We start from the raw sequence: 57145 nt of genomic DNA on the forward strand, positions 1-57145 counted from the left end.
AAATCGAAAGTGGGAAGGCAAATCCTTCTTTAAATACACTAAAATTAATTTCAAAAAATTTAGACGTTCCAATGTTTACTTTATTTGAAGAAGAAAACAAAGAAGCTGCTATGATTGTAAAAAAAGAAAATAGAATAAGAATTACAAGTGGCAGAGCAAATTCAGACGAATACCAACTAAGCTACGATCTTTTAAGTCCGGATATGAAAGGCGATGTGCAACTTTGTGAAATGAAACTTTCAGGTTTTCAATATAATTCAGATGATTTTAATATACATAAAGGAGAAGAAGTTGCAGTTTGTTCGCTTGGAAAAATAGAATTGATGTTAGAAACAGGCACATACCTACTTCAAAACGGAGATTCAGTAAGAATCCCAAGCGGAACAAAACACAGATGGAAAAACCCAGGAAAAGAAGACTGCGCAATAATATTCGCCATAAGCCCACCAATTTTTTAAATTAAAAAAGACCTTTAATCTAATTAATAGATTAAAAGTCTTTTTTTTATTTCTTCTTAGCCTTATCCCAAATATCAAGATAAGATTTGTAGAAAGAAAGATCTTGGACAGTTTCCAAAACTCCTAAATAATTTCCGTTCTTATCCCTAACTGCATAGTAGGTCACAGCGTGGTCATTGCCCTTTATGTTTTTTATGATTTGAAATTTATCCTTGCTACCTTTTTTAAATTCACCGATAAGCTTTCTTACAATTGGCTCAACTTGGGGTGGGTGACATGAATAAACTTCTCTTCCCAAAGATGTCTTAGCCCTTTTAAAAATTTTTTCACTCTTTATATTATTATAATAAGCATTTATATCATTTTTATCTACAAAAGTTATCTCAATTTCTAAAGTATCAAGAAGAGCCTCAAGCTCGTCAACTTTCATCTTTCCCTTAGAAAAATTAATATATCCATCCATAGAATCTTTCTCATTATTTGTATTTTCTCCATCATCCCAAATTTCTTTTTTGATTATATCATCAGGATAATCTTTCAAATCCTCATAAAGACCTAAAAAATCTTCATTTGAAATCACATCTTCCATCAAAGGATACAAGATATTTTCTTCCTTATAAGTCATCTCCCTTGCTCTTTCAAATACTTTTTTGACATCATCAAAATCAGATTTTTTGAAAGCTTTTTTGAAATTTTTAGAAATTTCAATATCAACTCCCCACATAATTTCAGATGGGCCTGGCTTATTGTAATTTTCCTTTAACAAAGGATAAATCAAATCCCCCTTTTTCCTATAATGTGAAGTGATTTTATTAGAAATATCTTTAATTTTTTCCAAATCTTGACTGTTTTCTCCTAAATCGATAAGTTCTTTAATTTTTTCATTTTCCAAAAAGAAAAACCTAAGAGGATGACCAGAAATATTAATTAATTTCAAATCCTTTCCTCCTTCACTTTCCGTTTTCCCATGAAAAAGTGAGGAATGTACATCACAAAGCCTTTGAACATCAGCCCTATCAACTCCCCCTTCAAGAAGAGCTTCCTCAGCATCCATAATTTCAGAAGATGAAACATTTTCGAAATTTTTTACAAAATCCTTTCTAACACTTTCAAGATCCTCACCCTCTGACAATCTTTTTACATAAGATTTAATCAGATTTCTTCTATTTTTAACTTCAAAATCATCATAAGAGTTTATAATTTCATACCCCAAATCTTCTAACTTTTTGTCAACATTGTCAATTCCAACCATCTTTGCCCCGCGTCTAATAGACATTTTTTTGCCCATAGTTTTAAGCATAAGAGGATTGGAAAGATTTTTAAAACCAAGACCTATAAGATCTTCTTTCAATTTATCATCACGATTAACTAAATCATAAATCGCCTTATTAATATCAATTTTTTTAGCCATAATATCCTCCAATATTATTATACTCTTCAATTGATAATGTCTATTATTTAAATAAAAAAAGCAAGATTTATCTTGCTTTTTAATCTATTATCCTACTATATTTTTTAAAACACCAATTTTCTCAATTTTCATTTCAATTTCATCATACTTTTTCAAAAATCTAGGAGGATCAAAGGCCATTCCAACTCCAGATGGAGTACCTGTTGCTATGATAGTGCCTTTTTTTAAGGTCATAGCTTCCGACAAATTTTCAATCATTCTATCAACAGATAAAATCATATTTTTTGTGGAATTTTCTTGTCTAATTTCTCCATTAATTTTTGTGCTTAGCTTCAAATTGTCATAATCAAAATTTCCATCATTAATAAGTATGCAAGGTCCCATTACTGATGACCCATCAAAACTTTTCCCATAATACCATTGTTTATACTTGGTTTGAAGATCTCTTGCTGAAAGATCGTTAAAAATAGTAAAGCCAAATATATAATTTATCGCCTCATCTGCTTTTATATTTTTACAATCTTTACCAATTATCACTCCTAATTCTATTTCGTAATCAAGACATGACGTTATTTTTTCATTTAAAGGAATATTTTCTTCATTTCCAAGAATTTTATTTGCTCTCTTAGAAAAATAAATTGTATCAACGTCTTTTGTAAAATCTTTTTTGGAAACAAGCTCTACCTCGTCTTTGTGGTCTGTATAATTCATGCCCACACAAATTATATCTTGCTTTGGATATTCTATTGGACTTAAAATTTTATAGGTTTTTTTGACCTCTTTTGCCTTTGATAAATCAAGTTTTAATAAATCAATTCCAGATATTATAAGATCATTTATGTCTTTAAATTTATATCCTAAACTTTCTAGTAAATATACTTTTTCTTTTTCCTCAATTAAAATTTTTTTATGATTTTCTATTTCTACATAAAAAACTTTCACTATAGTCCCCTATCTGCAAAATCTAAATTCAAATTTTGTATTTTTATTATATCTTCTAAAATTTCTTTTTGTTCCAAAAGAACTTTCGCTATTTCTTTTTCCGTTTTTTCTGTCTTTCTAAACATAGGATAAGTAGCTGACATAGCCGCCTTTATTTTTCCACTTTCTCTAATTGGAACAGCTACGCAAGATGTATTCATTGTGAATTCTTGATTTTCAACTGCATATCCAAGCCGTCTTACTTTATGTATGTCTTTTAGTAACTCATCTACATTGCCTATAGAATTTTCCGTATATTTTACAAAATCATAATTTTTGTATTTTTCAATTATTTCTTGATCGCTAAAACCTGACAACAAAGCTTTGCCCAAAGCGGTATAGATAGCTGGTATTTTTTTGCCTACTGAACTTACAATTTCTATATTATCACTAGCATTAACTTTTCCTAAATAAAAAACCATGTATTCATCCAAAACACCAAATTGTACAATTTCTCCTATCCTATCAACAACTATTTCCATTTGTTTTATAATTGTAGATAGGCAATCAAGTTGTCCAGAATATGATAAACCTAATTGAAAAAGTTTAAAGGATGCTACATAGCATCCTTTATCATTTTTTTCTAGAAAATTAGTTTTTTCCAAGGTTTTTAAAATTGGACTTAATGTGCTTTTTGGTATAGCTAGTTTTTTTGATATATCTATTAATGAGATTCCATTCTCGTAATTATTTACTAACTCAAGAATTCTTACAACTCTTAATGTGGGATTGTGTAATTTTTCAACCATGATGACTTCACCTCTCATGGTCTATTATAACACAACTATTTTATTTGTTCGTATTCTTTAACTACATCTTCCAAAATTTTTCTACCTTTTTCATAAATATCTTCTGATAATTGATTATAAGGAAAAATTGATTTTGATGAAATATCAACTCCTCTTACTCCCATCAATCTTTTAAATAAATGTGAAAAATTACTATCAAGGTCATATAAAGGCATCAATTTGTGAATTAAAGTTGATAATTCATAAACTTTATCAAAATTTTTATCTTTTGTAGCTTTAATTAAATCAGCCCATAGATCAGGAACTAGATTAGCTAATGCACCAATACAACCAGCTCCGCCTGTAGTTAAATTGTACAAAAATTGATCATCAAAACCTGAATAAACTTTGGTTTTTTACCTTCTGTACTTCTTAAAAGCCTATTTGTATGTAGAGGATCCATAACAGAATCTTTCAAACCAACAATATTATTATTTTCATTTACTAATTTAGCATAAGCTTCTCCAGAAATTGAATATCCACTTCTTGCTGGGAAATTATAAATATAAATATCTCCATCAACTTTTTTAGCCAATTCATTATAATAAATGAACATTTTCTCATCATCAGTTCCAAAATAATATGGCCCAATAACCATAACTCCTTTATAGCCGATTTTTATAGCCTCATTACTAAGCTTAACGGTATCCTCAAATGATGGACAATTACTGCCTAAATACAAATCCACTCTACCATTTGTATAATCATAATAATCTTTTGCAAATTGCAACTTATCTTCATAATCAAGTACGGTAAATTCCCCAGTACTACCAAGGACAAGAATACCATCAACTCCACCATCAACAAGAAAATCAATAACTTTTTTATTCTCCTCAAAATTAGGCTTCTCATTTTCGTCAAAAACCGTAACAACTGGCACTATTATTTCACACATAAAAACCTCCTAAAATATATTCTAATCTTCTAAAATTTTTATTTTTTTAAACGAAATTAGCTCCCCTTTGAATAGCAAGTTCAGTATATCCCAAAGTTTCTGCTTTAGTCAATTTACCATTACAGAAATCAATCATTTCATCAAAATATTCATCCGCCAATTCTTCCATTGTTTTTTCTCCGTATATAGTTGGACTTGCATCCCAATCCAAGTTATCTGACATAGTCTTTGCAGTTTCTCTATTTCCAGTTATTTTTACGACTGGAGCTATAGGATTTCCTGTAGGTGTCCCTCTACCTGTAGAAAATACAACTATTTGGCATCCTCCTGCAATCATTCCAGCTACAGATGATGGATCATTTCCTGGAGTATCCATTATTACTAGGCCTTCTTTTGTTTCTAATTGTTTTGAATAATCATAAACACCATTAACGGTTGTAGTACCACCTTTATGGATACATCCTAGTGATTTTTCCTCTAAAGTTGTCAATCCACCCTCTTTATTTCCAGGAGATGGATTTCCTTCTCTTACTTCTTCTCCTGTATTTTTTATTATGTGGTCTTCAAATCTATGAACTATATCATAAATTCTTTTTTTAACTTCATCATTTTTAGCTCTTCTTGCCAAAATATGCTCAGCTCCAATAAATTCTGTTGTTTCACTTAAAACAGTTGTACCGCCATTTTCAACCATTTTGTCTGATAAATTTCCAATTAAAACATTTGATGCCAAACCACTTGTTGGATCTGATCCACCACATTCTGTTCCCATAATAAGTTCAGAAATTGGAACTTCTTCTCTTCTTAGCATAGAAGCTTCTGCTGCAAATTCTTTTGCATATCTTGTAGCCTTTTCTATCGCTTTTAATGTTCCACCTTCTTCTTGGATTATTACAGATTCCATTGGTTTATTCGTTCTTTTTTCAATTTCTTTTTTAACCAAATTTAATTGAGCATTCTCACAACCCAAAGAAACTAAAACGGTAGCATAAATATTAGGATTTGCAGCAAATCCTGCCAATGTATCAAGGGTATACTCAAAATCTTTACCTAATTGAGAACAACCCAATTGCATATTAAAAGTAACTGCTTCTTTGACTTGACTTGCAATTATTCTAGTTGTATCAGATGCACATACTGAACATGGTAAAACTAAAATATGATTTCTAATTCCAACTCTTCCATCGCTTCTTTTATATCCCCAAAAAGTTTTTGTCATTTTATTTCTCCTTTTATTCTATAGCCTCAAGATCTTCACGACGACCTTCAGTATTATGATCATGAACGTGTTCGCCAATTTTTATTTCTTTTATAGCAAATCCTATATGTTCTCCATATTTTATTACAGGTTGTTCAATTTCTATATTTTTAATTGCTATTTTATGATAAATTTTAATATCATCTAAAGCCTTTAAACTTTTTATTTCTCCATCCAAATCTTTATACTCAACAACTTCATCTTTTTTTATAGGTTCTATCGCTACGATTACATTATCTCTATCATTTATAATTACAGAATTTATCATATCATTCTCCTAATCTTATTTTGCTTTCCAATCTTTTTTGCTAAAGTCTTGTCCTTGTCGTGGATATTTAGGACATCCGTATTTTTTTGCCCACCAAGCTGTTATTATAGGTATTAATATAGCTGTCATAACTGTAGATGCCGCAACTTGAGTTGTTGCTGCTGTAACATATGGTGCCCAACTTGCATCAATTGATGCTACTACTGCAGGTACAGCAATCGCATTTCCTGCAGTTGATGAAACAGCCCAACCTGCATAGCCAGGTCTTTTATTGAAAATTCTATCACACAAAACGACGAATGGTCCACTTATGCATACTGTAATTATTCCCAATAATATTCCAGGAGCTCCTCCAGCAACTATTCCTTTTACATCAATACCAGCACCCAAAGTAATACCAACAAATGGTAAAAGTAATCCTATACCTGGTTCTAAAAATTCACTCATTTTCTTATCTATATTTCCAATTATCATTCCAAAAATTATAGGAACTATTACCGCTATTAAAGATGTTATAGGAATTTGTGCTAATCCACTAGCTCCTAAGGTAACCAATGTTAAAAATGGTCCATCATTAATTGCTAACAAACTCATTGCTGTTTGATCAACTTCATCTCCATACTCAACATTTAATGCCAAATACATTGAACCATTTGAATTTGTTATTGCACTTATTATTGCAAGAGTTGTAAGTCCAAATATACCTACCATACCAAAAGCTTTTCCTACAATTATTCCTATGATAGCTCCAATAGCATATTTAGATAAAAGTAACACTCCACCTCTTCTTACTACTTCCGCTAATTCTTTAACCCTTAATTGGGCTCCCATACAAACTAATTGAACACCTAGAACAGCTGCTGTTCCTGCACTAGTAAAAACAGCCGTAGTAAATGACCCTATTTGTAACATATCTGGGAAAAATGTATTTATAAGAGCAGATAGAAACATTGGCACTATCATCATTCCCGCCGGAACTTTCTTTAAAAATTTTAAAATCATAATTATCTCCTATTGTTATATTAATTTTACATAAAGACAAGCATTTTATTACTTAGTAAAATTTTTCAAATTTTCTGTTCAATAAATATTGCTCCTTGTTTACTTATATAGAAATCTTTTTTACATTTTTTAGTAATTCAAATATTTTTTAATTTCATATATAAGTACTGCTACCTTTCTAACTTTCTAATATTATAAATTTTTGGCAATTCATAATATTTTATGCAATTATGCTCAGTATCTCCCTCCATCTTAAATTTAAATTGGCCTTTTTAAATTTGTTCGTATTTGCGTTTTTATATGTATATACGTCTTATGCTTATAATATAACTCACTTTAAAATCGATGTCAAGGATTTTAATTCATTTTTTCTGTATTATTTTGTCTTATTAATTTTTTTTATTTAAATTTCAAATTTAAATTTATCAAATTTTGTTTATTCAACTAAAAAAACAAGCGATGTCTTCGCTTGTTTTACTTTTTACTATTCATAATCTACAACACTTACAAGTATTGATTTTGGTCCTAAATGGACTCCGAATACTGGGGGTACTGTCATTTCTTTATATATTTTTGCATTTTTTATTTCTTCTTTTAGCAATTCTTTTATTATTTTTATTTCTTCAAAGCTTGCTCCGCCGCCTATTGCTAGACCGTATTCTTTTTTATCTTTTATTTTTTCTTTATGATTTTTGCTATTTCTTGGAATGATTTTTTTCTTCCTATAACTTTTTTTGCTATTTTTATTTCTCCGTCTTTCATTGTAAAAATCGGTGTGAAATTTATAAGATTTGCAACTTTTCCTATTGATTTTGGTAATCTACCTCCTTTTACAAGGTAGTCAAGACTTTCTGCTCTTACGTATATATTTGCTTTTTCTACATCTTTTATTGCTCTTTTATAAATTTCTTCGTATTTTTTTCCTTTTATAGCTGATTTTGCTGCTTTTGTTGCTATAAAATATAGGGGTAGTGATGCTATTTTTGTATCTATTATATCGATTGTTACATTTTTATTTTCTATATGATCTTTTGCTAAATTCATCATATTATTCATTCCTGAAAGATGGGATGATATTGAAAAACATAGGATTTTATTGTAGCCTTCTTCTATATATTTTTCTAGAATTTCCACAAATTCTCCTACTCCTGGTATTGATGTGCTAACTTTTTCTTCTGTGTTTTTTAATTTTTCAAAAAATTCTTCGCTTTCTAAATCTATTTGGTCCGTGTAGCTTGTATCTCCAAAATGTATTTTGAATGGGACTATGCCTATGTTATATTTTTTTGCTTCTTCCAGGTTAATCGAGTTTCCTGAATCTACTATTATTTTTATTTTCTCCATTTTATCCTCTTCTAATTATTTTTTCTCAAAAAAATAGCCTCAAAACAAAAAGTTTTGAGGCCTTATGTCTTTTTTTATAAGTAATATTTTTTTACTACGTTTAATTGGTCATCTAATTCGTAAACTAATGGTTGTCCTGTTGGGATTTCTAAATCCATTATGTCATCATCTGAAATTTTTTCTAAATGTTTTGCCATAGCTCTTAAAGAATTTCCGTGTGCTGCTACTAAAACTGTTTTTCCATCGATTAAATCTTTTGCTATATTGTCTATATAGAATGGAAGACATCTTTCTAGTGTTACTTTTAAATTTTCTGCAACTGGAATTATATCTTTTGGATATTCTTTAAATCTATCTTCGCTTGCTTGTGCATTTGCTTCTTCGTCTGTTAAAGCTGGTGGAAGTGTATCGTATGATCTTCTCCAAATATGAACTTGTTCATCTCCATATTTTTCTGCTGTTTCTTTTTTGTTTAATCCTTGTAATGCTCCATAGTGACGTTCGTTTAATCTCCAAGATTTTACAACTGGCACATACAATTGGTCAGAGTATTCAAGGGCAAAGTTACAAGTTTTGATTGCTCTTTTTAAAATTGATGTATAAGCTATATCAAATTTTATTCCAGCATCTTTTATTTTTCTTCCAGCATCTTTTGCTTCTTCTACTCCCTTGTCTGATAAATTTACATCTACCCAACCTGTAAATTTATTGGCAAGATTCCATTCGCTTTGTCCATGTCTTACGAAAACTAATTTTTTTGTCATTATCTTCTCCTCATTTTTTCCTTTTTTTCAAGCTGTTTTTGCTTGGCTTTCATTGACTCATTCTTTTCTTCATCAATATTGTCAATCCATGTTAGGGCGTTTGCTGTTCCTTTTATTACACATTCTCTTGGATCTTGGGCAATTTTTACATCAATTTGAAGTCTTTCATTGATTCTTTTTGCAAGTCCCAAGGTTAATGCTCCGCCACCTGTTAAAAATATACCTCTTTCATACAAATCTGCAGCTAATTCTGGAGGTGTTTGCTCTAATACATTTTTTACTCCATTTATTATTTTATCAATTGATGGGAGTAAGCAAGAATAAATTTCTCCAACTGGAAGATAGATTCTTGATGGAAGTCCATCTTCTATAAGTCGTCCTACAACTTCGATTGAATCTGTATAGTCTGCTTCTTGAGCTTTTATTTTTATCATTTCTGCACTTGATTCGCCAATAAGCATCCTATATCTGTTTCTTATATGATCTTTTATATCATTGTCGAAAGTATCTCCAGAAATTTCTATAGAATCGCTTGTTACGATTTGTCCCATAGAAACTACTGCAATGTCTGAAGTTCCTCCTCCAATATCTATAACCATATTCCCTTTTTCATCTGTTATATCTATATCTGCACCAATCGCTGCTGCGAGAGGTTCATCTATCAAATAAACTCTATGAGCTCCTGCGTTTTCTGCTGCTTGAAGAACTGCTCTTTTTTCAATCTGAGTTGCCTTGCTTGGAACACAAATCAATAAATCAGGTTTAAATAAAGATTTATTCAAGGATTTTTTCAAAAAATATTTAAGCATTTCTTCTGTTGCATTAAAATCTGCAATTACTCCGTCTTTTAAAGGCTTTAATGCAATTACATTTCCAGGAGTTCTTCCCAAAATTTTTTTTGCATCCTTTCCAACTGAAAGAATTTTTCCTGTGAGTGTATCTTTTGCTATAACTGAAGGTTCTTCTAAGCAAATCCCCTTATCTTCAACGTAAACAAGGACTGAGGCTGTTCCCAAATCTATTGCCACACTTTTTCTTAACCTTGACATGGCCTCTCCTATTTATTTTTTAATTTATCAACTTGGTCTAATTTTTCCCAAGTAAAATCTTCATCATTTCTTCCAAAGTGTCCGTAAGCTGCGGTTTTTTTGAAAATTGGTCTTTGTAAATCTAATTTATCAATTATTGCTTGAGGTCTAAAATCAAAAACTTCTTTTACAATTTCTGTAAGTTTTTCATCTTCATATTTTCCAGTTCCAAAACTATCTACATAAATTGATAGAGGTTTTGCAACTCCAATTGCATAAGCAACACCAATTTCACATTTTTTGCAAAGACCTGCTGCAACCATATTTTTTGCTGCATATCTTGCCATATAAGCTGCTGATCTGTCAACTTTTGTTGCATCTTTTCCAGAAAATGCTCCGCCACCAGATTTTGAATATCCACCGTAAGCGTCAACGATTATTTTTCTTCCTGTAAGTCCAGAATCTCCTTTTGGTCCACCAATTACAAATTTTCCTGTTGGATTTATATAGAATTTTGTAGCATCGTCGATGTATTTTGGATCAATAACTTCTTTGATTACTTTTTCTATTACATCTTTTTTGATTTGTTCAAGGCTTACTTCTTCTGAATGTTGAGTTGAAATTACTATAGAATCTACTCTTTTTAATATGTCATCATCATATTCTACTGTAACTTGGCTTTTGCCATCAGGTCTTAAATAATCAAGAATTCCTTCTTTTCTAACTTGAGCAAGTCTTTTAGAAAGTTTTTGTGCATAAACAACTGACAATGGAAGATATTCTTCTGTTTCATCATCTGCATAACCAAAAACCATTCCTTGATCGCCCGCTCCAATTTTGTCGTATTTGTCATTTGTAGATTTAAAATCCATTGAATCATTTACGCCTTGAGCAATGTCAGGAGATTGTTCTATAAGTGATGTAAGAACTGCTACGTTTTGATAATCAAATCCTAATTTTGGATCATCATATCCTATTTCTTTGATTGTATCTCTTGCTATATTTTCTATTGGCGCATAAGCATTTGTCGAAATTTCTCCAACAACCAAGACAAGACCTGTTGTTGTTACACATTCACAAGCTACTCTCGAATTTTTATCTTGCTTTAAACATTCATCTAAAATCGCATCAGAAATTTGGTCGCAGACTTTATCTGGATGTCCTTCTGTTACTGATTCTGAAGTAATTAATTTTTTCATATTAAGTCCTTTCTTTTAAGGATAATTATACCTTAAATTATTTTGAATTGTTATATTTTAATCAATTTTTTCTAACAAAACTACAGCTCTTGCCTCAATTCCTTCTCCACGTCCTGTAAAAGATAATTTTTCTGAGGTTGATGCCTTGATTGATACATTTTCTATATCAGTTTTTAAATGTTTTGCCAATTTTTTTTGAATCTCTTCTCTTTTCGGAGAAATTTTTGGCATTTCACAAATTATAACTGTATCTAAATTTCCAATTTTGTAAGATTTTTCTTCCATTAATTTTACAACCCTATCAAGAAGTTTTATTGAGTAAATATCTTTAAATTCATCATCAGTGTCTGGAAATAAATTTCCAATATCTGGAAGATTTAAGGCTCCCAAAATCGCATCCATTATGGCATGAACCAAAACATCTGCATCTGAGTGGCCCAAAAGTCCTTTTTCATATTGAAACTCAACTCCACCCAAAATTAATTTTCTATTTTCAACTAATTTGTGAACGTCATATCCTATTCCGATTCTCATACTAATCCTCTAAAAACGCCTTGGCAAATATCAAATCTTCTGGTGTAGTCATTTTTATATTTGAATATTCGCCTTCAACTACTTTTATTTTTTCATCACTATATATTTCAAAAAGCTGGCTATCATCTGTTATTGTAAAATTACTTTGTGTATATTTTTCGTAAAAATCCAAAATCATTTCCTTATCAAAGGCTTGAGGAGTTTGAACATTGTAAACTTCTTTTCTAAGTGGTGTAGTTTTTACCAAAGAATTTTCATCTACAATTTTTACCGTATCTTTTGATTTTACCGCACTTATTACAGCCTTATAGTATTTTAAATTTTCTAGCACTTTTTCAAATAATTCTTTACTTGCAAAAGGTCTTACCCCATCATGGGTTAAGACCAATTTTGAATTTTTATCTACAGCTTTTAAGCCTTCATAAGTTGAAAGTTCTCTTGTTTCTTTCCCAAAAACATAGGAAATTTTCTTGTCATATTTTTTTAAAATATCCTTCAAATAATTTTCATCATCTTTTCTAATTACTACAATTATTTGGTCAATTTGGTCAAGTTTTACAATGGTATCAAGGCTAATTTCTAGAATTTTTCTGCCCATAATTTCTATGTATGGTTTTGCCTTGTCAGATTTCATCCTTAATCCATTACCTGCTGCTGTAATTACCGCTGAAATTTTTTTGCCGTCTATCATATTATTCCTTTGCTCTTACAAATATCATTTTTCCAGCCGATGTTTGTAAAACACTGGTTACTGTTGTATTTATTTTCTTTCCAATTAAATCTTTTCCATCTTCAACTACAACCATTGTTCCATCTTCAAGATAACCTACTCCTTGATTTCTAGATTTTCCTTCTTTGATAACTTCAATTTCCATTATCTCTCCAGGCAAAACCTTGGTTTTCATTGCATTTGCCAAATCATTTATATTTAAAACTGTAATTCCTTGAACATCTGCAACCTTATTTAAATTGTAGTCATTTGTAAAAATTTTTGCTCCTGTATCTTGGGCAAATTTCAAAAGCTTTGAATCTACTTCTTTTATATCTGGATAATCTTTTGAAGTGATTTCAAGATTTATGTCTTTATTTTTTTTGATTTCTTTTACAACATCAAGCCCACGTCTACCTCTTTCTCTTTTTAAATCGTCGGGACTATCGGCTATGTGTTGAAGTTCTTCTAGGACAAATTCTGGAATTATTAATTTTCCTTCAATGAAATTAATCTTTATAATATCCAAAATTCTTCCATCAATTAAAACTGATGTGTCAATTAATTTTAAGGATGTATCCTTTGAAATTTCTTTTTTATTTTCTCTTCTATTTGATATTTTTACATTTTTTACTTTTTGGAATGTTTGAGGATACTTGTCAGGATATTTTGATGCAATTCTCCAACCCAAAAGTCCAAAGCCCAAATAAATAATAATAGATAATAGCACAAAAATTGAATTACCAACTACTGGTAAAGACAAAGAGCTTAATGGTTTGGTTGCAAGAAAGGCTAAAATTAAACCTACAATTACCCCGCTTATTCCAACTGCCACACTAAGTGGCGGTAAATCTTCTAAGTATTTTTCTAACTTCATAAATACATCTTCCATCATTTTGTAAATAAAACCTGATAGAAAATAAAATATGCCTGCAAATAATAAAGCCACTAAAACATTTACTGCAATGAAAAAAACAGAACTACCTATTGTAAAATCCACAACAGATAGTACCAATTTTAATACAGATATGCCTAGAATAGCTCCAATTACAGAAAACATAATTCGAAATATTCTATTTAACATTATCTTCTCCTAATTTTTTATAATCCGATTGATTCATCAATCATTTTTTCTGCCTCATCTCTTTCGAGAGAGCCTGACATGACTAATTCGCTAGCCATAATTCTTCTTGCCCTATTTAAAAGCTTTTTTTCCGTTGTTGAAAGTCCCTTATCATCGTCTAAGGCAACAAGGTCTCTTACCATATTTGCAATTTTGAAAATATCTCCAGTTTTTAAAATTTCTTGATTTTCTCTATATCTTAGATTCCAATTAGAATTTAAATCTTTAGGATCTTGTTCAAGAATTGCAAGTATTTCTTCTCCTTCTTTTTTGGATATAACATCTCTAATATTCATTTTGTTGATATTCGCTTTTGGAATTGATATATCCATGTTACCTATAGGCATTTTGAGTATAAAATATTCTTTTTCCTCGCCTAAAAACTCTTTGGTTTCTACAGAATCAATTATCCCAGCTCCATGCATAGGATAAACTATTTTATCACCGATTTTAAACATTTTGACCTCCTAGGTTCTCTCTTTTATTATAACCTTTTTTGCCAAAATAGTAAAATCAAATAATTTTACAGTATACTACCACTATATTCTTTTGTCAATACTTTTTTTCCTATTCGAAATCAACTCCTTACTATCTTTTGAAAAGCCCGTTCTCATTTTTACAGCTCTGTTTAAAACTTTTACTTCACTTTTTTTATAAGAGCCTCCAAAATCGCCGTCCAAAGTCCAATCAATTTTTTCTTCGCTTTCAACTTTAAAAACAGAACCAGACCTAAAAATCACATTATCATTTTCTTTTTTGCTCCTAAGCCCATCGATAATTTGATTTAGTTCTATTAATCCTTTTGGTTTTTTAATTAAAACAGCTTCAAAAATTCCATCATCAAGACCAATATTTTTATTGTAAAAATTATTAAAGCCTCCAACCGAAACAGAATTTGTTGCCATAAAATGAATAAATTCTCCTTCAAAAATTTCTTCATCAATTTTTATTTTTGCCTTATAAGATTTTAAATTTGAAACAGTTTTTACTCCCTCCAAAATATAAGCAAATCGTCCAAAAATATTTTTCATTGATTGGTCAGTTTCGTAAGAAACTTGGGCAATTGAACCAAAGGCTGCAACGTAGGTAAAAAATTTAGAATTAAATTGCCCTACATCCACATCCATAACTTCGCCTTTTATAGCATATTTGCTAGATTTTTTTATGTCAGAAGGAATTTTTAATGACCTTGAAAAATCATTTGTTGAACCTGTTGGAATGTATCCGATTATAGAATTTGCATCAGCTTTTAAAACACCAGAAACAACTTCATCCAAGGTTCCGTCACCACCGCTTACCAAAATCTCATCATATTCTTTGGCAAATTCTTTTACTTTTTCTCTCGCATCATCCGCTCTTTGCGTTGCATAAACCGTCGGAAAATAAGAATTTTTGCTAAAATATTCAACAATTGAGCTTAAATAATTTCCTATAGTTCTTTGCCCGCTCATCGGATTATATATATATAATAACTTTTTCATTTTATCCCTCAAATTTGTAAATAATATATTTATATTTTACTTACATTTGCTAAGTTTTAAAGTATTAGCTAATTTTAATTCCAATTTATCAACTAACATGATATACTTAAAATTGTTATTATATAAAATATAACAGAAAAAAAGGAGTAAAATATGGAGAAAAATAATACAAGATTTATAGTCGAAGGAGGAGTGTCAATCGCCCTTTCTTTTGTACTTTCTTTTGTAGTTTTGTTTAAAATGCCTCTAGGAGGTTCAGTAACTCTTGCATCTAGACTTCCAATTATAATTTTTGCAATAAGGTGGGGAGCTAAAAAAGGACTTTTGGCTGCAGGAATTTTGGGATTGTTGAATATGGTTTTTGGAGGATATGTAATTCATCCAGCCCAAGCAATTCTTGATTATATTCTTTCATTTTCAGCAATTGCCCTTGCAGGTCTATCATTTAGCAAAAATAAAAGCAAATATTCATACATTCCATCAATAATAATTTCATATTTAGTAAGTGGAGCTTTTAATGTGATTAGTGCTTTTATATTCTTTAACGACATGGCGACAGCAAAAGCAGCTGGCTTTAACAACTTTACCCTCTATGCTTTTGCATATAATTATTCTTTCTTAGCAGCTGATGCTTTTATTTTAATAATTGTATTTTTGCTTATTTTTGATAGGGTAAAAAATTTTTTAGATAAACAAAATTAGAAATAATAATTCAAAAAGACCATCTTCCGATGGTCTTTTATTTTGAAGATGATTCTACAATTTCTAGATTTCCTTTAAAAGAATAGGATTTGGCATAATTTGTTATTATAAAAAAATCTCCTTTTTTTATTGGATATGTTTCATCATCTATTATAATTTCCCCACGCCCATTTATTATGCTTTGTAAAATATATGGCTCTTTTCTTTCAAACGAAATTTCTTTTTCTACATTTATTTTTTTTACTGTAAAATACTCATTATCATACAAAATCTCCGTATTTTTTTCTAAATTTTCGTGGATTTTTTCTGTGTCTAGGCACTTTAAGGCTTTTTTTGATTTTTCTAGGTGCAAAGCTCTTTTATTTCCATTTTTATCAACTCTATCGTAATCGTAAAGTCTGTAAGTTATATCTGATGCTTGTTGGATTTCCAAAATCAAAGAATCTTTTTTTATGGCGTGAACCATGCCAGCTGGCACTTTAAAAAAATCTCCTTTTTTTGAATTTTCTTCTTTTAATAAATCTTCCCATTTTTCCTTATCTATTACGTCAATGGCTTCTTTTTTGTTTTTTGTTTTTAATCCATAGATTATTTGGGCTTGATTTTCATTTAAAATATACCAACACTCACTTTTGCCGTAGGAATTTTCTTTTTTTGCCATTTCATCATCTGGATGGACTTGGATTGATAGGTCATCATTCGCATCTATTAATTTTATCAAAAGAGGAAAATTTTCTTTTTGTTCATTTCCAAAAAGTTCTTTGTGATTTTGGTATAAAACATCTAAATTTTTTCCCCTATATTTTCCCTTTAAAATTTTTGATGGAAATTCTTTCATAGCAGAAATCGCCCAATATTCTCCTATATTTTCTGATTCAAATTGGTAGGGAAATTCTTTTTTAAGTCTTTCTCCTCCCCAAATTTTTTCTACAAATTTCCCTTCTAAAAATAATATTTTTTCCATAAGTCACCTCCTTTTTATTATACTAAGAAAAAATAAAGCCCAAGGATAAAGCTTGGGCTTATTCTTATGCTACTGTCAATTTATTTTTGTGGAAGAAGTTTGTAAGATAGATTTGAACTGCTGATACTACTATGTTTAAAATACTACCTAGTCCCATTATCCTCGTCAATTCTTCTACACTTTCTACATTACTTAAATAGAAACCGTTTTGTATTTGACTTGAACTTTTTGATACATTTACTGAGAATGTTTCTAAAAATTTAACACCAAACGTTAGTCCTAAAATCGAAATTATTATTGTTATCAAAATAAAGACTAAAACTGGTCCAAATTTTCCCAAATCTTTAAAAGTTTTGCTTGAGCCTATGCTGATTGAGGCTAAAATTCTTGTAAAAGTTGCAAGTAGGGAAATTAAAACTGTAATTATAAAGATAATTATAGTTTTTGTTGGAAATTGGCCTAAGACAGTTTTTATTTGCCTAAATATCAGACTTATATCTTCTCCCCTTGCTCCAGTTGTAATGAAAAAGAATCCAAAAAATTCTAGCAAAAATACAAGGCCTGCAAGTAAGGCAAGGATCATTATGTTTAAAATCCTTGATGTGGTTACATCTTTATCTTTTACAGGAAGGACATCATAAAAGGCAGCTTGATCTCCATAAAATTTCTTGTAGTCATTTAATATTACAATTATCATAGAAATTGCAAAGGATGAATACATAACAAGCATCGAAAGAACTGTTATAAAATCCAAAAACGCTGAATCAAAATATAAATTTATGTAATTTAATACAACTGACAAAATTAAAGGAATTACCATCCAAGGAATTATGTCCCTAATATTTTCTTTTAATTGGTGTTTTAATAATTTAGCCATTGAAAACCTCCTCAAAGTATTCTTCAACTCCCATCTTGTGATTTTGTCTTAAATCATCAATATTTTCTTCCAAAATAATTTTTCCATCAGAAATAAATACAACCTTATCCAAAAGTCTTTCGATTTGACTAATCAAATGAGTTGAAATAATCATAAGACCTTCCGAATCAAAATTATCAATTATTACATCCATAATTTTTCTCCTACTTGCAGGATCAATCCCACTCATTGGCTCATCCAAAAGATATAAATCGGACTTTCTTGAAAGAGAAAGAGCAATTTGCACCTTGTCTTTCATACCCTTTGACATATTTTTTATCTTCATTTTCATATCAAGTTTAAAATCTCTAATTATTTTTTCAAATTTTTCCTTGGAAAAATCTTCAAAAAATTCGTCATATAAATTTGAAATTTGAATCAAATTATATGATTTGTCCAAAGGAAGATGGTCTGGTTGGTAGGATACAAATGATTTTGTAAGATAGTCTGGATTTTCTCCACTAATTTTAACCTCGCCCTTATAATTTTTTTCAAGACCTGCAAGAATTCTAAGCAAAGTTGTTTTTCCCGATCCATTAGGTCCCAAAAGCCCAACAATTTCTCCTTTTTTAAAATATAAATTTAGCTTATCTAAAACAAGTTTATTTTTGTATGCAATAGATAAATTTTTAATCTCTAACATTAGTCCACCTCCCAAAATTTATCAAGACCATCAAGAGCATCTTCTTTTGAAATTTTTAAATTTTTTGCATTGTTAATAAAATCTTCACAAATTATTTCAAAAGCATTTTTTGACAAAGATTTTATCAAATCCCTATCATCAGTTACAAATCTTCCACTAGTTCTTTGGCTTTTGCAAAGCCCATCTCGTTCAAGTTCAGCCAAAGCTCTTTGGACAGTATTTGGATTTACTTCATAATCCTTGGCAAGATTTCTAACAGAATCAATTTTATCGCCAGCTTTCCACTCGCCACTTGAAATTTTCGACTTAAAATCTTCTAAAATTTGAAGATAAATGGGTCTATCATTATCAAATTCCATTTATTCCTCCTTTTTTTCTATCGCTTGCCCAACAACCAAACCAATCAACATTCCAATCGGAAGAAAAGTTCCAATATTATCGTACAAAGAACCAAAAATTATACCAAAACTCATTCCGATAGTCATACCTTCTGCCAAATAATTTTGCTTGTTTTTATGATTTTGATTTTTTCCTTTAATTTTTTCGCTTTTTTCAAGTTTTTTTATAATAAATACAAACAAAAAACCCAAAAGCCCCATAGGCAAAATTATTTTTAAAATATTCATTCACTTTCCTTTTTGTATTTTTGTATTATTGTATCGCTCTCTTAATACAATAATATTATATCCCCGATTTTTATTTTTGTAAAGTTTTTTTTAATTTTTAAAATTAAAAAATAAAATACACTAAACGCCTAATTTAAAAGCTTTTGCTAATTATTTTTTAAAATTTTATTTTGTTTTTTAAAAATTTTCAAAATATTTACTCAAATTTTACAAAAATTTTTACATTTCCTAATAAATATAATTTAATATCTAAATTGAAAGAAAATTTGAAAATAATCCCTCAAAATTTACGCTCTTTTCCAATAATTTCATTTTTTCTTTTACAAATATTTGTTGGTAATTGCCTCAAAAATTTTTAGCCTAAAAAGGCTAAATTTTTTAAACAAATATACTAAACTAAATAAGTGATTTTAAAACCTATTTTTCAAAATCTCCAAACAAAAAAGGCCCTAGGATTTCTCCTAAGACCTTTTTGTTTTGTTTTCAATTTTATCTAATGCTTACTCTACCAAAAGCTGATTTTATATCCAAATCCAAATCTGATTCCTCTGGATTAGTTGAAACTTGGTAGCCATCTTTTGTTTGCAATTTATTTTTAAATTTATCCGCAATTGAATAAGATGATGATTTAATCAAAGCTTTTATATTTTTATTAAATTCATTTGTATCAATTACAACTGATCCAAATTGTGTTCCTATATTAACTTCTTTTGCATCGACAATTTTAAAAATTTTAATTGAACCAGCTTTTGATGAAAGATCTACATTTTCCATATTTAAGCCATCAATTCTTATAGAACCATTTACAAGATCTACATTTGCATTTTCTCCAGAAATATTTGAAAGATAAACTGATCCATTTACATTAGAAACTTCAAGATTTCCATTTGTATTTCTAATTTCGATTTTTCCATTAGTATTTTTCAAATCAATATTCCCAGCAGAATTTATAATAGTAAATCTTGCATTAGTTGATTCAATATTATTTTCCTTAAAATCAACATCGCAAAGTTCAACTTGACCATTTACAATATTTATATCAAGACTATCATAAATATTTTTGCCCAAATATAATTTTACATTCGCACTTGCATCCAAAGACTTATAATTTTCATTTACACTTACAATTAATTTATCCTCAACAACTTCAATATTTAAATAATCATTTACTTGGTCTTCTTTGTTTTTGAAATAAACTTTCTCATCAACCATAATATGATTTTCTTGAGCTCTTTCAATATCCAAAGAACCATTTATAAGATCAATTTCAATAGCATTAACATCATCATCAATTTTTGTTTGATTTTCAGTTTTTTGAGAATTTATATGGTAAATATTAGGAATATTTACACTATCAAGATCAATATCAAAATCAAAATTTGAAATAGTTTCACTTGTCTTTTTCATAATTTTTTCAAAAGAAGTTGATAATTTATCAACAAAACTTTCCTCATTATTTTTAGACTTGTCTTTGCCAACTGCCTCCAAAAGATCGCTAGCTTGTTCAACTGTAATCTTTCCTTCTTTTAACATATCTAAAATCATTTTCTTTTCTTCATTCATCTTTAAGCTCCTTTAAAAGTTCACTTGCTTGGTCAGGAGTAATCTCTCCGCTGTTGACCATATTCAAAATATCTATTCTAGATTCTTGTTTATTTATTTTTCCACCAAGTTTTTTTACAATCTTGTCAATTCTATTTCTAACAGTCGGGTAAGAAATTCCCAAACTCTCTCCAACATCTTTTATACTGCCACGCTTTTGCAAAAAAAGCTCAATAAATTCCAAATCCTCAATATCAAGTCTTTGAAATTTACCCATTTCAAATTCTCCACTAACTTCAGTAAAACATGAATTACATTTATAAGAAGTGATAACCAAGTCACCACCACAATTAGGACATTTATTAATCAAAACCCGCCTCCTTTATAAAATAAGTATACCACCATTTTAATTTTTGTAAAGTTGGTTTTTAATTTTTTTAATATTTTAATAGCATATATTAATTAATTTAATATTTTGTTTTAATTAAATCGTTTCAAAAATTAATTTTCAAATTTTTCAAAAAAAAAAAGACAAAAGATAAAACTTTTGTCTCAAACTATTAAAAAAAATATAAAACTATAACTAATAAACAAGTTACCATTTCTCTTATTTATAATTTATCATGCTTTAAAGTAAATTTTTTGCCCAGTAACTTTTCAAGCTTCTTAGGATCCAAATAATTGTATTTACTACAAGTGCTAGATTGAAAGTGAAATTTAATAATACTACTATCCCATAAATTTCTTGATTTTTTATGAATTTGAATGGATTTAAATATGAAATTAGGGAAAAAATCAAAAATACTCCTATCCATTTTATTGAAGTTTTTAAATTTTCTTTGTAATCTGGGAAAATAAAATGTCTATTTTTGTATCTTTTTATAAAATTATCTCTTTTTTGTTTGTAATTTTTTCTATCATCTCTCTCATTTTTTATAAGGGCTGAATAATAAAAAATCATATCGTCGTAGGTTGATGTGAATTTTTTAAGGTTTTCGCATTCTTCTTTTGAATAGGAGATGTCTATTATTTGTTTTGTTATATTTGCTTTTGATTTGTATGAAATTTTTTCATTTCTTAATTTTTTTAATTTTTTTATATTTTTTTCGTTTTCGATTTCTTTTTTCGTTTTATCTTCGTATTTTTTTGTATTTTTTCTAATTAGAAAATAAAAACTTAATAATATTAAAAAAACTAAAATTTGTCCTAAAAAAATTAACATAAAATTACTTACATCAAGGCTTGTCACAAATAGCATAACAAAACTTGGCAGTAAAATAATCAAAAGGACATAGTTTATTTAGTTGTATTTTAGTGACATTGTTAATAAAATATAAAAATTAATGTTTTTATAAATAAATTTAGGGTATTTTTTAATATAATTATAAACATTAAAATTTTAAGGAGGTTTATATGAAAATAAGAGATTTATATCATTTTTTACATTAGTTATTGTGTTAATAGGGCTTATATTCGCACCTAAAAAATCTACATACGCAACATCGAGTGATTTAATTACAGATGAAAATACAGATTTATTAGAAGTTGAATTATATACTGAAACAAAAGATATTTTTCCAAAAGACATTTTTGAAGAAGTTTTTAATGAAGATGATTTAGAATTTTTAAGAAAAAATTATAACGCTAAAACAAATTATTTGGGAAATAACGTTGAAATTGAAATTAAAACTAAAATGAAACCCTCTACTGAAAATGGTCTAATATTATATTCTGATAATAAACCAATCCAAGTTAAATCTAATGGAACTATAGTTGTTAATAAGAATATAGAAAATATATCTAAAATAAAAACTTCAAATGATAATCATATACATGCTTATAACAAGATTAATGAATATGATTTAACTTCTTTTAATGAATCTAAAATTAAAAAAATAAGTAATTCTAATAAAGCAGAAGCTGTATTTACAGCTAGTTCTGGAAATTTATTAGCAGTAATGGACGAAAAGGAAGAAAATTATCCCAAAAAAGATGGTGTTAGCGCAAGAATGGCTCATAAAGGTTACGGAGATAAATATTACCCTGGAGATTGGGTCCATTGCAATAGATTTAATGGTCAACTTACAGATGATGTACATTATAACTGGAGGACAGGGTCATCTGCTGAAAAAGCTAAAGCTGTAAAGAATTTTTATTCTAGTGATTGCCACGTAGCATTAGTTCAAGCAGGAAGTGGTTGCACAAGCAAGGGTTCATGTCAATGTCGTACCACACAAAGAGCAGCTTACTGTTCTGGATTTACTAAAGATAAAAACTCTGGAAAAAAATGTAGTTATACTTATCATAAACATTCTGGATTAGTTGTTCCAAGATAATAAAAGAGCGGAGTCCCGCTCTTTTATTATCTAAAAATCATTTTGTTCAATGTTTTTTATATCTATTGATATATCTTTTTTATTGTCATTTTTTATAAACATGTCTAATAAAGTAATTGAATTTTTATTATTAGAATTTAATTCGAAAATGCCATAGAATGCCTCTTCATAATAAATATAATTATTTTCTTCATAAATTGAATGCTTAATATATCCTCCATTTAACATTTTAAAAGCAACTACAGTAAATTTATCTTTATTAGGAAAAGAAGAAGTACTTTCTTTATTTATTCTTTTTGAATTTTTTAATAACTTTAGAAATCTATTTATATCCTTCTTTTTATAAATAGTATTTTTTTCGACTCCTTTATCATCAACAACATTAATAAGAGTTATGTTAATAATATTATCTACTTTTGGAATCTTTACATTTTTTTCATCATATTTATTTTTTATATTTAAACCAAAAAGAATAAAAATAGGAATAATTATAAAATATATTTTTTTATTTATTTTCATAAATTAATTTACTCCTTTCATATAGACATTATAACATCACACAAAATAAATTTAAATTTTTTAATAGATACATGATTTAAAATTATTATAATACGAAACTGTGTAAAATTTTGTGTATAAAACCCTCCTGATTAGAGTAAAGAAAAACTAATCAGGAGGGTTTTTATGCCAAGAAAAAGACCAGAAACCAGAAGAAGAAAAATATCAAAAATGTTAATTGAAGAATATAAGCCTCAAAGTGCACAAGATATATAAGAAGCTTTAAAAGACCTTCTAGGCAATACAATGGAAGCACTTTTAAAAGCAGAATTAGATGAACATTTAGACTATACTTCAATATAAAAAGTACTATACCATTGACAGAAGAAGATAAAGAAAAGATTAAAGAAGAAAAAATAAAAAGAAAAAAAAGAAGAAGAATTAGAAAAAAAAAGAGCAAAAAAGACAAGAAGGAATTTGGAAAACCTCTTGGCAATGGCTTAAAGAGGATAATCGTAAAATTGTAGAAAATTCTGTGCCAGAAGAAAGATATAACTGGATTTACGATGAAGCTTCAGACAGCTTTGAAGAAGCTAGCAAGGCTTTTTATTACTATAGTCAGTATGACACTATACCAGTAAGTAAAGAAGAATATGAAGAGCTTAAAGGTCAGTATATAACTAAGTTTGGTGGCTGGGAAAAGATAGATTTAAAACATACAGAATACAATGGTAAAAAATGGTACTAATATTAAGAGACAAGACTTTATGACCTGAACTCGTAAACACGGAATAACTTAATAATAATATTTTAAACGGGATGTAATCTGTAATTAACAGGGGACATTCCGTTTAATTTTTCTTTATCCTCTCTTCGTTATACCATTTGATATATGATTCTATTTCTTTTCTTAATTTAATTTTAAATTTTTTTGCGTATTTTGAAATGAAAAACCCCTCCATCCGTATTCCGGATTTTGGGGTTTAGGTCATTATTATTGTCTTTTTCTTTATTTTCTATATAAAGTTTTACTTAAATTTGAAAATTAAAGATGTATCCCTTATCCAAATCACTGTTATAAATATATAAGGTGCTGTGACCTTTTTTATCGATATTTTCTTGGTAGAAGTAAACAGTATTACTATCTTTTTCTAGTTCGGATATCGAATTTGACAAGACGCCATAATCTTCTATTTCAGATTTATAACTTTCCATCATTTGTTTGAACCCTTTCGATTTTATATAATAATCATCATCTATTTTTTTCCGGTTATCTTGCTTTCCCTTAGAATTAATTAGGTATATATCGAAGTAATCATCTCCAAAAGCTCTTTCAGATTTAAATATCCTCTTTGCGTATTGGATATCCTCCACGCTAGATTTTAGATTGAAAAATATTAGGCATACTACAAATACTACAAGTATTAAAAGTGGTATATATTTTTTTCTCTTAATCATCTTTTATTTCTGCATTTCTATGCTAACATTTATAGGTGTCAATACTTCCATTTTTTGATTTAAATACCCCCAGTTATTGACTAGTGTGGAAAACGTATTTTGATAATCTGTATTAAGAGCAAAATCAAATGTATCTGAAATATATAATTTATTAGTTTTACTATTATGGTATTTGAAAGCATGGATTGCATAGTATAAATCTTCACTATCACTTGTAGTAAAGTTGTCACTTCCAGATCCAGACTGTATTCTTTTATAAACATTTGTTCCTTTGATAGCTTTAGAAAAAGGACCATTCTGTTCATAGTAATCAATACCGTCAACAGAATATATTACGAGAGTGCCAGCCAATGGATACCCACTATTTATAGCTATTTGTGCCGCTGCTTTCCATGCTATTTTTAAAGAATCTTTTACATTATTAGAAGCGTACGTTGATATACCATTATCATTATCTGCAACATAATTAATAACTTCATTTAATTGATCGTTAGTCATTCTAGTTAAAGAATCAGTCATTTTTAGATTGTCTTCAACAGTTTTAACATCTAATACATCAATAGGTTTATCAAAACGTTTTTCAGAAATATAGGAATAATTATCTTCCGTTCCATCATTAAGATTATCAGCTTTTACATTCTTGAATGGAGATAAGATTAAAATTGTAGACATAGTTATAAAAGTTATATTTTTTAGAAATTTATTCATTGGTTCCTCCTTTTATTCGATTTATACAACCTTTTCAATAATATTTGTACCCGACTTATTTACCAATAAACAAATTTCTTACTTCTGATATACTATATAAGGTATACTCTATAATCGATTATAAGAATTATAATTTTAAAACTTTAGCGATTGTGCTTCATATTTTGCGTTTCAAGCGATTTTAGATGTTTAGGTATATATTGGTATTATAAAAGAATTTGACGTATTGTATGTGTTGATGTATTCTTATTATATAAGAAGGAGATTCACTGCCTATCTAAAGTGTGAAACTTTAAAGATTAGTAAGAGGAGAATTAGATTTCTCCTCTTTTTTTATTAAGGAGAATATATGGTAAACAAAAATAATATTGAATGTCATCTTAAAAATAATGAGATCAGGTTCTATACTGTTGATTATAATTATCTTGAATATCTTCATAATGTAGATTCTGAAGTTCAATTTTCTAATGAATATAATTCATCTAGACATCCTAAGCCTTTCTTAGGTATTTTAATTTTTATCAATGATATTAAATACTTAATACCTCTATCTTCGGCAAAGCCAAAGCATGCAAGATTAAATTTTAAAAATACTGGAATAGGACATTTATTAATTAGAGAGAAATAAATATTTCAGATAATTGTGACTCTGGTTGGATTGTAAAAGAAATTCCTGGTGATGAAGAGAAAAAGTATCATATACTTTCAATTTTAGAAATAAAAAAATGATTCCATTAAAAGATAGATTCTATGAAAAAATGGATTTTGAAAGAATAGAAGATGATGAATATGTAGATTTATTAAAAAAAGAGTATTTGTTTTGTAGATCTAAAAAGGATTTAATTATAGATAAGGCTGAGAAATTATATAATAATCAGATAAATCAAAATAGCTTCGTCAGATTTTCTTGTGATTTCAAAAAATTAGAAGAAGCTTCTTTTCAATTTTAATATTTCTATTTAAAACTAGATTTACGATATGTTGATTTTTACCTTATTATAGTTAGTATCTAAAAAACATTTTGTAACATTAATAACTAGGGATAGATTAATTTCAGCTATATCTTAAAAAGACAGGTATGAGTACAACCCGCCTTTTTTTTATAATATGTTAACTTTTATTTTTCAAAAATCACATAATTAATATATTTTATATTATATTTAAATTCATCATTAAAAATATATTTACAATACTAAAAATAAGAGCTATAATTGTGAATACTTTCTTAAAATTATAGTTTTTTATTTCCTTTCCATTTTTTTTGTCTTTTATTATTAAAAATCCTCTAATAGTAGCTATTATAAGACCTATTTCCAATATAATCAATAACATAATTACAATTTCCTAATCTTAGTTTGCTTAATAGAATTTAAACTATCTATTGGAAATTCAGCAGAAGCTGTCATTCTAACTCCACCCCTACTAGAACCTACATCAATCCACTTTTTAATATCATTATATCCTTCGTTAACTCTAGCTCCTAAAACTTTTGCACCAATAGCTCCTGCTATAGCTCATACAGGTCCTCTTTCAACAGAGCCAACTATTACCCCTGTAGCTAAAAGACCCATATCAGAACTACCTAGGTAATCTCTTGCGCTTATTAATGCTTGAGGTGAGGATCCATATACATTTAAGCCTCCTTTTACTACTTTTTCGGTATACGAATTATTTTGGGCTGACCTAAAACTAATTTTAGGTATAAACGTTCTTTCCGCTCCATCATATTTAACTAGAAGATTTTGAAAATCTTTTTGTGATAACTCTCCTTTCTCATTTTTTATTGTTTTTATTTCATTTTGTAATTCTTTACTTTTTTCATTTTCAACTATATTATATTGTTCCTTATAAGTCTCATCAGTTTCCGTATATTCTTTTTGAAGATCATAATTATTAGAATCATCTGCTTTAGAATTACTAACTCCAAAGATTGGTAATAAACTCATACTTATTGATGTAATAATTAATAAATTTTTTAATTTCATTTTTTCTCCTAAAGATTAATATTTATCTACCGACGTTAAATTAGTTACCCGATAATTATATATATAAACATTATATTCTTATACACTTATATGTACATAAATAAATTACATATTATAACATATATGACTAAATAGAGTATAGCTTATAAATTTTATTACACTTCTCATTTTTCTTCTCTTTCTAATAGGTCTTGGTAATATTTTTTTAGTTTCAAGCCTATATTTTCTATGGATTTTTCTTGGGCGAGCTTGTAGCCTTCTTCTTTTAGTGAAGGATATTTTCCTTCCAAAATCAATTTTATTTTTTTGTAAAATTCTTCCCTGTCTTTTGCCTTATAAATTTCTTTTCCATCTTTGAGATTTTTATAAATTTCTATATTTCTAATTATTGTGTCGGCTTTTGTTGCAAGGGCCTCTAGTAGAACTATTCCTTCGGTTTCTTCAAATGTTGGAAATATATAAAGATCTGAGCCTGAATATGCTTCTCGCAATAATTCTTGGCTAACATAGCCTGGAAAATGTAAATTTTTTAAATCTGTTTTGACAGCTTTTTTGATTTTTTCTGGCACTAAGCTCAATTTCAATTCTCCAAACCACACAAATTCATATTGGGGAAGTTTTTTTGCAAGGTCTACGAAATCCAAAATTCCTTTTCTTTCTATAAATAATCCAACTGAAATAATTGATTTTTTATTTTTATCAAGCTTATATCTTTGGTAAAAATTTTCCCTGTCATTTTCTTTTTTCTTCCAAAAATCTAGGTCGACTCCGTTTGATACGACTTTAATTTCTTTTCCAATCTTATATGAATCCAAAATATTTTTGGAATATTGTGTTGGAGTTAAAATCAAATCTCCTTTTTTATAACAATGTATAAGCCGTTTTTTGAAAAATGGTGCAAGTTCATTTGATAGGATAAAAGAATTTTTAAAATCTTCCTTAGTGGAATGCCCATGATAGACAACTTTTTTTCCAGATTTTCTCACCTTATTTGCAAAAAAAGCAGACTTTGGAAAAACTGTATTTATGTGGCAAATATCATAATCGTCATCTGGATTTAAGGTATATGAAACTCCAACCAAATCCAAAGCCTTTTTTTGGTGGTCTATTGCTTTTCCAACGCCAGATTCTTTTACAGTTTGATAATCTTCATTATAAATAAGAATTTTCATGTGTCCTACCTTTTTTGATTGCTTCTTTATATAATTTTTCGCAATTTTCGCCAAAAGAATCTATAGAAAAATTTTCCAAAGCATATTTTCTTGCGTTTCTAGAAAGTTTATCCTTTTTTTCTTTATCAAGAAAAATCATTTCCAAATATTTTTTAAAATCAGAAAAATTTTCATATTGGTAGCCATTAAAATCATCAATTATTACCTTATCAAGGCAGTAATCTTTTCTACAAATCGCAGGAGTGCCGTTGCTCATCGCCTCATAATAAGTAAGTCCTTGAGTTTCGGACTTACTTGCAGAAACAAAAGCATCTGCCATTCTATAATAATTATTTACTTCCAAAGGCTTAACCATACCAGCAAAATAAATTTTTTTATCAATATTTTTTGCATAAGATTTCAAATCTTTTAAATAAGGTCCGCCCCCAACAAGAATAAATTTTAATTTTTCTATATCAAGCCTTTCGTAATAATCAATTAGTTCCTCAATATTTTTTTCTTCGGCAAGCCTACCCAAATAAAGAATTATTTTATCGCTTGCATCAAATCCGTAATAATCTCTAATTTTATTTTTATCTTCCAATTTTTCTGGCATTTCTATGCCAGTAGGAATTATTTTTATTTTCTCATCTTCAATATCATAAGATTTTAAAATTTCTCTAGTTTTTTCGCTTGGAACAATAATCATTTCAACCCTATCGGCAATTGCTTTTGAAAAAACCGAAATCATTTTTTTGCCCACCTTTTTTGATGGAGAAAAATAATGAGTATAGTCTTCATAAATTGTATGATAGGTGTGAACTAAGGGACAAGATGTTTTTTTGGCAATTTTTGTCGCCATCATAAAAGTAGAAAATTCACATTGTGAATGGACAATATCCGGCTTCCAATCTTTTATTTCCTTAATAAATTTATTTCTTAAAGTTGCAGAAATCCTTGCCTCTGGATAAATTTTCCCTGCACCAAGACTTCCTATATAATAAACATTTCCTTTTTTATAACTTTCAGTTGAATTTGAGAGGGTTAAAACTTTTACGTCAAATCCCCTATCTTCTAGATAGGATTTTAAATTTAAAATTGATCTTACTACACCATTGACGACGGGATCGTACCAATCGGATGTAATTAAAATTTTCATCGAATCACCTCTTTAACTAACTTAACATTTCTTCCATTATAAACTTACAAAGTCTATTAATATTGTATGCAAAAAGTAAATATTTTTCAATTTATATCAATTGGGGTATATTTTATCTAGTATTAATTCAAAGAAAGGGTGATAATTTGGGAAATTTAATAGTTGGCGATGTGCTTTTATTATTCTTTTCAATTTATGTAGGAATATTTTTCAAAAAATTTCACACAGACTATCCAAAAATGAGAGTAGGTTTTCACATTTGGGAAGTTTGTTACAATAAAGAATGTTGGGAATACGGAAATAATTTTGCAGGAAATCTTTCAATAATAATCGGCATAATTTTATTTGGCATAATTTATCCAATAATTTTGTATTTCAAAATAAAAAGAAATATATGCGTAATCCTTCTAATTCTTTTTACAATCCTATATTTTATCCTTTTACTTTTAATTTTAAGACACCACATGAGAAAAAAATTTAATTTAAAAGATGAAAAAGATGATGAAGATGAATAAAAAATAAAGCTTATTTTACTTTTTTGTAAAATAGCTTTATTTTTTTCTTTGAGATTTTTATTTAAAAATTTTAGTCTTCTTCTTTGTCTATATATTTTCTTTTTAATCTTATAGCTGATGGGCAAGCTGCAACTCCACCTTCGCCTGTTTCTCTTAGGCTTGCTGGAAGGGCATCGCCTACTTCTTTTAAGGCGTCTACTGTTTCATCAAATGTTACCAAAACTTTTACTCCAGCAATTGCCATATCTGCTGCAGAAAGTGCATTTATAACTCCTGATGCGTTTCTGATATTGCAAGGAAATTCTACCATTCCTCCAATTGGATCGCACACAAGGCCCATTATTGATAAAAGTGCAATTGATGCCGCATCTTCCATAACATCAATGTCACAACCTCTCAAATAACAAATTGCTGCTGCACACATGGCTGCTGCAGAACCGCATTCCGCTTGGCATCCACCCTCAGCTCCAGCAAAAGTTGCATTGTCAGCAATAATTTGTCCAAATTCTGTTGCAACGAGAATTGCTTTTATCAATTCTTCATCAGAATATCCATATTTTTCGCGCATTGCCATTAAACTTGCTGGAACAATTCCTGCAGATCCTGCTGTTGGACTTGCTACGATTTTTCCCATTGATGCGTTTACTTCTGATGTTGAAAAAGCCATAGCCATTGCCTTTGTTGGCAAATCTCCCATTATTGTATCTTCTGATAGAAAATAATTGTTCATTGATTTTGCATTTCCACCAGTCATCTTTGTCATTGACATTAATTTTTTATCGAGTGCTTTTTGTGAAGATTCTTTCATAACATCAAGAGATTTTTGTAATAATTCAAAAACTTCTTCTCTTGATTTTCCTGTTAGCTCCATTTCATCTTCAAGCGCAATCTCCCAAACTTCCTTGTTTTCTTCTTTTATTCTATTTTTAATATATTCCATTGTTGTTTTCATAAATTACCCCAAATATTTTATAAATTCAAAATTCTTGCCAGCTTCAATTTCTTTGTAAACTTCTTCTTCCAAATCTTGATCTAATTCTACAATTAGCATAATTGTGTTGCCCTTGTTTATAGTTTTCATATTTTTTATATTATAATTGTGGTCAAACAAAACATTTGAAATAAAAGCTATCATTCCTTTTTGTTCAGGATAGGTGCAAATAATTGTAGGATTTTTTCCATTATATTCTACTTCATTATCCATTATTTGATTTATCATAATATTTCCGCCACCAATTGATGAGCCTCTCAATTTAAATTCATGGCCGTCTGGGTAGTAAAGAACAATTTTTACTGTGTTTGGATGAACTTCTCCCATATCTTGAGGAATAAAATTATAAGTAATTCCTGCGTCATCTGCTATTTTAAATGAATCTCTTAATCTTTCATCTTCTGGTCCAAAACCTAAAACTCCTCCAACCAAAGCCCTATCTGTTCCGTGACCTTGGTAAGTTTTTTCAAATGATCCGTGTAAATAAAAATCAACTTTTGTAAATCCTTCTCCGCCCAAATCTCTTGCGATTTTTGCAATTCTGTTTGCTCCCGCAGTATGGGATGATGATGGGCCAATCATTACAGGTCCAATAATATCAAATACTGATAAATTTGCCATTATACTCTCCTTATTTTTGAAATTTCTTTTGGACTATCTATTATAAGATTTGGCTTTAAATTTTCCAAAATTTTTCTTTCTCTAAAGCCCCAAGCACATCCTACAGTAAATACTCCAGCATTTTTTCCACATTTCATGTCGACTTCACTATCTCCAAAATAAAAAATATCCGAATAGTCAACTCCAAATCTTTCTTTTATTATATACATACCCTCAGGCGACGGTTTTCTTTTTATATCTTCTCTATATCCTAAAATAAAATCAAAATAGCCTTCTCCAAAAATTTCTCCTATAACTTTTTTGCAAGTGTAATCTGGCTTGTTAGAAAAAGCAACCAAAATTTCGCCCATTTCTTTTATTTTTTCAAGCTCTTCTACGATTCCATCATAAGGTTTTGTAAGATAAGTTGGATTTTCATCATATCTTTTGTTATAAGAATCTAAAATCTCTTCTCTTTTTTGAGATTTTTCAAAGCCAATATAATCAAGAGTTTTTTCAATCAAAACCTTCGGGCCATTTCCTACAAACTCCTCAATTTTTTCTTTCGGTACTTGACTTAAAGAAAAATTTTTTAAAGTTTGGTTTATATTATATGAAATAGAATCAATCGTATTTAAAAGTGTTCCATCTATATCAAAAATATACATTTATGTATCTCCTTTTGTTTGCCAATTTGTGCCAAACTATTATTACTATACCACTCATTAGTGGTATAATAAAAACAATATGTGAAACGAAAAAATAATAAGGAAGGAAAATATGCAAACAAGAAGAAATTTATCTATGCTCAGTGATTTTTATGAATTTACTATGGCTTATGGATATTTTGAAAGTGGAATGAAAGATACGATTGCAGTTTTTGATGCATTTTACAGAAAAAATCCTGACGGCGGAGGATTTTCAATTTTTTCTGGCTTAGATGATATTATTGATTACGTAGAAAATATTCATTTTGATGAAGAAGATATTGAATATTTTAGAAAAAATACAAGATTTTCAGAAGAGTTTTTATCTTATTTGAAAAATTTTAAATTCACAGGAGATATTTGGGCATTTCCAGAAGGATCAGCAATGTTTCCATCTGAACCGATTGTGACTGTAAGAGCTCCAATAATTGAAGCACAAATTTTAGAAACTTATTTGCTTTTATCATTAAATTACGGCTCCCTTGTTGCTACAAAAACAAATAGAATTGTAAGAGCTGCAAAGGGAAGAACTGTGATGGAATTTGGGGCAAGACGTGCTCAAGGTCCTGACGCTTCTGTAAAAGGAGCAAGGTCTGCTTTTATAGCTGGAGCTCCAATCACATCAAATACCCTTTCAAGTCAAATGTATGCTTATCCTGCTGGCGGAACTATGGCTCACTCTTGGGTTCAATCATTTGATTCAGAATACGAAGCATTTTTGGCTTATGCAAAATTATATCCAGATAACTGTATTTTATTAATTGACACCTACGATGTTTTAAAACAAGGTTTGCCAAATGCTATGAAAATTTTCAAAGAAGTTTTAGAGCCTTTGGGACTTACTGGCGGTGTAAGAATTGATTCTGGCGATCTTGCCTATCTTTCAAAAGAATGCAGAAAAATTTTGGATGAAAATGGCTACAAGGATGCAAAAATTGTCGCAAGTAATTCACTTGACGAATACAAAATAGAATCTCTACTCCAACAAGGAGCAGAAATTGATTCATTTGGAATCGGCGAAAGATTAATAACAGCAAAATCTGATCCAGTTTTTGGTGGAGTTTATAAACTTGTTCAAGTTGAAGATGAAAAAGGTAAACTCGCAAAAATAAAAGTATCAGAAAATGTAGAAAAAATTACAACACCTGGTTTAAAAGAAGTTTACAGATTATACGACAAAAAAACAGGCAAGGCAGAAGCTGATTATATAACCTTAAAAGAAGAAAAAGTTGATGAAACTAAACCACTTGTAATTTTTGATCCACACTTTACATGGAAGATGAAAAGAATGGAAAATTATGAAATTCGAAAAATGCAAATTCCAATTTTTGAAAACGGAAAAAAAGTTTATGAATCTCCAAAAATTGAAGAAATAAACGAATATTGCAAGTCTGAAGTAAAATCCTTGTGGGATGAGGTAAAAAGATTTGACCAACCTCACAATTATTACGTCGACCTTTCTCACGATTTGTGGAATTTAAAACAAAATCTAATAATGAAGGCTATGAGCAAATAATGATAGCCATAATTACTGGCGCAAGTTCAGGCATAGGCTATGAATTTGCAAGGCAAATTGACAAAAAAAATTATGAAGAAATTTGGTTAATCGGAAGAAGAGCCGAAAAACTTAAAGACTTATCAGAAAAATTACAAACAAGGGCAAGGATTTTTGCCCTTGATTTGTGTGAAGAAAAATCTTTTGAAACTTTAAAAAAAGAATTAGAAAGTTCAAATAAAAAAATTGGACTTTTGATAAATTCAGCCGGCATGGGAGAAAATGATTATTTTAAAAACACAAAATTAGAAAATGACATTAAAACTTTGGATTTAAATATAAAAGCTCTCACAGCAATGACAAAAATTTCCTTAGATTTTTTCCAAAAAGACGGAATAATTTTAAACATATCTTCATCAGCAGCCTTTATTCCGCAGGCAAAATTTGCCCTTTACGCTGCAAGTAAGTCTTATGTTCTGTCATTTTCAAGAGCTGTAAGGAGAGAGTTTAAAGATATAAAAATTTCAGTTTTATGCCCAAACAGAGTTGAAACAGAATTTTTAGAAAAATCAAACAATAATTCGGGTGGAATAAAAAATTTAGGAAATGAAAATCTAGAAAAAATGGTAAAAAAAGCCATAAAAAAAATTGGCAAAAAAGATTTAATAACAACTCACCCAGCAGCAAAACTTTTATTAATAATTTCAAAAATTTTCCCCCATTCTTTTATAATGTGGATTGAGAAAAAACTTTCTATGTATTAATTTTTTATTTCAAATTAAAAAGAAGGCAAGTGTGCATTCTCAGAGCGTAGACAAAGTCAATTTAGTAATTAATTATTAATTTAAAAATATAATTACGCTATACCCCATCTCGACTAAGTGAGTGAAACGAACGCACGGAGAGATCTCATGAGATTTCTCGGCTCACTACGTTCGCTCGAAATGGGGAAATTTTAGTTTGTCAACAGTCTGAGAAGGCAAGTATGCCTTCTATTTTTTTGTAACTTTTAATGCATCTAATCTTTTTTTCATGTATTTTTTATTTTCTTCGACGTTATCATACATCAAAGATATTAAAAGTATGTCCATAACTGTTAGGTAAAGAATTCTTGCGTTTAAGGATTCTGTTCCGTGTTCGGATTCTATTGATGGCAAAATCATAGCCTCATCTGAGATTTTTACCATTTCAGATTTTGGATTTCCTGTAAGGGCAATAATTTTTGCCTTATTTTTTTTGGCAACTTTTGAAACTTCTATTACCTCTAGCGTTCTTCCTGAATGTGAAAATACAAAAATACAGTCGTTTTCGTCCATCTTTGTGCAAGCACTTAGTTGCATGTGAGAATCCGAAATATAATTTACCATATATTTTGTTCTCAAAAATTTATGATATGAATCGTAAGCTATGGTTGCTGATCCTCCCATGCCAAAAAAGTGAATTTTTTTGGATTTTTTTATCAAATTTAAACAAGATTCAAAAGGAATATTTTTAATATCTTCTTTTAGCGTATACATTGATTGAATATTAAACGCCATAATTTTGTTAGCTATTTCATCAGGGCTGTCATTTTCATTTACACTTGTTATAGCTGTAAGTAGCGAATCGTCAGAATTTTTATTTATATTTGTAGCTAAGTTTAATTGAAAATCTTTATAGCCTTTAAAGCCAAGTTTTTTTATAAATTTAAAAATTGATGCTGTGGAGCTTTCTGTTTCTTCAGCAACATTTGATATAGTTTTATTTAATATTTCATCATCTAATTTTAAAAAATATTCTGCATAAAAATTTTCCGTTTTTGTAAAGGTACTTTTTTTAGACAAAATAATTCTTTCTAAATATCGGTTCAAAATATCCTCCAATCTATTCTTACTTATATTATACATAAATTTGTAAAAATGAATAGAAATTTTTATTTGCAAAATTTTTTTGTTTTTTATTGTTTGACAAGTAAAAATTTTTTTCGTATAATTTATTTAAATAATGAACTACAGATAGTCTTACAATTTTTTGAAAAATATTTTTTTAAAAAATTATTTGAAAAGGTTATCAAAAAGAAAGGAGTTTATATGAAAATAGGTTTTTTGGGACTTGGAAAAATGGGTTACAACATAGCCTTAAATGCCATCGACAATAATTTTGAAGTAATCGGCTATGATGTAGATGAAAATGTTAGAAAAAAAGCAAGCAAAGATTTTAAAATCGCAAATTCTATTGATGAACTTATAGGAAAATTAGATGATGTAAAATTTATTTTATTGAGTTTGCCTGCAGGAAAAATCACTGATGACATGATTTTTCTTTTAAAAGAAAAACTTAATAAAGACGACATTATAATTGATACTGGAAATACTAATTACAAAAAAACTTTAGAGCATTACGAAATTTTAAAAGAAAAAAATATTGGTTTTCTAGATTGTGGAACTTCTGGCGGAATGAGTGGTGCTAGAAACGGTGCTTGTCTTATGGTTGGAGGAGAAAAAAAATATTACGATCAAGTAAAAGATTTTTTTGAAGCAATTTCTTGTGAAGATGGACTTTTATATACAGGACGTGCTGGTTCTGGTCATTATTTAAAAATGATTCACAATGGAATTGAATATGGAATGATGCAAGCTATCGGCGAAGGATTTGCCGTTTTGGAAGCTAGCGAATTTGATTATGATTACGAAGATGTTTCAAAAGTTTGGAATCACGGATCTGTAATTAGGTCTTGGCTAATTGAACTTGCCCAAGAAGGCTTTGCCAAAGATCCAAAACTTGATTCTCATTCTGGCGTTATAAATGCAAATGGAGAATGTAAATGGACAGTTGAAGAAGCACTAAGACTTGACGTTCCTGTTCCAGTTATTTCTAATTCTTTGTTTGTAAGAAATACAAGTAAAATAGATGTTGATGATAATTTTTCTAATAAAGTTGTTGCTCAACTAAGAAACGGTTTTGGCGGACACGATCTTGTAAAAAAGGATAAATAAAATGAAAATTGCTATTGTAAATTCTAGTAGTTTTGGAAAAATTTTCCCAGACCATATAAAAAAACTAGAAAAAATTGGACAAGTAGATCGCTTTGAAGTCGACCAAAATATAGATGGAAAATCTCTAGGTCAAATGCTAAAAGGCTACCAATATATAATAGCGAGCGTTACACCATTTTTTGATAAAGAATTTTTTGAAAATGTAGATGATTTAAGACTTATCTCAAGGCATGGAATTGGCTACAACAATGTAGATTTAACTTGTGCAAAAGAAAAAGGAGTAATTGTTTCTATTGTTCCTTCTTTAGTAGAAAGAGATTCAGTTGCAGAAAATAATATTACAAATCTATTGGCTTTGATGAGAATGACTATAAATTCTTCCAAAAAAGTAAGAGATGATAAGTGGGAAATGAGAGCAAATTTTGTAGGAAATTCTCTCTACCACAAAATTGTTGGCGTAATCGGCGTTGGAAATACCGGAAGCCAAGTTGCAAGAACACTTAGAGAAGGTTTTCAATGTAGAGTATTAGGCTATGATCCTTACAAAGACAAATTAGAGCTAGAACAATTCGGCGTAGAAAAAGTTGATTTTGAAACACTTTTAAAAATGTCTAATGTTATTTGTTTATGCGCAAATTTAACCAAAGAAAATTATCACATGATAAATAAAAATACAATATCAAAAATGAAAAATGGAGTTTATATATCAAATACCGCAAGAGGCGCTCTAATTGATGAAAAAGATATGATTGAAGCTTTAAAAAATAAAAAAGTAAAAGCTCTTGCAACAGACGTTATGGAAGTTGAGCCTGCAAGAAGTAATCATCCCTACTTGCAATTTGATAATGTAATAATTACACCTCACACATCAGCCTACACAAAAGAATGTTTGTATGCAATGGGAGAAAGTTGTGTAAATGATGTTTATAATGTACACAATAAAAAACTTCCAAAAAGATGTGTACAAAAAGAAAGTCCCTTTGTGGAATAAAAATTTTTAAAAAATTTAGGAGGAAAAAAATGGAGACCTTATCTGTAGCAAAAAGTTTATTAATAGCTTTGTGGGTTGCAGGCGTTATGTCACGTTGGCTATTGGGTGGCGCATCTTTAACATTAAGATTTTCGCCATTAATGACAGGCCTTGTTGTAGGAATTGTTATGGGAAGAGTTGCTGATGCAATGATAGTAACTGCAAGTTTGCAATTAATATATATGGGAGTATTTTCTCCAGGTGGCTCAATGCCATCAGAACCTGCAGTTGCAGCCGCAATAGCAGTTCCAGTTGCTCTATTAGGAAATTTAACACCAGAAGCATCAATTGCCATTGCCGTTCCAGTTGGATTTTTAGGATCATATCTTTACCAATTTAGATTTTTCCTAAATACCTTTATAGGCAAAAAAACTGACGTCGCAATTGAAAAAATGGATGAAAAAGCAATCAAAAGATCAATAATAACATATCCAACTATAGCATCTTTTGTTTTATTTGTTCCATTAATCTTTGTAGCTTTATATTTTGGCGCACCAGTAATCGCTGATGTTGTAGCAAAACTTGAAGGAACAGTATTTTTACACATACTAGATGTAGTCGGCGGAGGACTTGCCGCAATCGGTATCGCAACAACAATTTATGTAATAGGTAGAAAAGATTATTTGTTATTTTTCCTATTAGCATATTTTTTAAGCGTAATTTTAAAAGATATGAATGTAAATATGTTAGTTTATGCAATTTTGGGAACAATAATTTCAATTTTGGCAGTAGGAAATAAAAATCAAGCCAAAGAAGATAAAGAAGTAAAAACAGAAACTTCAGGCGAACGTGAAATGACATTTGAAGAAGAAGATGACTTTTAGTAGGAGGTTTTAAAATGCAAGATATAAAAAAAGACGAAATGGCTCCAGAAGAATTAGAGCTAAAAGATGTTAGAAAAGCATATTTAAGATGGCATTTCGCAAACGAAATTCCTCACACTTTTGAAAGATATTTGGCACCTTCCCTCTTATATGCAATGATGCCAGTTTTGAAAAAATTATATAAAAATAAAGAAGATTTGAAAAAAGCTTACAAAAGACAATTGTTATTCTTCAATACACAACTTACTTGGGGCGGTGGAATAATCACAGGTCTTATGTCATCAATGGAACAAGAAAGAGCCCTTCAAGAATACAACAACGAAGAAATAACTATGACCGATGATTTGATGTATAATACAAAAGCAGGACTAATGGGAGCTCTTGCAGGAATTGGCGATGCAATTGATTCAGGAACAATCCAATATATTTTTATAGCAATAGCAATTTCTTGGGCACAAGCAGGATCCCCAATGGGAGCTTTGTTTCCATTCGTAGGATTTTCCTTATACCAAGTTTTTATCGGAAGATTTTTTGCAAAACAAGGATTTGTTTTAGGTAAAAACGCATCAAGTTTATTAAAAAGCACAGGAGTTCAAAACGCAATAAATATTTTATCAGCCTTGGGACTTTTTATGATGGGAATTTTGGCAGCAAATTATGTAAAAGTAAGCTCAGCATTAAAATTTACAATCTCAGGAAAAGAATTTGTTTTCCAAGAGCTTTTAGATAAAGTATTACCAGGAGCTTTGCCATTAGTAACAGTTCTTGGCGTATATGTTTTTTATTTGAAAAAAGGTTTAAAAGTTACTCAAGCTTTATTAGGCTTAACAATAATTTTAGCAGTATTAGCAGGAATAGGAATATTATAAAATGGGAAAAGTAGTATTAGGTAGAGTTGACGAAAGATTAATTCACGGACAAGTAATGATTACCCTATCGCAAAAAGACGGAGTAAATTCAATTTTTGTAGTAGATGATGTCGTTTACAACGAAACTTTTATGAAAGATTTATACAAAAGTGCTGGAAATAGAACAGGAAAGAAAACAATAGTTTTAAACGAACAAAGAGCATTCTACTATTGGGACAAATACAAATTTAAAGATTATAATTGTATCCTAGTTGCAAAAAGCATAGATGTATTTTATAAATTAATCAAACACGGCGTTGAAGTTTGCGAATTAAACGTTGGAGGAATAGCAAAAAAAGACGAAAATGATTTGTTAGTTACAAAATCAGTTTATCTTAACAAAGAAGATGCAAAAAAATTAAAAGAGTTAAGAGAAGATTATAAAATAGACAATATTTATTTTCAAGCAACCCCATCAGCACCAAAATCAAGTTTAGACGAAGTTTTAAAAAATTTTGATTTATAAATCATTTAAGCTCCCCTTGAATTAAGAAAGGATAAAAAATGATAGGAATACTAATTGTAAGTCACGGAAAGCTTGCACAAGGATTTAAAAGTTCAGCAGAAATTATTTTTGGTCAAGCAGAAAACATAGATTATCTAGGTTTATATCCAGAAGATGACATAAATAATTTCAACGAAAAAATAAAAGAAAAAATAATAAATTTAGACAAAGGCGATGGAGTAATTGTCTTTACAGATTTAATTTCAGCATCCCCTTACACCCAAAGCCAAATTGCCATATCAAAATTAGAAAATAATGAAAAAATATCATTAATAGGAAATTTAAATTTCCAAATGCTAATTCAAGCAATAAATGGCCAAGTCTTAGAAGAAAACATAGACCAAGTTGTAAAAAATATCCTAGAAATCACAAAACAAGAAGTCTTAGAATGGAAATATGAAAAAATACAAATAGAAAACCCAGATGAAGATGATGATTTTTAGATAAAAATTTTTTTCCCTTACAAATCGTGCTAGAAAATATCCCTAGCACGATTTTTTTTATTTTAAAATTAGATTTAAAAATACCAAGGCTAATATGTTTAACCTTGGTATTTTAATTTAATATTTTCTGATAGTTAATAATTAATTTTAGGCTTATTATTGGGAATTTAATTTATTTGATTAATTCTAGTGGTGAATCTACTTTTTCTTCTACTTTTTCACCTTTTAGATATTTAATTGCTGTTTCTAGAGCGATTTTTCCCATTTCCTTTGGTTTTTGAGCAACTGTTGCTGACATTGAGCCTTCTTTTACAGCATTTATTGCGTCTTCGTTTCCATCAAATCCAACTACAACAATATCTTTTCCGCTAGCTTTTATTGCTTCTATTGCTCCCAATGCCATTTCATCGTTTTGACAAAATACTGCTTTTACATCTGGTTGAGCTTGAAGTAAATTTTCCATTACTGTCATTCCTTCTGCTCTATCAAAGTTTGCAGTTTGGCTTGCTAATAGATTTATTTTTCCATCTGTAGCTTTTTTAAATCCTTCTCCTCTTTCACGAGTTGAGCTTGCTCCAGGAATTCCTTCTAGTTGAATAACTTCTGCGTTTTCTCCAATTTTTTCAAGAATAAATTCGCCTGCAAGTTTACCACCTTCTACGTTATTACTTGCAATTAAACTTACAATTTCTCCCTCATCAGAATTTCTATCAACGCATATTACAGGTATATTTGCTTCGTTAGCTTTTTTTACTGATGTTGAAATTGCTGTTGAATCTACTGGATTAATTATAATCAAATCAACTTTTTGTGTTATAAGATCTTCTACTTGGTTGTTTTGTGTTGAAGAATCATTTTGTGCATCTGTTATAATTGTTTTTGCGTTTGCATCTTTTGCTGCCTCTTCAACGCCTTCTCTTATTGATACAAAAAATGGATTGTTTAAAGTTGATAAAGAAACTCCAATTTTATATTCGCCATCTTTGGCTTTTGTTTCTTCTTTTGCATTACTAGATGCATTATCATTTTTATCTTGTCCTTCAACGCTACAAGCTGTGAATGTAAACATAGCTATAGCTAAAACTGCCAATATTCTTCTAAATTTTTTCATATTTTTCTCCTATTTATTTCTCTTTCTGTCTATTAGAACTGCTATTAATATTACAATTCCTTTTACTATTTGTTGATAGAAACTTGAAACTCCCAATAAATTTAGTCCGTTATTAAGGACTCCTAAAATTAAAATTCCTATTAATGTTCCTGTTAATGATCCACTTCCACCTGTCATACTTGTTCCACCCAAAACTACTGCTGCTATAGCATCCATTTCATAGGCTGAACCTGCTGTTGGTTGAGCAGAATTTAATCTTGATGTAAGTACAAGACCAGATATAACTGCCATCAATGCACTTATTACATATACAAATGTTTTTGATTTTGCTATATTAATTCCTGAAATAAAACTTGCTTTTTCATTTCCTCCAACGGCAAATATTTTTCTACCATAAGAAGTTTTATTTAAAATCATCCAAAGTATTATATAAACAATTATAAATAAAATAACTTGGAAAGGAATTCCTAAAACTTGTCCTTTTCCTAAAAATTGGAAAGCAAAGTCATCTCTAGGTCCTGCTATTGGTCTACCGTCCATAAAAACTAAAGTAAGTCCTCTAAATATTGTCATAGTTGCAAGTGTTACTATAAATGGTGCAAGTTTCCCTTTTGTAATTAACAAACCATTTATTAGCCCCAAAATAATAGCTAATAAAATAGCTACAAGTATAGCAAGAATTGTATTTGTTCCATTTTGCAAAAGCCCTGCAAAAATTGCTGAGCTTAAGGCAAGAGTTGAACCAACTGAAAGATCAATTCCTCCAGTTAAAATTACAAAAGTCATTCCTAATGCCACAAAACCATTTATGATTAATTGGCGCATCAAATTTAACAAGTTGCTAACTTGCAAAAATGCTGGATTAAGTACGCTCACAAAACATATCAAAATAAGTAAGGCAACTATTGTCCCTAAATTTTGATTTTCTTTAAATCGATTTTTTATATTACTCATAACCTTCCTCCTGTTGCAAGGGTCATTATTTTTTCTTGGCTAGCATCTTTCTTTAAAAGTTCTCCTTGTATTTTTCCTTCATGAATTACATAAATTCTATTTGATAAACTTATAAGCTCTGGCAAATCGCTTGATATAAGTATAATTGAAACTCCCTTATTAGTAAGGTCTTTTATTAAATCATAAATTTCTCTTTTTGCCCCTACATCAACGCCCTTGGTTGGCTCATCAAGGATTAATATTTCTGGACCAATCGCATACCATTTTGCAAAAACTACTTTTTGTTGATTACCTCCAGATAAATCGCTAATTTTGCTTTCTGATGATTGGGTCTTAACTTTAAAACTATCTACCAAATTATCTGAAAGATTTTTTTCTTTTGCTTTATCTATAAAAGAATTTTTTGAAAATTTGTCAAAATTTAACAGAGAAATATTTTCTCTAATTGATTCATCAAGAATCAATCCTTCTTCTTGCCTATTTTCTGTTACAAATCCAATTTTATTTTTTATTGCATCTGCTGGATTTTTTATTTCTATTTTTTTACCATCTATAAATACTTCTCCACTATCTTTAGGATCAAGTCCAAATACTGATCTCATAATCTCTGTTCTTCCTGCTCCCATAAGCCCAGAAATACCAAGGACTTCTCCTTTTTTTGCTTTTATATTTATATCTTTAAAAAATCCTTCTCTATTAAAATTTTTAAGCTCTATCTTTACATCAGAAATTTCAGCATCCATTTCAGGATAAAAATCTCCAATATCACGACCTACCATATAAGAAACAACTTCTCTTTCATCAGTCTTATTAGTATCCATTACTGATACGGATTTTCCATCTCTCATTACTGTAATCTTATTAGTTAATGAAAAAATTTCTTCCATTCTATGAGAAATATATATCATAGAAACATTTTTATCTCTTAGTCTTTTTATTAGCTTAAATAATTTGTCAATTTCATTATTTGTAAGTGCAGATGTTGGCTCATCAAGAATTAGAACATTTACTTTATTTAAGTTAGCCTTTGCTATTTCCATCATCTGTCTTTGCCCAACTGAAAGTTCAGAAACTTTTGTTTTTGGATTTATATCTAAATCAAATCTTTCAAGAAGTTCTATACATTTTTTTCTCATTTTTGCCTTATCAAGAAAAATTCCATTTTTTATTTCATTATTCATAAAGATATTATCCATAACTGTAAGCTCTGGCCAATCAGATAATTCTTGGTGGATAAAACTTATTCCATATTTTTTGGCTACATTTGTATCACTTATGTCAACTTCTTTGCCATCAATTAAAATTTCTCCCTTATCTTTAGATAAAACTCCCGACAAAATATTCATCAAAGTAGATTTTCCTGCTCCATTTTCTCCTACCAAAGCATGAATTTCTCCATCATTTAAGGTAAAATCCACTCCTTTTAAAACATCATTTTTACCAAAAGACTTGTAAATATCTTTCATTTCAATTTTCATAAAATCCTCCTAAAAGATATTCTTTGACCTTAAAATTATATTTGAATAAGGTGTATTTTCTCCAGTCCTTATAACAAATTTAACGTCTTTTAATTTTTTCTTAAATTCTTCATGAGATATATATTCGCATTCAATATCTGGCAAAAGTTTTTTAATATTTTCTTCTTGACTTGGATTTTTTTCTTTGATTTCTTTTGCCAAATAATAATATTCGCAACCAAAATCACTAAGCAGAATTTCTAAAACATCTATAAACTTAGGTTCGCCAAGTTTAAGTGCTAAGTCAATCTTTTTGTCAGAATCAATTGGAAGACCACAATCTCCAACAGCTATTAGGTCTGTGTGTCCCAAATCAGAAAGTCTTTTTGAAATTTCGCTATTTAATATTCCTTTTTCTTTCATACATTCTTCCTTTCAAATTCTTTTACATCACAAAGGCTTGGAATAGATATGCTAGCCCCGCTTTTTGTTACAGAAAGAGCTGACGCTAGGCTTGCAAACTTCAAAGAATCTCTTACACTTTTTCCTTGATAAAAATATGATACGAAAAATCCTGTAAAAGTATCTCCAGCTCCTGTGCTGTCAACAGATTCAACTTTTATTCCTTCTTGTTTAATTTTTTCATCTTTATTTACAAAAATTGATCCTTTACTTCCAACAGTTACAATCAAATTTATATTTTTATAAGTTGATGTAAAATAATCAATGCTCTCATCCACACTATTTTTATTTGCTATATTCTTTGCCTCTATTTCATTTACCAAAAGCAAATCTATTTTATTAAAATCAAATTCTTTTATCTCATCTGTTATTGGAGAAGGATTTAAGACTATTTTCATTCCCTTTTCATAGGCCTTATCTATCAAATATTTCATAGAGCTTATTTCATTTTGCAAAAGCAAAATGTCATCTTTATCAAAATTATCCAAAACTTCATCTATAAATTTTTTGTCATTATCAAAATTTGCTCCCTTGTAGAGAACTATGGAATTTTCTCCCCTATCATCTACTTGGATAATCGCATTTCCAGTTAATTTGTCAGATTTTTTTATATACTTTGTATTTATATTCTCACTTTTTAAATAATCAATAAGAAAAACACCATCATCTCCTACGCTTCCTGCGTGATATACATTTTCAAAACTTTTGCTAAGAGCAACAGATTGATTAAGTCCCTTTCCACCTGGTCTTTTTTCAATGCTTTTTGCACTTATAGTTTCTCCTGGCTTTACAATATTTTCTACTCTAAAAAATATATCAATATTTAAAGAACCAAAATTTAGTATTTTCATTATTTTTTACCTACACTTTCTCCACAAGCCACAAAAGGCTCTACCATAACTTTTTTATTATTTTTTCTTCCATTTATCAAATCATCCGCCATTTCAATAGAAGATTTTGCTATCATTTCCAAATTTTGGTCAATTGATGTTAATTTTGGACTAATTAAATTATTTAAAAATAAATTATCATAACTTATCAAAGAAATATCTCTTGGAACTTTTATTTTGTTTTCATCAAAATATTTCAAAAGTCCGTATGAAGACATATCAGCAAAAGAAAAAATAGCATCAACTTTTTTTTCTAAAAAAATTTTTCCAGCCTTGTAACCACCTTTATAAGAATAATCCCCATGAATTATATTTGAAGAATCAATATAAATATCATTATTCATAGCAGCTTTTATGGCACCAGATAATCTTCTTGAAGAATTTGCAGTAGACCTTGGACCTATTAAAAGCCCAATATTTTTAAATCCTCTATCAATTAAATATTGCATGCCCAAAAATCCACCTTTTTCATTATTGCCAGTAACTATGTGAGTTTTTCTATCATCAAAATCAACCTCATCCAAAAAAATAATATTATTTTTTCTTACTAGCTCGTCGTCTAAATCTTTCATATTTCTATCAACTAGCAAAGATGCTCCAATAACATTGCTAGTAATCATATTAATAAATTCTTGCTTTTTAATATTTTTATTATTAGTATTGTGAATGTACAAAAAATAAGAATATTTTTCTGCATAATAAGTAAGATTTTTAACTAACAAAGAAAAAAAAGGATTGGAAATATCTGGAATAAGAGCCATAATCACATTGCTTTTTTTACTAGCAAGAGCTTTGGCAAAATTATTTGGATTATAACTAAGAGTATTTGCCGCTTCAATTACTTTTTTTCTAGTTGCATCCGATATTTTGTTGTTAGTATTATTCAAAACCATAGAAACTGTTGTAATAGATACTCCAGCAAGTTTTGCTACATCTTTTATATTCGCCATATCGACCTCGTTAAAACGTTTTAATTAACTATAATATATTCTTTTATTAAGGCTTTGTCAATAGATTTTTTTCTACCTATTAAAAAAAATATGAAAATATTTAGCAAATTATTCTATAAGTATTTTTATAAGTAAATAAAAATTTTTTTCGATTGTTTTTGAAATTTTTTAGCTTTAATCCTTTTAAAAAAATTATTTTTCAATTAAAAAATCGCACTGAAAATATTTTATTTTTATCAATGCGATTTTTATAAATAATTTTTATTTGGAAAAAACATCTGAAATTACTTCTTTTATATTTTTCATCTCTTTTATTTCTAAATTTTTATATTCTTTTTTATCTATTGAACATTTTCCTATATAGGCTTTTTTGTAGCCTAGTCTTTCTATCTCTTTTAGTCTGGATTTTATTTGCGGAACTTTTTTAAGCTCTCCTGTAAGTCCTACTTCTGCTATAAAAACTGTTTTGTTATCGACTGGTTTTTTTAAATATGATGAGGCAATTGAAATCATTATGGCAAGATTTACTGATTGCTCTCTAATTTTTAGTCCGCCTGTTGCTTTTATTATTACATTTTCGTCAAATAGATTAATTCCTGCTCTTTCTTGTAAAATTGAAATCAAAGTATTTAAGTCATCTTTTCTCAAACTATCGCCGATTCTTTGGGGATAGGGCATAAATGATTTTGAAACCAAGGATTCTATTTCAATTTCCAAAAGCCTACTGCCTTCTTTCATAACAGAAATTGCTGATCCTTCAATTCCCGAATCTCTTTCTGTAATAAAATATTCCGACGGATTTGTAATTTCGATTAGACCTTCTTCTTGCATGGAAAATAATCCGACTTCGCCCGTTGGTCCAAACCTATTTTTTGTACTCGTCAAAAGCCTAAGGTCATCTTCGCTTTCTCCATCTAAAACTAAAACCGTATCTACCAAATGCTCCAAGGTTCTAAGCCCTGCCATTTCTCCTGATTTATTCATGTGGCCTACCATAATAAAGGCTCTTTTTTTCTCAGGATTTTTTGCAAGGTCAACGCATTTATTTGCGCATTCAATAGTTTGGGTAGGAGAACCTTGTTTGTTATCAAATTCGTTTAGAAAAAATGTTTGAATTGAATCTAAAATTACAATATCGGCATCTTTTTTCTTTATTTCAATTTCTGCAAGATCCATTGAATTTGTTGATAAAATCCAAATATTTTTTGAAATTTCTCCAATAATTCTATCAGCTCTTGCTTTTATTTGAGATTCACTTTCTTCTCCAGAAACATACATTACCTTAAAACCATCTTTCGCATAAGACGAAGACAACTCTAAAAGCAAAGTAGATTTTCCAGCTCCAGGTCTTGCTGTCAAAATTGAAACAGAATCTCTTACAAGTCCTCCGCCAATCGCCCTATCAAATTCGTCAAAAGAAGATTTTATTCTTTCAAACTCATCAAGTTTTACTTCTTTTAATAGCCTTGCCTCATTTTCAAAATCAAGGGAATTTTCTTTTGATGATGTCCTTTCGTTTTTTATAGTTTTTTCAATTAAAGTTCCCCATTTGCCACATTCTGGGCATTGACCTGCCCAAACATTTTGAACGTGACCACAATTTTTACATTCAAAAGCTCTTTTAAGCTTTGCCATTAATCTCACCTAGGACATAATTTACAGAAAATTGCTCGCAAGCTTTTTTTGGATCTTCCTTATAAATTTTTTCAAATTTATCTCTCAAAGTTTCCTTTTCATCAATTAATTTTTCAATACAAGAAAGATAAGTTTTCTCCTGACAGCTAAGTCCAGCTTTTGCTAAAGAAATAAAATATCTTATCCATTCACAAATAGTTTTCCCCTCATATTTTGCATCAAAGCCGTGCTCTTTTGCATCCATTTTTAATTTTTGACAAGAATCATAAGTCATATTTTTAAAATCTTCTCTCAATTTATTTAGATTTTCTTCATTATAAAATAAACCCTTGATTAAGGCTGGAAAAGAAAGATTGTATGGATAAGAAACTGCATCAGGCATCCTAATTTCTATATATTTTTTAACCCTAACATCAGGAAAAACTATAGAAAGAGCGTGAAAAATAATCTCATCAGAAAAATCTTTGTCCATTATTTTTTCAAATTTTGTATTCCCCTTATAAACATCTTGTCCATCTTCATGAACAAAAATTATATCAGTGTTTAAAATTTTTTCTGCATATTTTTCATAAGACATATCATCATCAAAGGCAAAATCATAAACGCCCGTCCTATTTTTGTCACAATATTCCCAAATTTCTTGGCGAAGATTTTTATTTTCATAAGGCTTTCCTTGGAAAATATAGGCATTGTCATAAAGAGTGTACATAAAAGGTGCAAGAGCATTTGCTACAAAAAATTTCTTTTTAAAATCTTTTTCATCTGAAAAATCTATGGCAGATTGAACACTTGCAGTTCCTCTCATCATATTTAAAGCATATTTTCCACCAAATTCAGTAAAATATTTTTGCATATATTTATACCTATCTTTTGGAATAATATTCAAATCCATTATTTTTGATTTTGGATGATAGCCCAAGGTTTCAAGATATTGATTTTTTTCATCAAAAATCGGAACAATTTCTCCCATAATTTTTTTATAAGACTTATCCAAATCATTTATATTTTTTTTAGCATCAATTGCAAGTTCAAATTGACCAGCAGGTTCAAGATTTACAGCAATATCTTCTTTTCTAAGTCCAAGAATATATCCATCTTCCTCGTTTGTCACAGAAAAACCCATACCCTTTAAATCTTTCAAAGTACTGCCCACGCCCTTTTCTCCAAAATAATCATAAGAAAAAAGCTCATCTTTATCTATAACAAAATGCTCCATTTCTAGACCAATTTTAAAATTTTCCTTTTGGCTTTCGCCAGATTTTATATATTCAACAATTTTATCTTTTTTTTCTTGATAATTCACGACATCCTCCACTTTCTAGACATTTTTCTATTCTTAATATACCCTTTTTACTTTAATAATAAATTTGCTTATATTTAATTTAATAATCTTATCAAAAGCAAAATAATTTTAAATATTTTATCTTTTTCTTGTAAATGTATATAATATAATTAAGAAAATTTAAAAATCCTTACGTGATTATATTTAATAAAAATATAATTTAAATAGTAAAAAAGGAGGAGATATGAAAAAGAAATTAGCACTAATTTTTACTATGGCTTTAATCTTTTCATCTTGTAGCGGAAAAATTATAAAAAATAATCAAAAAGAACCTGAAACAAAAAGCCAAACAAAAGAAACTCAAAAATTAGAAGAAGATAATTCAAACGAAAAAGTTTCTCAAAAAACAGAAAAAGACAATGTAGATAAAAAAATCGCAAAAGATAAGACAGACCAAAACGAAAATCAAGAAACAAATACTACCAATAATCAAAATAATTCAGAAAACAAAACTCAAACTGTACCAACTCCTAGCCAAAAAAAATCTTATGTAACATTTACAAATCCCGACCTATCAGACAATTCTAATAATTATCCTGAAGTTTTAAACGATTTAAATGGAAAAGAATTTCGATTTTCATCTGGAGCTGGCGGCTGGTGGACTATATTAAATTTTACAGAAAATGGCAATTTTACAGGTGTCTATAAAGATTATGATGCTGAGAGTGTAGCTGTTTGTGAATTTAATGGAAAATTCTCAATTGATTCAAAAGTAGATGAAACTTCCTATACTTTAAGACTTGATAGAGCAGAAATAAATAGTCCAGTAAATACTGAAGAAGTTCAAAATATTGATGGACAGGATATGACAGTAAAATATGTCGATCTTCCTTACGGATTTGAAGCAAGTGATGAAAAAATTCATTCTTTCCAAGATAAATTTACCTTATATCTTCCTTTAAGAAAAAGATCAGAAATGAGTGATGATGTAAACTACTGGTTAGATATAACTATTAATCCATTTATAGAAAAAGACATAAGCAGAGTTTACATACTTGTAAACGAAATAAATCAATTTCCTTTCAGGGAACAAGTAAAATAATGAAAGCATATTATAAAAAAGATAAATTTATTTTTGAAATTGAATATAATGAAAAAATTGAAAAAATTGCTTTGGTTGATGAAGAAAAGTCTGGCAAAGAATCTTTTATTTCAGATTTTTCTTTTGAAGAAATTTCTGCCTTTCTTGATGGGAATTTAAAAAAATTTTCATTTGAAATAAATCCTCAAGGGACAGATTTTCAAAAAAAAGTTTGGAGAGAAATTGAAAAAATCCCTTATGGAAAGACTATAACATACAAAGAAATTGGCGAAAAAATAAATTCTAAGGCCTACCAAGCTATTGGCTCTGCTTGTGGGAAAAATCCAATTTTGTTGAGAATTCCCTGCCACAGAGTTGTAGGAAAAAATAATTTGGGTGGATTTTTTATGGACTTGATTTAAAAAAATATTTATTGGAGCTTGAAAAAAATAAAATATAAATGAATTGTAATAGGAATTTTTCTTAGGAAATTTTAATAGCTTAGTCTTTTTAAAATTTCCTAAGATTTTTTTCTTTTAATATTTCATAATTTTTTTCAAAAATTTATTTACTACTTGGCTCTATCATATTGTAACAATCTCTGATTTTCCCAGTTTTTTTCAATTTTTCAAACATTTCCAAAACATCTTTTGACTCAAAAAGTCTTTTTTCAAAAGCATTGTAATCTTTTTTTTCAAAAATTTTCTTAAAATATTCAAATTCATAAAAATACAAATCTTTTTCTTTTTTTATATCAATAATTTCAAGCTTTCCATCTGAAAAACATTCAATTTTTTCTGCCTCTTGAATATTTCCCAAAACTTTTATATAGCCTTCTTCGCCTTGGATTATTATATAATTTTCACTTTTACTGTCTTTGGCATTGGTAAATGATACAGAAAAATCTCCATAAGAGATCAAACCTTGCCCTGCAATATCAACGCCGTATGGATTTATATTTCCAAAATATGAATAATCTTTTCCTTTTCCAAAAAGTTCATAAATCAAATGCAAATTATAAATTCCAAGATCTGCCAAAGCTCCTGCCGAAAATTCGCTTTTAAAAATATTTTCAACAACTCCTTCTTTATATTTATCAAATCTTGATGAATATTGGGAATAATTAATCATACAAGTGGAAATTTTTCCGATTTTTCCCAAAAGATTTTTTAAAATCTCAAGGCTTGGCAAATATTTTATGGAAATCGCCTCAAACAAAAACAAATTTCTTTCTTTTGAAATTTTTATTAAATCATCAAGCTCTTTTGTATTGGTAAAAAATGGCTTTTCACAAATCACATTTTTATTTGCCAAAAGACACATTTTTGCCTGCTTATAATGCAAAGAATTTGGGCTTGCTATATAAGCAAAATCAATTTTTGGATCTTCAAGCATTTTTTTAAGATCATCAAAAGATTTTTCTGCCCCAAATTTTTCTTTCAAATAATCAGCCTTTTCAATAGACCTTGAATAGGCTCCATAATAATTATATCCGTCCATTTTTACCACAGTTTTCAAAACATTTTCAACTATAAAATTTGAACCTATGCTTACAAAGTTAATCATATAACCCCCTATTTTTTACCCTAATATAAAAAATAATTGTAGAAATTAAATAACAAAAAATAAATAAATATATCAAAGAAAGTCTTTCAAAGACTAAAGTTATTAATAAATCAATAAAAAAAGATGGAAAAAATGATTTAATATAGCCTTTGCCTATATATTTATCTCCAATCATTGATTTTGGATATTCAGTAAATATAGGCTTATTATAAAATAACAAAACTATATTCTCACTTGCCAATGTAGCAAGAATTAAAATTATAATATCAAAAAAATCTTTGATACCTACTAATTTATATTTTAACAAAAAACTAAGTAGGAAAACCAAAATTACTAGCACACCTGTAAGAAAAATTGTGAATAAATTTTTACTTAAAATATATGATAGAATATTATTTTTATTAAGCTTTTTCTTATCCTCAAAATAAATTTCATCCGAAAGACAAGCCTCTCTAAAAATAAGGGAGGTCAAAAGAGAAATAAAAAAATAAAATAAAAATATTAGTCCTCCCCTATTTATCAACAATTTCAAAGATAGATATACCATAGCTAAAATTGTAAAAATAATAAAAATTAATTTTTCATCAAAATATTTTTTGAATGTATCTTTAAAAAACATATATCCTCCCAATAAATTTTTACCCAAGTATTGGGTAAACTAATTATAGGAGGAATTATGAAATATTTTTTATTAATATGTTTAGTAGTATGGATTATCTTTATCAAATCCATACAAAATAAAATAATTACTAAGATCATGTTTTTACCAATATATTATTTTATTTGCCTAGGACTTTTTTTGATTTTATTTTTGATAATTTACAAATTTTCTTTTACTTTTCTAGATTTTTCCATAATTTTTTTGATAAGCTTTGGATTTTTCTTATCCTTAAAAAGTCAAGGAGTTACAAAAAATTCTATTATTATTTTTGAAAAAATTCCTGTTTTCCCAAAATTTATAAAGTTTAAATACATAAAAAATATAGAAACTATAGAAAATTCAAAATATCCAAAGTGTAGAATTTGAGCTTATGGAAATTTTTATGATTTTTACTTTAAAGATTACAAATATATAGTGATTTTTAAAAATATTTTTGAAAATTACATAGATCATAAACTTTAACCTAGTATATGATTAAAAATCTTAAATTTAAAGCCTAGGTAAAATAAGTTAGCATTATACAAAATATAATTTTATTTTACATAAGATATAAATATCTAATAAAATTTATAAATTTCAACTATGTAAAATAAAAAGATTGGTTCAAATTTTAAAATTTTTCTATTATTGCCTCGACATTATCAATTCAAATAAAACAAATTTATGTGATCAGAATTCTTATATTTAAATGAATAATTTTTTACAACAGACATTTATTTTTACATTTTACACTAATCAGTTAATAAAAAACTTTTATAATTTTTAGTTTTAAACATAAGCTCAACATTTATTTTCATAATGATTTTACAAGTTTCATTTTTCCAAATATCAAATTTAAAATATAAGTTTTAAAGATTTAATAATAGAAAAAATTTTTATAGCTTAGATTTTAAAGTTTATCCATATTCTTATTGATTTCATTGGTTTTTTTATATTTTCGTAGAGAAGTTTCTTCATCCATTTATTTTAAATTTTTAGAAAATTTTAATTGATAATGCAAATCATTCTTGACATTTGTTATTTTTATTGCTAATATTTAGTTGTCGATAGTTAATTAACTAAAAATACAAATTTATAAATTAAATAATAAGGAGAATAAAATGAAAAATAAAAAATCACTTAGTTTAATTGCCCTTTTATCTTTGGGCCTTGTTATGACAGCTTGTCAAAAAGATCAAAAAAATGATGAGACTTCAAGTTCAAATGTTTCTCAAGAAATGAAAAAAGATGATGCTTCAAATGTAAGCGATTCTTCTTCAAATATTGAAGAGAAAAAAGAAGATTCAGCAGAGGTAAGTCTTTCTGACTGGGAAGGCGAATGGAATGATATGGGCGGATATCTTGACAAAGATGAAGTTCAAAGTGCTTTTAAAACTTTAGCTGAAAAAGAAAAAGTTGATGAAAAAGAAGCTAAGGAAAATTATTTAAAGAAAAGAAAATGTGATTTTGGTGGTCTTGAAATAAAAGATAATAAAATCAAATTCTTAAAAGATTTCCCTGATAAAAAAGGTGAAGTTATCGGTGAGAGCGAATATAAATATGTTGGAAAAGAAGAAGTTGAACATGGTGGTCATAAATTAGAATGGGATATTTTTGAAGCTGTAAATGATGATGCGCCTTATAAATTTATTCTTATGATGCCAATTCATGGGGAAGAAAGTCTAACACATTTCCATATGAGATATGGTGATGATAAGGAAAGTTTATTAAAAGATGAAGGATGGTTCCCTACTTTTGTAAAACCAAATACAACTGATGCACAAATAATTGATGAAATTACTGAATAGATTATGTGGGTTGAAATTTTTCAACCCTCTTTCTAAGGAGGAAGAATGAAAAAAAGATATATAAGTTTTTTTGTTTTCTTGCTTTTTCTTTTTAGCTCTTGTGCAAACAAGAATGAACACTCTTCCGATAAACCTTTGGTTTATACTTCCTTTTATCCTGTTTATGAAATGACAAAAATGATTGGTGATGACACGATAGATGTAGAATCTTTTATGCCCCTTGATAAGCAACCTCACCTTTGGGAGCCAAGTCCTAAAGATATGAAAAAACTTGCAAAATGTGATCTTTTGGTTGTAAATGGCGCCAATATGGAACCTTGGCTTGATAAGGTTAAGGAAAATTTACCAAATCTTGATATTTTAAAATTATCTGATTCTGTTGACCTTATTACTTATAAGGGAGCAGCAGCTATCGGTGATTTTCAATATATGTCCAAAGTAAATTTAAAAAAAGGAAAAAATAAATTTGATTTTGGTCACACTCACGAAGATATGATGAGGGTTGCCTTTATAAAAGATGATGGTACTCGTGGAGAAAATTTGGTAAAAAAATGTAAAGATATAATGGGCCAAAAGGGAGAGCTAATTCATCAAAAAGAAACTTTCGATCTTGAAGAAGGAAAGGTTTATGGACTTGAAATGGGACATGAATCTGGAGAAATTTTCTTTAATATTCCAAAAGATGGAGATTATATTTTTATAAGCGACAGGATAAGTGAAGATCTTCTTCCATATAATTTGGTTGGAAGTAATGGTAAATTTTTAAAAGATGAAAAAAAAGAAGAACCTTTGATGGAAGGTTCATCTTCTGGATTTGATAAAATAACTTATGATCCCCACTCATGGTTATCCATTACCAATGCAAAAAAATATTTGAATGCTATCAATGAAAAATTAACCGAAAAATATCCGAAAAATGAAAGAATTTATAGGAAAAATAAATTAAAGTATGTTGATAAACTTACTGATATTGATGCAAATTATAAGGAAAAATTTTCAAAAATTGACAAAAATAAAAGAAATTTCTTGGTAATTCATTATGCCTATGCTTATATAGCAAGAGATTTTGATTTGATTCAATATCCACTTCAAGGTCTAACAAGTTTAGAAAATCCTAGCCTTAAAACTATAAAAAAAGCCATAGACTTTTCTGAAAGCAAAAATGTTTCCACAGTTTTTTATGAATATGGACAAAATCCAAAACAAGCTCAGGCTTTGGCTGAAGAAATTGGTGGAAAAATCTCTCCTCTTGCTTCTATGGAATATGTTAATAAGGAACAGGAGAAAGGTAAACTTAATTATATTGATCTTATGGAAATGAATCTTGAAAATCTCTACAAATCTATGACCGAGGAGGAAAATAATGAAAGCAGTATCAATAAATAATTTGAATTTTTCTTATTCACAAATTCCTGTTTTAAAAAATTGCAATTTGAATGTTGATGTTGGTGAATTTACGGTAATTCTTGGTGGAAATGGTTCAGGTAAATCAACTTTAATAAAGCTTATGCTTGGAGAATTAAAAAGTAATAGTGGAGAAATTAAAATTCTTGGCAAAAATATTGAAGATTATGTTTCTTTTAAAGACATTGGCTATGTCCCACAAATAAATATAGTAAATAAAATTGCCTTTCCTATAACTTGCCTTGAACTAGTTTCATTAAATCTTTATGAAGAATTTGGTCTTATTAAAATCCCTAAGAAAAATCATTACCAAAAAGCAAAAGATATACTAAAAAAAATGGGTATGGAAAATTATATCAACACTCCTGTAAATGAATTGTCGGGAGGTCTTGCTCAAAGGGCGATGATTTCAAAAGCTATGATAAATGATCCAAAAATTTTAATTCTTGATGAACCGACAGCAGGAGTTGATAAATATTCTAAGGACCATTTTTTTGAAACAATAGATTTTCTTTCAAAAAAATTTAATGTAACTATAATTATGGTTACTCACGAATTAAAAGAAATGGAATCTTTAAATATTAAAATGACAAAATATGAAATGATAGAAGGGAGTTTGAAAAAATGCTAGAATTTGCTTTTATGAGAAAGGCACTTATTTTGGGATTTTTACTTTCTATTATGATTCCTATAATAGGAATTGTAATGGTAAATAGAAAAACTTCCATGATAGGTGATGCCCTATCTCACACAGCTCTTGCTGGAGTTGGAATGGGATTAATATTAGGTTTTGATCCTCTTTTGGGATCATCAATTGTTTGTATTGTAGCTGCCTTTTTGATAGAACTTATAAGAAAAAAACTTCCCCAATATGGAGATATGGCAACAGCAGTTATTATGAGTACTGGTTTAGGAATCGCAGCCATTCTTTCAGATTTTGCTCCAGGTGGAAATTCTTTTGAATCTTACCTTTTTGGATCA

Annotated in this window: 68 protein-coding genes (2 of these 68 cut by a window edge); 23 read left to right on the plus strand and 45 right to left on the minus strand. The window is 28.7% G+C overall.

The window, feature by feature from the left end; genetic code table 11:
• On the plus strand, window positions 1–458 hold the 3' portion of the coding sequence (locus HGAG_RS09665; RefSeq protein WP_019118952.1) for a helix-turn-helix domain-containing protein. Its footprint begins 112 nt before the window's first position; only the last 458 of its 570 coding nucleotides appear in the window; the start codon falls outside the window, past its left edge; its stop codon occupies window positions 456–458.
• A 46-nt stretch (window positions 459–504) separates the two neighbouring features.
• On the opposite strand, the gene HGAG_RS09670 is transcribed toward HGAG_RS09665, so the two are convergent.
• The 17 genes from HGAG_RS09670 to HGAG_RS09745 all read right to left on the minus strand — a co-directional run bounded on the left by HGAG_RS09670 (window position 505) and on the right by HGAG_RS09745 (window position 15243).
• A complete protein-coding gene (locus HGAG_RS09670; RefSeq protein ID WP_019118953.1) occupies window positions 505–1869 on the minus strand; it encodes a DUF438 domain-containing protein in 1365 nt (454 codons plus the stop codon).
• Between the two features lie 87 nt (window positions 1870–1956).
• On the minus strand, window positions 1957–2811 hold the full coding sequence (locus HGAG_RS09675) for a fumarylacetoacetate hydrolase family protein (protein ID WP_019118954.1): 855 nt from the start codon (window positions 2809–2811) through the stop codon (window positions 1957–1959).
• Window positions 2811–3599, minus strand: coding sequence for an IclR family transcriptional regulator (locus HGAG_RS09680; RefSeq protein ID WP_019118955.1), 789 nt, complete (start codon window positions 3597–3599; stop codon window positions 2811–2813). The genes HGAG_RS09675 and HGAG_RS09680 overlap by 1 nt, the downstream gene beginning before the upstream one ends.
• Window positions 3600–3634: 35 nt before the next feature.
• The gene (locus HGAG_RS12335; protein WP_208853652.1) at window positions 3635–3958 is read right to left on the minus strand and encodes a dihydrodipicolinate synthase family protein; all 324 of its coding nucleotides are present in this window, start codon (window positions 3956–3958) and stop codon (window positions 3635–3637) included.
• On the minus strand, window positions 3946–4533 hold the full coding sequence (locus tag HGAG_RS11000) for a dihydrodipicolinate synthase family protein (RefSeq protein ID WP_208853653.1): 588 nt from the start codon (window positions 4531–4533) through the stop codon (window positions 3946–3948). The genes HGAG_RS12335 and HGAG_RS11000 overlap by 13 nt, the downstream gene beginning before the upstream one ends.
• 46 nt (window positions 4534–4579) lie before the next feature.
• Complete coding sequence (locus HGAG_RS09690) at window positions 4580–5752, minus strand: UxaA family hydrolase (protein ID WP_019118956.1); 1173 nt, start codon at window positions 5750–5752, stop codon at window positions 4580–4582.
• Window positions 5753–5765: 13 nt separating this feature from the next.
• The gene (locus HGAG_RS09695; protein ID WP_019118957.1) at window positions 5766–6059 is read right to left on the minus strand and encodes a UxaA family hydrolase; all 294 of its coding nucleotides are present in this window, start codon (window positions 6057–6059) and stop codon (window positions 5766–5768) included.
• A gap of 15 nt (window positions 6060–6074) precedes the next feature.
• Entirely contained in the window at window positions 6075–7061 is a 987-nt protein-coding gene (locus tag HGAG_RS09700; protein ID WP_019118958.1) for a 2-keto-3-deoxygluconate permease, read from the minus strand.
• Window positions 7062–7733: 672 nt separating this feature from the next.
• Entirely contained in the window at window positions 7734–8405 is a 672-nt protein-coding gene (locus tag HGAG_RS11005) for a DegV family protein (RefSeq protein ID WP_019118960.1), read from the minus strand.
• A gap of 74 nt (window positions 8406–8479) precedes the next feature.
• Complete coding sequence (gene gpmA / locus HGAG_RS09710; RefSeq protein WP_019118961.1) at window positions 8480–9169, minus strand: 2,3-diphosphoglycerate-dependent phosphoglycerate mutase; 690 nt, start codon at window positions 9167–9169, stop codon at window positions 8480–8482.
• Window positions 9169–10218: a rod shape-determining protein gene (gene mreB, locus HGAG_RS09715; RefSeq protein WP_019118962.1), complete on the minus strand. Its 1050-nt coding sequence runs from the start codon at window positions 10216–10218 to the stop codon at window positions 9169–9171. The genes gpmA and mreB overlap by 1 nt, the downstream gene beginning before the upstream one ends.
• An 8-nt stretch (window positions 10219–10226) precedes the next feature.
• Window positions 10227–11396, minus strand: a complete 1170-nt coding sequence (gene metK, locus HGAG_RS09720) for a methionine adenosyltransferase (protein WP_019118963.1) — start codon at window positions 11394–11396, stop codon at window positions 10227–10229.
• Between the two features lie 57 nt (window positions 11397–11453).
• Entirely contained in the window at window positions 11454–11930 is a 477-nt protein-coding gene (gene ispF / locus HGAG_RS09725) for a 2-C-methyl-D-erythritol 2,4-cyclodiphosphate synthase (RefSeq protein ID WP_019118964.1), read from the minus strand.
• A gap of 1 nt (window position 11931) precedes the next feature.
• Complete coding sequence (gene ispD / locus HGAG_RS09730) at window positions 11932–12621, minus strand: 2-C-methyl-D-erythritol 4-phosphate cytidylyltransferase (RefSeq protein WP_019118965.1); 690 nt, start codon at window positions 12619–12621, stop codon at window positions 11932–11934.
• Window position 12622: 1 nt separating this feature from the next.
• A complete protein-coding gene (locus tag HGAG_RS09735; protein WP_019118966.1) occupies window positions 12623–13723 on the minus strand; it encodes a PIN/TRAM domain-containing protein in 1101 nt (366 codons plus the stop codon).
• Window positions 13724–13740: 17 nt separating this feature from the next.
• The gene (locus tag HGAG_RS09740; RefSeq protein ID WP_019118967.1) at window positions 13741–14220 is read right to left on the minus strand and encodes a CarD family transcriptional regulator; all 480 of its coding nucleotides are present in this window, start codon (window positions 14218–14220) and stop codon (window positions 13741–13743) included.
• 81 nt (window positions 14221–14301) lie between these two features.
• Window positions 14302–15243 (minus strand): diacylglycerol/lipid kinase family protein, encoded by a 942-nt coding sequence (locus HGAG_RS09745; RefSeq protein WP_019118968.1) that lies wholly within the window; start codon window positions 15241–15243, stop codon window positions 14302–14304.
• A gap of 153 nt (window positions 15244–15396) precedes the next feature.
• Here HGAG_RS09745 and HGAG_RS09750 point away from each other — a divergent pair, with 153 nt between their 5' ends.
• Window positions 15397–15945 (plus strand): energy-coupled thiamine transporter ThiT, encoded by a 549-nt coding sequence (locus HGAG_RS09750; protein ID WP_019118969.1) that lies wholly within the window; start codon window positions 15397–15399, stop codon window positions 15943–15945.
• 37 nt (window positions 15946–15982) lie between these two features.
• Here HGAG_RS09750 and HGAG_RS09755 read toward each other — a convergent pair whose 3' ends face one another.
• The 8 genes from HGAG_RS09755 to HGAG_RS11010 form a co-directional block, all read right to left on the minus strand.
• Window positions 15983–16909: a type I phosphomannose isomerase catalytic subunit gene (locus HGAG_RS09755; RefSeq protein WP_019118970.1), complete on the minus strand. Its 927-nt coding sequence runs from the start codon at window positions 16907–16909 to the stop codon at window positions 15983–15985.
• A gap of 64 nt (window positions 16910–16973) precedes the next feature.
• Entirely contained in the window at window positions 16974–17786 is an 813-nt protein-coding gene (locus tag HGAG_RS09760; protein ID WP_019118971.1) for a hypothetical protein, read from the minus strand.
• Complete coding sequence (locus HGAG_RS09765; RefSeq protein WP_019118972.1) at window positions 17779–18468, minus strand: ABC transporter ATP-binding protein; 690 nt, start codon at window positions 18466–18468, stop codon at window positions 17779–17781. The genes HGAG_RS09760 and HGAG_RS09765 overlap by 8 nt, the downstream gene beginning before the upstream one ends.
• Complete coding sequence (locus HGAG_RS09770) at window positions 18468–18827, minus strand: GntR family transcriptional regulator (protein ID WP_019118973.1); 360 nt, start codon at window positions 18825–18827, stop codon at window positions 18468–18470. Before HGAG_RS09770 ends, HGAG_RS09765 begins: the two co-directional genes overlap by 1 nt.
• Window positions 18828–19094: a glycine zipper domain-containing protein gene (locus HGAG_RS09775; RefSeq protein ID WP_019118974.1), complete on the minus strand. Its 267-nt coding sequence runs from the start codon at window positions 19092–19094 to the stop codon at window positions 18828–18830.
• 489 nt (window positions 19095–19583) lie between these two features.
• Window positions 19584–20657 (minus strand): DUF4097 family beta strand repeat-containing protein, encoded by a 1074-nt coding sequence (locus HGAG_RS09780; protein WP_019118975.1) that lies wholly within the window; start codon window positions 20655–20657, stop codon window positions 19584–19586.
• On the minus strand, window positions 20650–21006 hold the full coding sequence (locus tag HGAG_RS09785; protein ID WP_004839748.1) for a DUF2089 domain-containing protein: 357 nt from the start codon (window positions 21004–21006) through the stop codon (window positions 20650–20652). The genes HGAG_RS09780 and HGAG_RS09785 overlap by 8 nt, the downstream gene beginning before the upstream one ends.
• Window positions 21007–21264: 258 nt before the next feature.
• Window positions 21265–21858: a hypothetical protein gene (locus HGAG_RS11010; protein ID WP_019118976.1), complete on the minus strand. Its 594-nt coding sequence runs from the start codon at window positions 21856–21858 to the stop codon at window positions 21265–21267.
• Between the two features lie 232 nt (window positions 21859–22090).
• Here HGAG_RS11010 and HGAG_RS09795 point away from each other — a divergent pair, with 232 nt between their 5' ends.
• Complete coding sequence (locus HGAG_RS09795; RefSeq protein WP_019118977.1) at window positions 22091–22972, plus strand: hypothetical protein; 882 nt, start codon at window positions 22091–22093, stop codon at window positions 22970–22972.
• 30 nt (window positions 22973–23002) lie between these two features.
• Here HGAG_RS09795 and HGAG_RS09800 read toward each other — a convergent pair whose 3' ends face one another.
• Window positions 23003–23491, minus strand: a complete 489-nt coding sequence (locus tag HGAG_RS09800; protein ID WP_019118978.1) for a DUF5301 domain-containing protein — start codon at window positions 23489–23491, stop codon at window positions 23003–23005.
• Window positions 23492–23847: 356 nt separating this feature from the next.
• On the opposite strand from HGAG_RS09800, the gene HGAG_RS11515 reads away from it, so the two are divergent.
• Entirely contained in the window at window positions 23848–23997 is a 150-nt protein-coding gene (locus tag HGAG_RS11515; protein WP_019118980.1) for a hypothetical protein, read from the plus strand.
• 8 nt (window positions 23998–24005) lie between these two features.
• A complete protein-coding gene (locus HGAG_RS09815; RefSeq protein WP_019118981.1) occupies window positions 24006–24218 on the plus strand; it encodes a hypothetical protein in 213 nt (70 codons plus the stop codon).
• Between the two features lie 284 nt (window positions 24219–24502).
• Here HGAG_RS09815 and HGAG_RS09820 read toward each other — a convergent pair whose 3' ends face one another.
• Both HGAG_RS09820 and HGAG_RS09825 read right to left on the minus strand, forming a co-directional pair.
• Window positions 24503–24928, minus strand: a complete 426-nt coding sequence (locus HGAG_RS09820; RefSeq protein WP_019118982.1) for a hypothetical protein — start codon at window positions 24926–24928, stop codon at window positions 24503–24505.
• A gap of 3 nt (window positions 24929–24931) precedes the next feature.
• Complete coding sequence (locus HGAG_RS09825) at window positions 24932–25636, minus strand: hypothetical protein (protein ID WP_019118983.1); 705 nt, start codon at window positions 25634–25636, stop codon at window positions 24932–24934.
• Window positions 25637–25985: 349 nt separating this feature from the next.
• On the opposite strand from HGAG_RS09825, the gene HGAG_RS12340 reads away from it, so the two are divergent.
• Together HGAG_RS12340 and HGAG_RS12345 are read left to right on the plus strand one after the other, a co-directional pair.
• The gene (locus tag HGAG_RS12340) at window positions 25986–26264 is read left to right on the plus strand and encodes a type III toxin-antitoxin system ToxN/AbiQ family toxin (RefSeq protein ID WP_083304897.1); all 279 of its coding nucleotides are present in this window, start codon (window positions 25986–25988) and stop codon (window positions 26262–26264) included.
• A gap of 97 nt (window positions 26265–26361) precedes the next feature.
• The gene (locus tag HGAG_RS12345) at window positions 26362–26586 is read left to right on the plus strand and encodes a type III toxin-antitoxin system ToxN/AbiQ family toxin (RefSeq protein ID WP_026074095.1); all 225 of its coding nucleotides are present in this window, start codon (window positions 26362–26364) and stop codon (window positions 26584–26586) included.
• Window positions 26587–27150: 564 nt separating this feature from the next.
• Here the strand turns inward: HGAG_RS12345 and HGAG_RS11175 are convergent.
• The 3 genes from HGAG_RS11175 to HGAG_RS09855 all read right to left on the minus strand — a co-directional run bounded on the left by HGAG_RS11175 (window position 27151) and on the right by HGAG_RS09855 (window position 29931).
• On the minus strand, window positions 27151–27621 hold the full coding sequence (locus tag HGAG_RS11175; RefSeq protein ID WP_019118985.1) for a hypothetical protein: 471 nt from the start codon (window positions 27619–27621) through the stop codon (window positions 27151–27153).
• 164 nt (window positions 27622–27785) lie between these two features.
• Window positions 27786–28793 carry an LTA glycolipid anchor biosynthesis glycosyltransferase, IagA/BgsA family gene (locus HGAG_RS09850; RefSeq protein ID WP_019118986.1) on the minus strand — a complete coding sequence of 336 codons (1008 nt, stop codon included), beginning with the start codon at window positions 28791–28793 and terminating at the stop codon, window positions 27786–27788.
• The gene (locus HGAG_RS09855) at window positions 28774–29931 is read right to left on the minus strand and encodes a glycosyltransferase (protein ID WP_019118987.1); all 1158 of its coding nucleotides are present in this window, start codon (window positions 29929–29931) and stop codon (window positions 28774–28776) included. Before HGAG_RS09855 ends, HGAG_RS09850 begins: the two co-directional genes overlap by 20 nt.
• Window positions 29932–30077: 146 nt before the next feature.
• On the opposite strand from HGAG_RS09855, the gene HGAG_RS09860 reads away from it, so the two are divergent.
• A complete protein-coding gene (locus HGAG_RS09860) occupies window positions 30078–30446 on the plus strand; it encodes an SdpI family protein (protein WP_019118988.1) in 369 nt (122 codons plus the stop codon).
• 70 nt (window positions 30447–30516) lie between these two features.
• On the opposite strand, the gene sdaAA is transcribed toward HGAG_RS09860, so the two are convergent.
• From sdaAA to HGAG_RS09875, 3 genes are read right to left on the minus strand one after another with little or no spacing between them, the layout of a single operon-like run.
• Window positions 30517–31398, minus strand: coding sequence for an L-serine ammonia-lyase, iron-sulfur-dependent, subunit alpha (sdaAA, locus tag HGAG_RS09865; protein ID WP_019118989.1), 882 nt, complete (start codon window positions 31396–31398; stop codon window positions 30517–30519).
• Between the two features lie 3 nt (window positions 31399–31401).
• Complete coding sequence (gene sdaAB, locus HGAG_RS09870) at window positions 31402–32058, minus strand: L-serine ammonia-lyase, iron-sulfur-dependent subunit beta (RefSeq protein ID WP_019118990.1); 657 nt, start codon at window positions 32056–32058, stop codon at window positions 31402–31404.
• Window positions 32058–32705 (minus strand): HAD family hydrolase, encoded by a 648-nt coding sequence (locus HGAG_RS09875; protein ID WP_019118991.1) that lies wholly within the window; start codon window positions 32703–32705, stop codon window positions 32058–32060. Before HGAG_RS09875 ends, sdaAB begins: the two co-directional genes overlap by 1 nt.
• A 112-nt stretch (window positions 32706–32817) precedes the next feature.
• On the opposite strand from HGAG_RS09875, the gene HGAG_RS09880 reads away from it, so the two are divergent.
• Window positions 32818–34260 carry a nicotinate phosphoribosyltransferase gene (locus tag HGAG_RS09880; RefSeq protein ID WP_019118992.1) on the plus strand — a complete coding sequence of 481 codons (1443 nt, stop codon included), beginning with the start codon at window positions 32818–32820 and terminating at the stop codon, window positions 34258–34260.
• The gene (locus tag HGAG_RS09885) at window positions 34260–35003 is read left to right on the plus strand and encodes an SDR family NAD(P)-dependent oxidoreductase (protein ID WP_019118993.1); all 744 of its coding nucleotides are present in this window, start codon (window positions 34260–34262) and stop codon (window positions 35001–35003) included. The genes HGAG_RS09880 and HGAG_RS09885 overlap by 1 nt, the downstream gene beginning before the upstream one ends.
• A gap of 228 nt (window positions 35004–35231) precedes the next feature.
• Here HGAG_RS09885 and HGAG_RS09890 read toward each other — a convergent pair whose 3' ends face one another.
• On the minus strand, window positions 35232–36089 hold the full coding sequence (locus HGAG_RS09890; RefSeq protein ID WP_019118994.1) for a MurR/RpiR family transcriptional regulator: 858 nt from the start codon (window positions 36087–36089) through the stop codon (window positions 35232–35234).
• Between the two features lie 219 nt (window positions 36090–36308).
• Here HGAG_RS09890 and gnd point away from each other — a divergent pair, with 219 nt between their 5' ends.
• The 6 genes from gnd to HGAG_RS09920 are packed head-to-tail and all read left to right on the plus strand — an operon-like array spanning window position 36309 to window position 40924.
• Complete coding sequence (gene gnd, locus HGAG_RS09895) at window positions 36309–37214, plus strand: phosphogluconate dehydrogenase (NAD(+)-dependent, decarboxylating) (protein ID WP_019118995.1); 906 nt, start codon at window positions 36309–36311, stop codon at window positions 37212–37214.
• Window position 37215: 1 nt separating this feature from the next.
• Window positions 37216–38205 (plus strand): D-isomer specific 2-hydroxyacid dehydrogenase family protein, encoded by a 990-nt coding sequence (locus HGAG_RS09900; RefSeq protein ID WP_019118996.1) that lies wholly within the window; start codon window positions 37216–37218, stop codon window positions 38203–38205.
• Between the two features lie 29 nt (window positions 38206–38234).
• On the plus strand, window positions 38235–39068 hold the full coding sequence (locus HGAG_RS09905; protein WP_019118997.1) for a PTS mannose/fructose/sorbose/N-acetylgalactosamine transporter subunit IIC: 834 nt from the start codon (window positions 38235–38237) through the stop codon (window positions 39066–39068).
• Between the two features lie 14 nt (window positions 39069–39082).
• On the plus strand, window positions 39083–39937 hold the full coding sequence (locus tag HGAG_RS09910) for a PTS system mannose/fructose/sorbose family transporter subunit IID (RefSeq protein WP_019118998.1): 855 nt from the start codon (window positions 39083–39085) through the stop codon (window positions 39935–39937).
• 1 nt (window position 39938) lies between these two features.
• Window positions 39939–40442: a PTS sugar transporter subunit IIB gene (locus HGAG_RS09915; RefSeq protein WP_019118999.1), complete on the plus strand. Its 504-nt coding sequence runs from the start codon at window positions 39939–39941 to the stop codon at window positions 40440–40442.
• 38 nt (window positions 40443–40480) lie between these two features.
• The gene (locus tag HGAG_RS09920; RefSeq protein WP_019119000.1) at window positions 40481–40924 is read left to right on the plus strand and encodes a PTS sugar transporter subunit IIA; all 444 of its coding nucleotides are present in this window, start codon (window positions 40481–40483) and stop codon (window positions 40922–40924) included.
• Window positions 40925–41096: 172 nt separating this feature from the next.
• On the opposite strand, the gene rbsB is transcribed toward HGAG_RS09920, so the two are convergent.
• The 8 genes from rbsB to HGAG_RS09960 form a co-directional block, all read right to left on the minus strand.
• Window positions 41097–42035 carry a ribose ABC transporter substrate-binding protein RbsB gene (gene rbsB / locus HGAG_RS09925; RefSeq protein WP_004839719.1) on the minus strand — a complete coding sequence of 313 codons (939 nt, stop codon included), beginning with the start codon at window positions 42033–42035 and terminating at the stop codon, window positions 41097–41099.
• A gap of 9 nt (window positions 42036–42044) precedes the next feature.
• Window positions 42045–42989 (minus strand): ABC transporter permease, encoded by a 945-nt coding sequence (locus tag HGAG_RS09930; protein WP_004839717.1) that lies wholly within the window; start codon window positions 42987–42989, stop codon window positions 42045–42047.
• The gene (locus HGAG_RS09935) at window positions 42986–44467 is read right to left on the minus strand and encodes a sugar ABC transporter ATP-binding protein (RefSeq protein WP_019119001.1); all 1482 of its coding nucleotides are present in this window, start codon (window positions 44465–44467) and stop codon (window positions 42986–42988) included. Before HGAG_RS09935 ends, HGAG_RS09930 begins: the two co-directional genes overlap by 4 nt.
• A 9-nt stretch (window positions 44468–44476) precedes the next feature.
• On the minus strand, window positions 44477–44869 hold the full coding sequence (gene rbsD / locus HGAG_RS09940; protein WP_004839714.1) for a D-ribose pyranase: 393 nt from the start codon (window positions 44867–44869) through the stop codon (window positions 44477–44479).
• Entirely contained in the window at window positions 44866–45759 is an 894-nt protein-coding gene (locus HGAG_RS09945; protein ID WP_019119002.1) for a ribokinase, read from the minus strand. The genes rbsD and HGAG_RS09945 overlap by 4 nt, the downstream gene beginning before the upstream one ends.
• On the minus strand, window positions 45759–46748 hold the full coding sequence (locus HGAG_RS09950) for a LacI family DNA-binding transcriptional regulator (protein WP_019119003.1): 990 nt from the start codon (window positions 46746–46748) through the stop codon (window positions 45759–45761). The genes HGAG_RS09945 and HGAG_RS09950 overlap by 1 nt, the downstream gene beginning before the upstream one ends.
• A gap of 261 nt (window positions 46749–47009) precedes the next feature.
• Entirely contained in the window at window positions 47010–48383 is a 1374-nt protein-coding gene (gene radA / locus HGAG_RS09955) for a DNA repair protein RadA (protein WP_019119004.1), read from the minus strand.
• On the minus strand, window positions 48370–49686 hold the full coding sequence (locus HGAG_RS09960) for a glutamate-cysteine ligase family protein (RefSeq protein ID WP_019119005.1): 1317 nt from the start codon (window positions 49684–49686) through the stop codon (window positions 48370–48372). Before HGAG_RS09960 ends, radA begins: the two co-directional genes overlap by 14 nt.
• 223 nt (window positions 49687–49909) lie before the next feature.
• On the opposite strand from HGAG_RS09960, the gene HGAG_RS09965 reads away from it, so the two are divergent.
• Both HGAG_RS09965 and HGAG_RS11030 read left to right on the plus strand, forming a co-directional pair.
• Entirely contained in the window at window positions 49910–50767 is an 858-nt protein-coding gene (locus tag HGAG_RS09965; protein ID WP_019119006.1) for a hypothetical protein, read from the plus strand.
• Window positions 50767–51168: a methylated-DNA--[protein]-cysteine S-methyltransferase gene (locus HGAG_RS11030; RefSeq protein ID WP_019119007.1), complete on the plus strand. Its 402-nt coding sequence runs from the start codon at window positions 50767–50769 to the stop codon at window positions 51166–51168. Before HGAG_RS09965 ends, HGAG_RS11030 begins: the two co-directional genes overlap by 1 nt.
• Before the next feature lie 142 nt (window positions 51169–51310).
• On the opposite strand, the gene HGAG_RS09975 is transcribed toward HGAG_RS11030, so the two are convergent.
• Window positions 51311–52312 carry a Gfo/Idh/MocA family protein gene (locus tag HGAG_RS09975; RefSeq protein ID WP_019119008.1) on the minus strand — a complete coding sequence of 334 codons (1002 nt, stop codon included), beginning with the start codon at window positions 52310–52312 and terminating at the stop codon, window positions 51311–51313.
• Window positions 52305–52931, minus strand: a complete 627-nt coding sequence (locus tag HGAG_RS09980; RefSeq protein ID WP_019119009.1) for a hypothetical protein — start codon at window positions 52929–52931, stop codon at window positions 52305–52307. Before HGAG_RS09980 ends, HGAG_RS09975 begins: the two co-directional genes overlap by 8 nt.
• Window positions 52932–52988: 57 nt before the next feature.
• Between HGAG_RS09980 and HGAG_RS11035 the strand changes: the two genes are divergently transcribed.
• The 5 genes from HGAG_RS11035 to HGAG_RS10005 form a co-directional block, all read left to right on the plus strand.
• A complete protein-coding gene (locus tag HGAG_RS11035; protein ID WP_019119010.1) occupies window positions 52989–53339 on the plus strand; it encodes a hypothetical protein in 351 nt (116 codons plus the stop codon).
• Between the two features lie 734 nt (window positions 53340–54073).
• The gene (locus HGAG_RS09990) at window positions 54074–54760 is read left to right on the plus strand and encodes a ZinT/AdcA family metal-binding protein (protein ID WP_019119011.1); all 687 of its coding nucleotides are present in this window, start codon (window positions 54074–54076) and stop codon (window positions 54758–54760) included.
• Window positions 54761–54805: 45 nt separating this feature from the next.
• Window positions 54806–56146, plus strand: coding sequence for a metal ABC transporter substrate-binding protein (locus HGAG_RS09995; RefSeq protein WP_019119012.1), 1341 nt, complete (start codon window positions 54806–54808; stop codon window positions 56144–56146).
• On the plus strand, window positions 56124–56795 hold the full coding sequence (locus HGAG_RS10000; RefSeq protein ID WP_019119013.1) for a metal ABC transporter ATP-binding protein: 672 nt from the start codon (window positions 56124–56126) through the stop codon (window positions 56793–56795). Before HGAG_RS09995 ends, HGAG_RS10000 begins: the two co-directional genes overlap by 23 nt.
• Window positions 56789–57145: the beginning of a metal ABC transporter permease gene (locus HGAG_RS10005; protein WP_004839695.1), read on the plus strand. The gene runs 444 nt beyond the window's last position; 357 of the gene's 801 nt are visible here — the first part of the coding sequence; the start codon lies at window positions 56789–56791; its stop codon lies off the right edge, out of view. The genes HGAG_RS10000 and HGAG_RS10005 overlap by 7 nt, the downstream gene beginning before the upstream one ends.

Source organism: Anaerococcus obesiensis ph10 (genome assembly GCF_000311745.1).
Classification (GTDB): Bacteria; Bacillota; Clostridia; order Tissierellales; family Peptoniphilaceae; genus Anaerococcus; species Anaerococcus vaginalis.

Coding starts and splice junctions, on each gene's coding strand:
- HGAG_RS09670 (WP_019118953.1), bottom strand. CDS start 1,869: ATGGCTAAAAAAATTGATATTAATAAGGCGATTTATGATTTAGTTAAT.
- HGAG_RS09680 (WP_019118955.1), bottom strand. CDS start 3,599: ATGGTTGAAAAATTACACAATCCCACATTAAGAGTTGTAAGAATTCTT.
- HGAG_RS11000 (WP_208853653.1), bottom strand. CDS start 4,533: ATGTGTGAAATAATAGTGCCAGTTGTTACGGTTTTTGACGAAAATGAG.
- HGAG_RS09690 (WP_019118956.1), bottom strand. CDS start 5,752: ATGACAAAAACTTTTTGGGGATATAAAAGAAGCGATGGAAGAGTTGGA.
- HGAG_RS09695 (WP_019118957.1), bottom strand. CDS start 6,059: ATGATAAATTCTGTAATTATAAATGATAGAGATAATGTAATCGTAGCG.
- HGAG_RS09700 (WP_019118958.1), bottom strand. CDS start 7,061: ATGATTTTAAAATTTTTAAAGAAAGTTCCGGCGGGAATGATGATAGTG.
- HGAG_RS11005 (WP_019118960.1), bottom strand. CDS start 8,405: ATGGAGAAAATAAAAATAATAGTAGATTCAGGAAACTCGATTAACCTG.
- gpmA (WP_019118961.1), bottom strand. CDS start 9,169: ATGACAAAAAAATTAGTTTTCGTAAGACATGGACAAAGCGAATGGAAT.
- mreB (WP_019118962.1), bottom strand. CDS start 10,218: ATGTCAAGGTTAAGAAAAAGTGTGGCAATAGATTTGGGAACAGCCTCA.
- metK (WP_019118963.1), bottom strand. CDS start 11,396: ATGAAAAAATTAATTACTTCAGAATCAGTAACAGAAGGACATCCAGAT.
- ispF (WP_019118964.1), bottom strand. CDS start 11,930: ATGAGAATCGGAATAGGATATGACGTTCACAAATTAGTTGAAAATAGA.
- ispD (WP_019118965.1), bottom strand. CDS start 12,621: ATGATAGACGGCAAAAAAATTTCAGCGGTAATTACAGCAGCAGGTAAT.
- HGAG_RS09735 (WP_019118966.1), bottom strand. CDS start 13,723: ATGTTAAATAGAATATTTCGAATTATGTTTTCTGTAATTGGAGCTATT.
- HGAG_RS09740 (WP_019118967.1), bottom strand. CDS start 14,220: ATGTTTAAAATCGGTGATAAAATAGTTTATCCTATGCATGGAGCTGGG.
- HGAG_RS09745 (WP_019118968.1), bottom strand. CDS start 15,243: ATGAAAAAGTTATTATATATATATAATCCGATGAGCGGGCAAAGAACT.
- HGAG_RS09750 (WP_019118969.1), top strand. CDS start 15,397: ATGGAGAAAAATAATACAAGATTTATAGTCGAAGGAGGAGTGTCAATC.
- HGAG_RS09755 (WP_019118970.1), bottom strand. CDS start 16,909: ATGGAAAAAATATTATTTTTAGAAGGGAAATTTGTAGAAAAAATTTGG.
- HGAG_RS09760 (WP_019118971.1), bottom strand. CDS start 17,786: ATGGCTAAATTATTAAAACACCAATTAAAAGAAAATATTAGGGACATA.
- HGAG_RS09765 (WP_019118972.1), bottom strand. CDS start 18,468: ATGTTAGAGATTAAAAATTTATCTATTGCATACAAAAATAAACTTGTT.
- HGAG_RS09770 (WP_019118973.1), bottom strand. CDS start 18,827: ATGGAATTTGATAATGATAGACCCATTTATCTTCAAATTTTAGAAGAT.
- HGAG_RS09775 (WP_019118974.1), bottom strand. CDS start 19,094: ATGAATATTTTAAAAATAATTTTGCCTATGGGGCTTTTGGGTTTTTTG.
- HGAG_RS09780 (WP_019118975.1), bottom strand. CDS start 20,657: ATGAATGAAGAAAAGAAAATGATTTTAGATATGTTAAAAGAAGGAAAG.
- HGAG_RS11010 (WP_019118976.1), bottom strand. CDS start 21,858: ATGTTAATTTTTTTAGGACAAATTTTAGTTTTTTTAATATTATTAAGT.
- HGAG_RS09800 (WP_019118978.1), bottom strand. CDS start 23,491: ATGAAAATAAATAAAAAAATATATTTTATAATTATTCCTATTTTTATT.
- HGAG_RS09820 (WP_019118982.1), bottom strand. CDS start 24,928: ATGATTAAGAGAAAAAAATATATACCACTTTTAATACTTGTAGTATTT.
- HGAG_RS09825 (WP_019118983.1), bottom strand. CDS start 25,636: ATGAATAAATTTCTAAAAAATATAACTTTTATAACTATGTCTACAATT.
- HGAG_RS12340 (WP_083304897.1), top strand. CDS start 25,986: ATGGTAAACAAAAATAATATTGAATGTCATCTTAAAAATAATGAGATC.
- HGAG_RS12345 (WP_026074095.1), top strand. CDS start 26,362: ATGATTCCATTAAAAGATAGATTCTATGAAAAAATGGATTTTGAAAGA.
- HGAG_RS11175 (WP_019118985.1), bottom strand. CDS start 27,621: ATGAAATTAAAAAATTTATTAATTATTACATCAATAAGTATGAGTTTA.
- HGAG_RS09850 (WP_019118986.1), bottom strand. CDS start 28,793: ATGAAAATTCTTATTTATAATGAAGATTATCAAACTGTAAAAGAATCT.
- HGAG_RS09855 (WP_019118987.1), bottom strand. CDS start 29,931: ATGAAAATTTTAATTACATCCGATTGGTACGATCCCGTCGTCAATGGT.
- sdaAA (WP_019118989.1), bottom strand. CDS start 31,398: ATGAAAACAACAATGGAATATATTAAAAATAGAATAAAAGAAGAAAAC.
- sdaAB (WP_019118990.1), bottom strand. CDS start 32,058: ATGGCAAATTTATCAGTATTTGATATTATTGGACCTGTAATGATTGGC.
- HGAG_RS09875 (WP_019118991.1), bottom strand. CDS start 32,705: ATGTATATTTTTGATATAGATGGAACACTTTTAAATACGATTGATTCT.
- HGAG_RS09880 (WP_019118992.1), top strand. CDS start 32,818: ATGCAAACAAGAAGAAATTTATCTATGCTCAGTGATTTTTATGAATTT.
- HGAG_RS09885 (WP_019118993.1), top strand. CDS start 34,260: ATGATAGCCATAATTACTGGCGCAAGTTCAGGCATAGGCTATGAATTT.
- gnd (WP_019118995.1), top strand. CDS start 36,309: ATGAAAATAGGTTTTTTGGGACTTGGAAAAATGGGTTACAACATAGCC.
- HGAG_RS09900 (WP_019118996.1), top strand. CDS start 37,216: ATGAAAATTGCTATTGTAAATTCTAGTAGTTTTGGAAAAATTTTCCCA.
- HGAG_RS09905 (WP_019118997.1), top strand. CDS start 38,235: ATGGAGACCTTATCTGTAGCAAAAAGTTTATTAATAGCTTTGTGGGTT.
- HGAG_RS09910 (WP_019118998.1), top strand. CDS start 39,083: ATGCAAGATATAAAAAAAGACGAAATGGCTCCAGAAGAATTAGAGCTA.
- HGAG_RS09915 (WP_019118999.1), top strand. CDS start 39,939: ATGGGAAAAGTAGTATTAGGTAGAGTTGACGAAAGATTAATTCACGGA.
- HGAG_RS09920 (WP_019119000.1), top strand. CDS start 40,481: ATGATAGGAATACTAATTGTAAGTCACGGAAAGCTTGCACAAGGATTT.
- rbsB (WP_004839719.1), bottom strand. CDS start 42,035: ATGAAAAAATTTAGAAGAATATTGGCAGTTTTAGCTATAGCTATGTTT.
- HGAG_RS09930 (WP_004839717.1), bottom strand. CDS start 42,989: ATGAGTAATATAAAAAATCGATTTAAAGAAAATCAAAATTTAGGGACA.
- HGAG_RS09935 (WP_019119001.1), bottom strand. CDS start 44,467: ATGAAAATTGAAATGAAAGATATTTACAAGTCTTTTGGTAAAAATGAT.
- rbsD (WP_004839714.1), bottom strand. CDS start 44,869: ATGAAAGAAAAAGGAATATTAAATAGCGAAATTTCAAAAAGACTTTCT.
- HGAG_RS09945 (WP_019119002.1), bottom strand. CDS start 45,759: ATGAAAATACTAAATTTTGGTTCTTTAAATATTGATATATTTTTTAGA.
- HGAG_RS09950 (WP_019119003.1), bottom strand. CDS start 46,748: ATGGCGAATATAAAAGATGTAGCAAAACTTGCTGGAGTATCTATTACA.
- radA (WP_019119004.1), bottom strand. CDS start 48,383: ATGGCAAAGCTTAAAAGAGCTTTTGAATGTAAAAATTGTGGTCACGTT.
- HGAG_RS09965 (WP_019119006.1), top strand. CDS start 49,910: ATGAAAAAGAAATTAGCACTAATTTTTACTATGGCTTTAATCTTTTCA.
- HGAG_RS11030 (WP_019119007.1), top strand. CDS start 50,767: ATGAAAGCATATTATAAAAAAGATAAATTTATTTTTGAAATTGAATAT.
- HGAG_RS09975 (WP_019119008.1), bottom strand. CDS start 52,312: ATGATTAACTTTGTAAGCATAGGTTCAAATTTTATAGTTGAAAATGTT.
- HGAG_RS09980 (WP_019119009.1), bottom strand. CDS start 52,931: ATGTTTTTTAAAGATACATTCAAAAAATATTTTGATGAAAAATTAATT.
- HGAG_RS11035 (WP_019119010.1), top strand. CDS start 52,989: ATGAAATATTTTTTATTAATATGTTTAGTAGTATGGATTATCTTTATC.
- HGAG_RS09990 (WP_019119011.1), top strand. CDS start 54,074: ATGAAAAATAAAAAATCACTTAGTTTAATTGCCCTTTTATCTTTGGGC.
- HGAG_RS09995 (WP_019119012.1), top strand. CDS start 54,806: ATGAAAAAAAGATATATAAGTTTTTTTGTTTTCTTGCTTTTTCTTTTT.
- HGAG_RS10000 (WP_019119013.1), top strand. CDS start 56,124: ATGAAAGCAGTATCAATAAATAATTTGAATTTTTCTTATTCACAAATT.